We start from the raw sequence: 57671 nt of genomic DNA on the forward strand, positions 1-57671 counted from the left end.
GTTTGATGTGAAAGATGGAAAAGGTGTTCTTGATGCAGATGAGAAACTTGTAATCTGGACTACGACGCCATGGACGATTCCAGCGAACTTAGGAATCTCAGTTCATCCAGAATTAGATTATGTTTCCGTTCAAACTGAAAATGGAAAGTATGTTGTTGCTGAAGCACTATTAGAATCACTAACGAAAGAATTTGAGTGGGACCAAGCCGAAGTAGTGAAACGCTTTAAAGGTGCTGACATTGAGCATGCAGTAGCTAGTCATCCTTTATATGACCGTGATTCATTAGTCATGCTGGGCGACCATGTAACAACGGATGCAGGTACTGGGTGTGTTCATACAGCTCCTGGTCATGGTGAAGATGACTTTTTAGTAGGTAAAAAATACGGTCTAGAAGTATTGTGTCCAGTTGATGACAGAGGTGTTATGACGAAAGAAGCACCTGGATTTGAAGGTATGTTCTATGATGAAGCGAATAAGCCGATTACTGAACAATTACAAGAAAAAGGTGCTCTTCTAAAGCTTTCATTCATCACACACTCTTATCCACATGATTGGAGAACGAAAAAACCGGTAATCTTCCGTGCAACGGCTCAATGGTTTGCTTCGATCAAAGGAATCCGCGAAGATATGCTTTCTGCGATTAAAGAAGTAAATTGGGTTCCGAATTGGGGCGAAACACGTTTACACAACATGATCAAAGATCGTGAAGACTGGTGTATTTCTCGTCAAAGAGCTTGGGGTGTTCCAATTCCAGTCTTTTACGGTGAGGATGGTGAAGCAATCCTTACAGAAGAAACGATTAGTCACGTAGTAGAATTGTTTAGAGAGAATGGATCAAACATTTGGTTTGAAAGAGAAGCAAAAGATCTCCTTCCGGAAGGATTTACTTCACCTCATAGCCCGAATGGCCGTTTCTCAAAAGAGACGGATATCATGGACGTTTGGTTTGATTCAGGTACATCTCACTGGGGTGTTCTTGAAGAGAGAGAAAATTTAGTAAGACCTGCTGATCTTTACCTTGAGGGATCTGACCAATATCGTGGATGGTTTAATTCTTCACTTTCTACATCTGTTGCAATCACTGGTAAATCTCCTTACAAAGCAGTCTTAAGCCATGGTTTCGTTCTCGATGGAGAAGGACGTAAGATGAGTAAGTCAATTGGTAATACACTAGATCCGATCAAGGTGATGAAGCAGCTAGGTGCAGATATCATCCGTTTATGGGTATCTTCTGTCGATTATCAATCAGACGTACGTGTATCAGACGATATTTTAAAACAAGTTGCTGAAGTATACCGTAAAATCAGAAATACACTTCGTTTCTTGTTAGGTAACCTGCATGGTTTTGATCCGAATAAGCACTCTGTGAAGTTTGAAGATATGCCAGATCTAGAAAAATACATGATGGTAAAACTTGATAAAGTAGTAGCTAAAGTGAAAAAAGCTTACGAGGACTATCAATTTATCACGGTATATAATACGATTCATAACTTCTGTACAATTGAGTTAAGTTCATTCTATTTAGATATGGCAAAAGATACTCTATACATCCAAGCAGAGGACGATCATAAACGCCGCAGCATTCAAACTGTGCTTTATCAATCATTAATGGCACTTACTAAGCTATCTGCTCCTGTTCTTTCTCACACGGCTGATGAAGTATGGGAATACATTCCAGGTGTTGATGAAGTAAGTGTTCAATTAACTACAATGCCAGAAGTGCAGAACTACCAAGGTACAGAAAAGCTTGAAAAAGACTGGGATGTATTCATGGATGTTCGTGACGAGGTATTAAAAGCACTTGAAGAAGCAAGAAGCCAAAAAACAATTGGTAAATCACTAACGGCTTCAATCAAACTTTATCCGACCGAAGCTTTAAAACCATGGTTAGAATCAGTAGAAGATTTAAATAAACTCTTTATTGTTTCTAAAGCTGAAGTAGGGGGAGTGAAATCAGAAGCTCCTGAATCTGCAGGAGTATATGAGCATGTTGCTGTTTCAGTTAGCTCTGCAGAAGGTGAAACATGTGAACGCTGCTGGGTTGTTTCTGAAGATGTTGGGAAGAACGAGAGCCATCCAACCCTTTGTGCAAGCTGCGCAGAAATCGTTGAAAAGCACTACGCTTAATTGTTTTCGTATTCATTGTTGTTCTTTGAAAGTGGTTGATTTCCGTTTCAGATGCTCGCTTTCCGCGGGGCAGGCGGTGAGCCACATTCGTACGTTTCACGTATAAGTGTCTCACTTGCCTACCTGTCCCGCAGGAGTCTCGCATGTTCCACTCCAATCAACTTGTCAGAGAAGTGAATAAACTAACTGCATTCCACTGTTTAGAAAGTATGAATTTAAAAAATCCCGCATTTTGCGGGATTTTTGTTTGTTATGGTGTACTTCAATGATGTTAGACACAAATTAAATTGTAGAACGTCCGATGGCTGTGCTACAATTCATAAAGACATTAATTTCTGTATCGGAGGAGTTCTATTGTTTTATTATCTTGTAGCTTTGTTCATCTTGGTAAGCGACCAAGTGACAAAGTGGCTAATCGTAAAGAATATGGAATTAGGGCAATCTATTCCTGTTATTGATCAAGTATTCTACATAACCTCTCACCGAAACAGGGGAGCAGCTTTTGGTATCCTCCAAGATCAGCGATACTTTTTTATCATTATTACCGTTATTGTTGTAGGTGCAGTAGTTTATTACCTACAAAAACACGCACATGATACACTCCTTAAAACGGCGCTTGCTCTCGTATTAGGGGGAGCTATTGGTAATTTTATCGATCGTTTGCTTCGCGGAGAAGTTGTTGATTTTCTGAATGTTTACATCGGCAGCTATGACTTCCCGATTTTTAATGTGGCTGACTCAGCACTCGTAGTAGGTGTTGGTTTGATTTTTATTCAAAGTTTTATGGAAAGCAAAAAGAAGGAGCCAGAAAATGAACAAATTTGAATATACGGTAACTCCTGAACAAGCAGGAAACCGTATTGATAAAGTTTTGTCTGATGTACAGGATGATTGGTCACGTTCACAGATTCAAAACTGGATCAAAGATAAGATCGTATTGTTAGAAGGAAAACCCGTAAAGTCTAATTATAAATGTGCCGCTGGTGATGTGATCGAGATTGAAATCCCAGAACCAGAAGTACTAGATGTTGTTCCAGAAGAGTTGAATCTGGATATCGTGTATGAAGATTCTGATGTGCTTGTTGTAAATAAGCCTCGTGGGATGGTCGTACACCCTGCACCTGGCCATTACAGTGGAACACTAGTCAACGGACTTATGGCACATTGTAAAGACCTATCTGGAATCAATGGTGTACTTCGTCCTGGTATCGTGCACCGGATAGATAAAGATACATCTGGTCTATTGATGGTGGCAAAGAACGATAAGGCTCATGAATCACTTGTTGATCAGCTTAAAGCAAAAACAACAACACGTGTTTATAAAGCGATCGTTCATGGAGTGATGCCACATGACCAAGGTACGATCGATGCACCGATCGGAAGAGATAAAAGTGATCGTCAAAAAATGACAGTAACAGATGAAAACAGCAGAGATGCTGTTACACACTTTAACGTGATTAAACGTTTTACAAAGTACACATTTGTAGAGTGTCAGTTAGAAACAGGACGTACGCACCAGATTCGAGTTCATATGAAATATATTGGATTCCCATTAGCAGGAGATCCAAAGTACGGTCCCTCAAAGACTTTGCAAATTGAAGGTCAAGCGCTTCATGCACAAACTCTAGGATTTGATCACCCAACAACAGGTGAATATATGGAGTTTGAGCGTGAAATACCGGCTGATATGGTTGAACTATTAGATCTATTAGAGAAAAGAAGTTGACAAACGTTTAAGGGTTTGTCATAATCAATATAACTTAAATAGTCCTTTAACTTTAGTCCCGTGAGGCTGAGAAGGAAACGTTATTCATGAGAATTTTTGTACAGAATTTCTCTATCCTCTCGTCATGTGACGGGAGGATTTTTTTTGGAATTAACGGTTAAAGGCAACAAGATTTAAAGGAGGGTTTGTTATGTCAAAGACAGTATTAATGGATGACCAAGCAATCAGAAGAGCACTTACTCGAATCGCGCATGAGATTATCGAGCGTAATAAGGGAGTTAAAGACATCGTATTAGCTGGCATAAAGACCCGTGGTGAATTTCTTGCAAAGCGTCTTGCTGAACGCATCGAACAGATCGAAGGAAATGCTGTTTCAGTAGGTGTCATTGATATCACATTGTACCGAGATGATCTTAAGATCAAAACGGACAATTCTGAACCTGAAGTAAAAGGAACGGATATTCCGGTTGAAGTGACAGACAAAAAGATAATCTTAGTAGATGATGTTCTTTATACTGGTAGAACTGTAAGAGCGGGAATGGATGCCATCATGGATCTAGGACGAGCTTCTAATATACAGCTTGCGGTCCTCATTGACAGAGGACATAGAGAGCTTCCGATTCGAGCAGATTATGTTGGAAAGAATGTTCCAACATCGAGTGAAGAAATTATCTCCGCGTCTTTAATAGAAGTAGATGGATTTGATGAAGTATCTATTTCAACAACTAAATAAGTCCCTTTAAATTCAGTCCAGAGAGGCTGGCAAGGGAGGTATCAATCAAGTGACACGACTCGTGTACACTTGTGCCTCCGCGGCCTCTTTTGCAAAATGCAGAAGAGGTTTTTTTATTGCAAGTGTAACCCATACACCTTTGCAAAAATAAGTGTTACGAAACAGGAGGTCAATAGTTATGGAAAACCAGACAAAAGCGATTTTAGATGTACATGATAAACCATCACCCGTTCAGTGGTTAACGTTAAGCCTGCAGCACTTGTTCGCAATGTTCGGCGCAACAGTGCTAGTACCATTCTTAGTAGGTCTTCATCCAGGTGTAGCCCTCGTATCAAGTGGACTTGCAACGTTAGCTTATCTCTTAGTAACAAGAGGACAAATTCCTGCTTATCTCGGATCAAGTTTTGCTTTTATCACACCGATTTTAACGGTAAAAGCTTTTGGAGGACCAGAAGCAGCCATGCTAGGAAGCTTTTTAGCGGGTTTGGTTTACGGAGTGGTAGCTCTTTTGATCAAAGGGTTCGGTTTTAAGTGGCTGATGAGAGTGTTGCCACCTGTAGTAGTCGGTCCGGTTATCATCGTGATCGGTTTAGGATTAGCAAACGTAGCAGTAGGTATGGCGATGAACGATCCGGCAACAGAAAAATATAGCTTGATGCACTTTACGGTAGCTTTATTTACTCTCGCAGTAACAATCGTTTGCTCGATATTCTTTAGAGGAATTTTAGGAATCATCCCGATTCTGATTGGAATCATTGCTGGCTTTACCTTTGCATACTTCAGAGGAATCGTAGATTTTACGAAAGTAGCAGAAGCAAAATGGATACAGGCACCGGATTTCTTCGTACCTTTTGTAAACTATACACCTGACTTTACTTGGAGCATCGCAATGATCATGATGCCGGTTGCCGCGGTAACGATCGCAGAACATATCGGACATCAGCTCGTGCTTTCAAAAGTAGTCGGACGAAACTTTATTGAAAAGCCAGGCCTTCATCGCTCGATCTTAGGCGATGGTATGGGGGTTATCATCGGATCTTTAATCGGAGGACCTCCCGTAACAACGTATGGTGAAAATATAGGGGTGTTAGCGATCACTCGCGTATACTCGGTCTTCGTGATCGGAGGAGCAGCAGTAACAGCGATTCTGTTCGGATTCTCTGGAAAAGTAACAGCACTGATCAGTACGATCCCAACTGCTGTTATGGGAGGAGTTTCAATCCTATTATTCGGAATCATCGCTTCATCAGGTTTACGAATGTTAGTAGACAACAATATCGATTTTGGAAACAAAAGAAACTTGATCATCTCATCCGTTATTTTAGTAACAGGTATTGGTGGAGCAGCATTAAAGATTAATGCAAACTTTGAAATTGCCGGGATGGCATTAGCAACTCTTATCGGTATCGTTTTAAACCAAGTGCTCCCTGGACGAGAGAATGACAAAGATCTGATTAACAAAATGTTCAAAACAAACGATAACGACACAGCTGCATAAAACGCCTTTTAAATAAGTACGAGAGACTTAAAAGGGTGACGACAAGAGAGGAACCATTTTCTTCTTCTGTTAAGAGCACCCTGAAAACTTTTTCAGGGTGCTATTTTTATGTCAAAAGGAGAGATTAGGATGAACCATTTACTAACAATGAATGAGTTATCGATTGAAGACATTCAATTCATAATGAGAAAAGCAGAAGCGTTTAAAAGCGGAAAGCAAGATGAGATCTTCAAGCAAAAGTTGATCGCGAATTTATTTTTTGAGCCAAGTACAAGAACAAGGTTCAGCTTTGAAGCTGCAGAACACAGACTTGGCATGAAACCTTTAAACGTGGAAGTGAACGGCTCCTCCGTGCAAAAAGGAGAGACGCTTTACGATACGTTACGAACGCTAGAGGAAATAGGCGTGGAAGCATTTGTTATCAGGCATCCTGAAGATCGCTATTTCGACGGCTTAGCTGAAAAAATAAATGTTCCGATCATCAATGCTGGTGATGGCTGTGGCAATCATCCGACTCAATCTTTGTTAGATCTAGTAACGATACAACAAGAATTTATTGTACTGCAGGGATTAACAGTTGTCATCGTAGGTGACATCCTACATAGCCGTGTGGCTCGGTCAAACGCTGAAGTCTTGCGGAAGATGGGAGCTAGAGTATTATTTTCAGGACCTGAAGAATGGTTTGTAGACGAATGGAAAGAAGACTTCATCCCAATTGATGAGGCAGTCGAACTAGCTGATGCACTTATGATGCTCAGAATTCAACACGAAAGACATAGCACTTCCATGAATCTCGCGAAAGAAGATTATCATCAGCAATATGGTTTAACGGTTGAAAGAGAAAAAAGGATGAAAGCACACAGCATTATCATGCACCCAGCTCCTGTAAATCGAGGCGTTGAAATCGCAGATGAACTTGTTGAGTGTGAACGCTCAAGAATATTTAAGCAAGTACAGAATGGTGTTTTTATTCGAATGGCGGTATTAAGATGGGCATTGAATACGAATCAGGAGGCTATTAACGATGAGCTACTTATTAAAAAACGCTAAGATCCTTGACGGAAACAACAATCTTATCCACAGAGATATCTTAATTGTAAATAACGAAATTCAAAAGGTAGAAAAAGATATAGCGATTGAGGATCATGAAGTACTTGATGTAGAAGGAAAATTAATAACACCAGGATTTGTAGATCTACATGTTCACTTAAGAGAGCCTGGTGGAGAACATAAAGAGACCATTGCAACAGGTACGAAAGCTGCAGTGAAAGGTGGATATACAACTCTTGCTGCGATGCCAAACACGCGACCAGTACCAGATAGCAGAGAAACATTAGAGCTTGTACAGAGTAAGATTAAAGACACGGCAAGCTGCAGAGTACTTCCTTACGCATCGATCACAACGAGACAGATCGGGAGTGAACTTACAGACTTTAAAACTCTTCTCGCAGGTGGCGCATTCGCTTTTACGGATGATGGTGTAGGAGTGCAGTCAGCTGGAATGATGCTTAGCGCGATGAAGGAGGCAAAACGCCATGGTGCTGTTATCGTAGCACATTGTGAAGACAATACGCTCCTTCCTAAAGGAGGCGCTTTCCACGAAGGTGAGTTTACGAAAAAAGAAAGTCTGCCTGGAATTCCATCCGTTAGTGAATCTGTGCACATCGCACGTGATGTATTACTCGCTGAAGCGGCAGATGCTAGATATCACGTTTGTCACGTGAGTACGAAAGAATCAGTTCGAGTCATTAGAGATGCGAAACGAGCAGGAATTAAAGTTACTGCAGAAGTCACGCCTCATCATTTGATTTTAAGCGATAAAGACATTAAGGCAAACGATACACACTATAAGATGAACCCACCTTTAAGAAGTGAGGCTGATCGAGAGGCATTAATAGAGGGACTTAAAGATGGCACGCTCGACTTTATCGCAACAGACCATGCTCCACATAGTGAAGAAGAGAAAGCACAGAATGTTGAACTTGCACCTTTTGGAATCGTAGGATTGGAAACAGCTTTTCCTCTTCTTTATACAGAGCTTGTTGTGAAAAAGAAACGATTCACACTGCAAGAACTTGTAGACAAGATGACGAAAAAGCCTTCTGAAAGCTTTAATCTGTCATATGGCAGACTTGAAGAAGGTTCACTTGCAGATCTTACAATCATCGATCTAGAAAAAGAAGAAACAATCAACGCTAACGATTTTGTATCTAAAGGGAAAAACACACCGTTTGACGGTTGGAGCTGTAAAGGGTGGCCGGTTGCAACCATTTTTAGTGGGAAACTTGTTTATCAACGAGAGGAGAGCTTAGTATGAAACGCTACTTAATTTTAGAGGATGGAACGATTTTTACCGGATTGGCTTTTGGTTCACAACGTGAATCAAGTGGTGAGGTAGTATTCACAACAAGTATGACAGGATATCAAGAAGTAATGACTGATCCTTCATACTGTGATCAAATTATCTGCTTTACGTATCCACTAGTGGGGAACTACGGAATCAACCGGTCAGATTATGAATCGATCCGTCCTGCAACGAGCGGGATCATTGTGAATGAACATGCTGAGTTTCCCAATCATCATGAAGGCATGCAGTCTTTAAGCAGCTGGCTGACAGCAAAAGATATTCCAGGTTTATATGGAATTGATACACGCAAACTCACAAGAAAAATTCGACAGCACGGAACCCTAAAAGGTAGAATGACAAACTCTATTGAAAATGCTGAAGAAGTGATAAAGAACTTGAATGCAGAAGAACGAATTACCAATCAAGTGACAAAAGTATCAACAAAAACGCCATATCACTTACCGAACAGCGGTTATCGAGTAGTGGTCGTAGATTTTGGAGTGAAAAGCGGAATGTTAAGGGAACTTTCTAGACGATTATGTGATGTGATCGTTGTTCCACATAACACATCTGCAGCTGATATTATCCGCCTTCAGCCTGATGGTGTACTTTTAAGCAACGGACCTGGAGATCCAAAAGATGTGCACTCAGGAATAACGATGATTCAAGAGCTTTTAAATCATAATATTCCAATCTTAGGAATCTGTTTAGGGCATCAGCTATTAGCTCTGGCAACAGGTGCTGATACCGAAAAGCTGAAGTTCGGACACCGAGGTTCTAACCATCCGGTAAAAGATCTTGAGACTGGTAAAATTGCGCTCACTTCACAAAACCATGGTTATGCAGTAACTGAAGCGTCTCTACAGAACTCAGAGCTCGTTCTAACACATATAGCGGTAAACGATGGAACAGTTGAAGGGTTAAAACATAAACTGAAGCCAGCGTTTTCTATTCAGTATCATCCAGAAGCATCACCAGGACCACAAGATTCGAATCCGATCTTTGATGATTTCATGAACATGATAAAAACAACGAAGAAAGAAGGTTTGATGCAATATGCCTAAACGACATGACATCCGAAAAATTTTAGTGATTGGTTCAGGACCAATCGTGATTGGACAAGCTGCAGAATTTGATTACGCTGGTACACAAGCTTGCCAAGCTTTAAAAGAAGAAGGATATGAAGTTGTTTTAGTAAACTCAAATCCTGCAACAATCATGACTGACCCTAATATGGCGGATAAAGTTTACATCGAACCATTAACTCTTGAATTTGTATCGCGCATCATACGTCAAGAACGTCCTGATGGACTGCTTGCTACGTTAGGTGGCCAGACGGGTTTGAATCTCGCCGTTGAACTTTTCAACTCAGGTGTCCTCGAGGAATACAACGTGGAACTGTTAGGAACAAAACTTCCTTCCATTCAGCAAGCGGAAGACCGAGATTTGTTCAGAGAACTTATGAGAGAGTTGAACGAGCCAGTTCCTGAGAGTGCAATCGTTCATAACATGGAAGAAGCTAGAGCATTCGTTAATGAGAACGGTTTTCCGGTAATCATTCGCCCAGCGTTTACACTTGGTGGAACGGGAGGCGGAATCGTAACAAATGAAGAAGAGTTCTTAGAGATTACGCCATCTGGGTTGCATGCGAGTCCTGTAGGTCAAGTATTGATCGAAAAGAGTATCGCAGGATTCAAAGAAGTCGAATATGAAGTGATGCGTGATAAGAATGACACGGCAATCGTTGTGTGTAACATGGAAAATATCGACCCGGTAGGAATTCATACAGGTGACTCAATCGTAGTAGCACCTAGCCAAACACTTACTGACAGAGACTATCAACTGTTACGAAACGCATCTTTAAGAATTATAAGAGCTCTAAAAATCGAAGGAGGCTGTAATGTACAGCTTGCTCTAGATCCTGACAGCTCTCAATATTATGTGATTGAAGTAAATCCGCGTGTAAGCCGCTCATCTGCTTTAGCTTCTAAAGCGACAGGATATCCGATCGCCAAATTAGCAGCAAAGATTGCAGTAGGATACACGCTAGATGAAATCAAAAATCCAGTGACGGGAACCACTTATGCATGTTTTGAGCCGGCACTTGATTATATCGTTTCGAAGATTCCAAGATGGCCGTTTGATAAGTTTGAAGGAGCGAACCGTAAGCTTGGAACACAGATGAAAGCGACCGGAGAGGTTATGGCGATCGGACGCAACTTTGAAGAGTCTCTTTTAAAAGCGGTACGATCTCTTGAAATTTCAGCTTTCCACCTTGATGTGAAAGAGAAAAACCTAACTGAATCTGAAGTGCAAGAAAAAATCTTGAGAGCAGATGATGAAAGGTTGTTCTACATCGCTGAAGCACTAAGAATGGGAATTACAGTAGAACAGATACATGAATGGACAAAGATTGATTATTTCTTCTTAGAAAAGCTCCATGGAATCATCCTTTTAGAGAAACGAGTAAAAGAGCGTAAGAAAGATGAAGTCATCTTAAAGAAAGCAAAAGAAAAAGGATTTAGCGATCGCTGGATTGCAGAAGCTTGGGAAATGGACGAGTATGAACTATATCAGTTCAGATTGAACGAGAGAATCAAGCCAGTCTTCAAAATGGTTGACACGTGTGCAGCAGAGTTTGAATCCGCTACACCTTATTATTATGGAACTTACGCAGAAGAAGATGAATCAATCATTACAGACAAAAAGAGTGTGGTCGTTCTTGGATCTGGTCCGATCAGAATCGGACAAGGCATTGAGTTTGATTATGCGACCGTGCATACGGTGTGGGCGATTCAAGAAGCAGGGTATGAAGCGATCATCATCAATAACAATCCAGAAACGGTTTCTACCGACTTTAGCATGTCAGATAAACTTTATTTCGAACCGTTAACAGTAGAAGATGTAATGCATGTGATCGATCATGAAAAGCCTGAAGGCGTTATCGTTCAATTCGGTGGACAAACAGCGATCAATCTCTCAGAAGAGCTTGAGAGAAGAGGGATTAAGATCCTCGGGACATCCCTAGATAGCATGGACCTAGCTGAGGATAGAGAGCGCTTTGAACAAGTGATGAAACAGCTTGAAATTCCGCAGCCAGCTGGAAAAACGGCGTTCTCTGTTAAGGATGCCGTGGCAATCGCTAACTCAATCGGATATCCTGTACTCGTTCGTCCTTCATACGTGCTTGGCGGAAGAGCAATGGAGATCGTGTACCAAGAAAGCGAGCTTCTTCAGTATATGGAGAACGCTGCTAGAGTGAATCCTGAACATCCAGTATTAGTCGATCGATATCTTGAAGGAAAAGAGATCGAAGTAGACGCGATCTCAGACGGGAAAGATGTTTTCATCCCAGGAATGATGGAGCATATAGAGCGTGCAGGTGTTCACTCTGGAGATTCTATCGCAGTCTATCCTCCGCAAACTTTGCCTGAAGAGATCAAGCAGAAGATCATTGACAGAACGATTTCAATCGCAAAAGGTTTAAAGATCATCGGACTTTTGAACATCCAGTTCGTTTGGCATAAGAATGAAGTGTATGTACTTGAAGTGAATCCACGCTCAAGCCGTACAGTGCCATTTTTAAGTAAGATAACAGGTGTACCGATGGCTAACGTCGCTACAAAAGTCATACTAGGTGCGAATCTAGTTAGTCAAGGCTATGAAACAGGTTATCAGAAGGAAACAGATGAAGTCTCGGTTAAGGTTCCTGTGTTCTCGTTCGCAAAACTGCGTCGTGTGGATACGTATTTAGGGCCTGAGATGAAATCAACTGGAGAAGTAATGGGAAGAGATAAGAATCTTCAAAAAGCACTATACAAAGGCTTGATCGCATCGGGTATGAAAATTCCAACGCACGGAACTGTACTCTTTACAGTAGCAGATAAAGACAAAGAAGAAGCACTTGAGATGGTAAAGAGATTTTACGAGATCGGTTACACGATCATGGCAACGGAAGGAACAGCGAGCATTATTGAACAAGAAGGAATCCCAGTCAATGTCGTTGGCAAGATCGGATCAGAAGGGAGAAATCTTCTAGATGTTATTCGTAAAGACGAAGCACAGTTTGTCGTTAACACGTTAACAAAAGGGAAGATACCTGCGAGAGATGGATTCCGCATTCGAAGAGAATGCGCAGAGAACGGAGTCGTATGTTTGACAAACTTAGATACTTCAGTCGCTCTATTAGAAGTACTTGAGTCCATCTCGTTCTCAGCACATGCACTTTCAGCATTCACAAAAAAAGACAAGGTGCTCGTATGAAGAAGCACTTGTTGAACATTACATCAAATATAGAGATCGCTAGAAATATATTTGAGATGAAATTGACTGGCCCTGGTGTAGGCAGCATGACTACACCTGGTCAGTTTCTCCATGTCTCTGTAGGAAATCAATCTTCAAAACTATTGCGCCGCCCACTTTCGATCTGCGATGTAGATTTAGAGAGAAAAGAAGTAACACTTTTGTACAGAGCACAAGGTGAAGGTACAAAACAGCTCAGTCACAAACATGAAGGTGAAGTTGTAGATGTATTAGGTCCGCTTGGTAACGGGTTTGAACTTGCTGAAATGGATAAAAACAAACATGCACTGCTCATCGGGGGAGGGATTGGTGTACCACCTCTATACTACCTTGGTAAGCATCTTAAGAAAAAAGGAATAGAAGTAACATTTATTCTAGGTTATCAATCGATTGAAGACAGCTTTTACATCGAAAAGTTCAAAGAAATCGGAGAAACCATCGTGACTACTGTTGATGGATCTCTTGGAATAAAAGGCTTTGTGACAGACGCGATGATGAACGTTGTTGAAAATGAACCTGTCATCTATTCTGTTGGACCGGCGATTATGCTAAAAGCAGTAGAAGAGAGAGCGGTTGGTCTTCGGGGATATCTTTCATTAGAAGAACGAATGGGCTGTGGGATTGGCGCTTGTTTTGCCTGTGTATGTCCAACCGAAACGAGAGAATCAGGATATGTAAAGATCTGCAGTGATGGACCGGTATTTAAGATGGGGGAGGTTGTACTATGAGTAGGCTGCATGTTTCATTGCCAGGATTAAATATGAAAAACCCTATTCTTCCTGCATCAGGCTGTTTTGGATTCGGAAAAGAATATGCTAAGTGGTATGACCTAAGTGTACTAGGTGGTATTACGATTAAAGCTGCTACTCTAGAGGGACGTTTCGGCAATCCTACCCCTCGAGTAGCTGAAACAGAAAGCGGAATGTTAAACGCTATCGGCCTTCAAAACCCAGGTGTATTGAAAATTTTAGAAAATGAAGTTCCGGCTTTGGAGCCTTATAACATACCGATACTAGCTAATATTGCAGGATCTACTGAAGAAGAGTATATCGAAGTGACAAGGCAGATCTCATCCTCGCCTCAAGTGTCTGCTGTAGAGCTAAATATATCGTGTCCGAACGTGAAAGAAGGCGGGATCCAGTTTGGTACTCACTACAAATCTGCGGCAGATCTGACAAGAAAAGTGAAAGCCGTATCAAAAAAACCAGTATATGTGAAGCTCTCGCCCAATGTCTCAAACATCGTAGAGATGGCACAGGCAGTCGAAGAAGCGGGCGCTGATGGTCTTTCGATGATCAATACACTAGTTGGAATGAAATTAGATTGGAGAACGGGTAATCCGATATTGGCAAATAAGACGGGTGGACTTTCAGGACCCGCAATAAAACCTGTCGCTATCCGGATGATCTATGAAGTAAGCCAAAAGATATCACTACCGATTATCGGTATGGGTGGAGTAAGCACAGCTGAAGATGTTCTTGAGATGATGTCTGCTGGTGCATCTGCTGTTGCAGTCGGTACAGCAAACTTTGTGAATCCATACGTTTGTCCTGAGATCATAGAGCAACTTCCAAAGCTGCTAGATGAGATTGGCGTAGAAAATATTAGTGAGATGACAGGAAGGAGTACAAAGCAATGGAAAACCCCGTTATCATCGCGTTAGATTTTAAGAATGCCGATCAAGCCAAATCCTTTTTATCAAGCTTTGAAGGACAATCTCCTTATGTAAAGGTAGGTATGGAGCTTTTTTATGCGGAAGGACCTCCTTTTATTAAATGGTTAAAAGAAAAAAACTTTCGCATCTTCTTGGATTTAAAACTACATGACATACCAACAACTGTTCATAAAGCCATGAAGGTCCTCGGTGGACTGAACATTGACATGGTGAATGTTCATGCAGCAGGTGGAACTCATATGATGAGAGCTGCTAAAGAAGGTCTACTAGCAGCTGGTGCTCATCATACAAAATTAATTGCCGTTACACAGCTTACAAGTACAACAGAAAAAGTATTAAACGAAGAGCTCTTAATCAAGAATGTTGATATGAAAGAGTGTGTAGCTCATTATGCAGAACTTGCTAAAAAGGCAGGATTAGATGGTGTCGTTTGCTCCGTGCAAGAAGCTATGAAGATCAAGGATGTTTGTGGAAAGAACTTTTTGACTGTTACTCCAGGCATTCGTCCGAGCGGCTCTGATACACATGACCAAGCTCGAGTTGCGACACCAAGAGAAGCTTCGTTAAAAGGCTCAGATTATATGGTGATCGGCAGAAGTATCACACAATCAGAAACACCCGTTACAACTTATTCTGAAATATTAAATGAATGGAGAGATAGTCATGAAAACAACAACTTCCCAACATTTGCTTAACATTGAAGCCGTAACTCTGTCACCAGAAAATCCATACACGTGGTCCTCTGGGATGAAGTCTCCCATTTATTGTGATAACCGGTTGATTATTGCATATCCTGAGATTCGTAAACAAGTAGCTGGAGAACTTTCAGCGTTAATAGAGAAGCATTACCCAGAAGCCGATCTTATCGCCGGAACGGCAACAGCAGGTATTCCTCACGCGGCATTTGTAGCTGATCAGATGGAATTACCGATGTGTTACGTAAGATCTAGTGCGAAAGCTCATGGGAAAACGAATCAGATCGAAGGATTAACGAATAAAAGTAAGAAGGCAGTAGTGGTTGAAGATCTTATCTCAACTGGCAAAAGCTCTATTCAATCCGTACTAGCTCTTCGAGAAGCAGGGATCGAAGTGCTCGGTGTTGTAGCCATTTTTAGTTATGGTCTGCAAAAGGCAGATGTAGAACTCGGTGAGTTGGATATTTCTTTTCAAACCGTAACAAACTTTAGTACATTAATAGAGGAAGCACAAGAAAGCGGAAAGATAAATGAACAAGGGCTTTCTTTATTAAAAGAATGGCAACAAGACCCAGAACACTGGGGAGCTGCCTCTTTTTCCAAATAGTTTCTTAAGGAGATTAACATTTTGAGAAAAATGAATGGTGAAGAATTTGATGAGCTTGTTTCCTTTTTTGATAGTATGGCAAGGACTACATGGCTTAAGAAAGTTCATGATCATTTAAAAGAAGTAACAGGGTCATGGAGTGAAAAAGACGTTCTAGATGTGGGATGCGGAACGGGAAGATTACTGTTGCGTGGAGCAGAGGAAGCGAGTAAATTGGTCGGTGTTGATCTGTCTTCAGAGATGGTCAAGGCTAGTATTCAGCAGTTCTTTTATCATGAATTAAGTGGTAAAAGTGAGTTTATTGTTGCTGATGCAGAGAATCTTCCGTTTTCAGATCATTCGTTTGATCTAGCTTTATCCACTTGTGTGATGTTTTTATTGCCAGATCCAGCTAAAGGTATCAGTGAGGTTCATCGCGTTCTAAAAGATGATGGTCAAATCGTCATGTTGAACCCGAGTGGAAAAATGAGTCAAGAAAACGCTGCTTCTTTCGCAAAGGAAAACGATATCTCTGGGTTCGAACGAACAGCACTCTTAAAATGGTCTAACGTAAGTACGAGAAGACATCGCTATTCAACAGATGAAATGACAGAATTACTACACAACCTGCATTTTACAGATGTGCAACATCAAGAAGTATTAGGTGGCCTTGCGATTATCAGCAAAGCAAAAAAAGCGCAGAACAGCTAAATTCAAGCTGCTCTGCGTTTTTTAATTGGTGCTTAAGGAAGCAGCCTTTAGTATCTTTGAAATTGCCCTATACAGGTGCAACAAGAGGGAAAACGTATGATTTAAGAGCCTTAAAGGACCTTTAAAAATAAGAATCTGTCCAATTGAGTGGGGAATCTGTCCAATTGCTTATATAATCTGTCCGATTGGGGCCACAATCTGTCCAATCTTGAATTTAATCTGTCCAATTCAGCAATTAATCTGTCCAATCTTTTATTCTGAAATATGCTAGGTGGCTCAACGCACGCCACTCACAAAGCGAGCATCCTGTAGCGTAGGTCAATACCTTCTAATTCTACAAAGCATTACAAGATTGCTTACTTCTTTAACCGAAAAACCAGATCTTCATCAGGTGTCACGAAAAGCGTCTGCTGATTGTCATAAATAACAAATCCAGGCTTTGCGCCGTTAGGCTTCTTCACATGTTTTACTAACGTAAAGTCAACAGGAACCGAACTCGAATTTTTTGCTTTGCTGAAAAATCCTGCCAAAACAGCTGCTTCTTTAATAGCTGTTTCACTTGGGCTAGACGAGCGTATCAAAACATGAGAACCTGGAATATCCTTCGTATGAAGCCATGTCTCATTTGCTCTCGATAACTTAAAGGTTAGATAGTCGTTCTGTTTATTGTTCTTACCGACTAAAATTTCTGTTCCGTCCGTAGATGTGAATTTTTCAGGCTGAGGCGTCTTGTTTTGTTTTTTCTTGTTCTTACTTTGTCTATGTTTTAAATAACCGCCTTCACCGAGTTCTTCTCTGATTTCTTCAACATCCTTCATGGATGCTGAATCCATCTGGACGATCAGACGCTCAAAATACAGCAATTCATTTTTAGCTTTCTCTATCTGATCTTTAATAATAGAAACCGACTTTTTTAGTTTCCCATATTTTTTAAAGTAGCTTTGGGCGTTATCTGCAGGTGACTTAAGAGGATCGAGTGTAATTTTCACCAGTGGCTGATCCTCAGTGAAGTAATCCTCTACCTCAACTTCTTTATCTCCCTTTTTCGCCAAATACATATAAGCGGTGAGAAGCTCGCCTTTTCGTTGATACTCCTCGGCATTATGCGTTTGTTGAAGTTCTTTTTCGAGTTTTCCTATTTTTTTCTTAATCTTTTCGTATTCGTTCGAAAGATATTTTTCAAGATCGTTTGCTTGTTGTTTAATGCGGTCACGATCGGCTTTTCCGTAAAAATAACGATCGAGCATTTGGCTAACCGTATCAAAGGATCGACTTTCCCCTGAAACATGATGTAGTGGCAGAACTGAAAAATACTCTTTCTTGTCGTTTGTGATCATTTGAGGTTCATATTCTTGATTTGATAACTGCATCATCACACTAAAAAAGGCGTCCGCAACTTCGTTTTTAACCGATAGTCCGGATCTATGCACGATTTCTTTTGCGATCAAGGGAGAGAACCCGCTGAATCTGGTTACAAGTTGTTTATCCAATTTACCTTCGTTCCAAGAAATCTTAGAAACAAATTCATCTGCATTGGTTACTGTAAAAGGATCTGTTTTTTCTTGTGCTGGAGGCATGATGTACTCAAAACCTGGAAGGATAGTACGATGGCGATTCTGAAAGCTAGGAATGTGCTTGATGCTGTCAACGATCTTCTTTGATTTTTCGTCGACTAAAATGATGTTGCTGTGTCTTCCCATGATTTCGATATAAAGTACTTTGGTCGTTTCGTCGCCGATTTCATCTCTATTCTTCACGGTAATCGTTATAATTCTCTCCAAATCAAGCTGTTCTATTTTTTCAATAAAAGCGCCTTCTAAATGCTTTCTGAGAAGCATACAGAACATTGGAGGAGTATCTGGATTCTCATACGTATGTTCAGTTAGATGTACTCTTGCGAAAGAAGGATTTGCAGATAATAACAGTTTATGATTTTTTCCATTTGCACGGATTGTAAAAACAAGATCTGTTTTATGTGGCTGATAAACCTTAGATATTCGTCCTGAAGTAAGTGTGTTTTGTAGTTCAGTTGTTATGGCACGTGTCATTATTCCATCAAAGCTCATGTTATGTTCACCTCTTATTTCTGATTCATAGTATAGCATTTTTGCGGACATGCCTGCATATAAATGCTATTAACTAATCTTATCAGAGGTGGAAGCTATGAATTGGTACCAGCTGCCGCAAGACGAAATTGAATCCATTCTTAACAGCAGGATGGAGAGTGGGCTCTCAAAAAGCGAGCAAGAACGAAGGTTAAAGTTAGATGGACCGAACCAACTTGAAGAAGGAAAGAAGCAGTCTGCCATTTTAATGTTCCTTGCACAATTTAAAGACTTTATGGTCCTTGTCCTCTTAGCGGCTACTTTGTTATCCGGTTTCTTAGGAGAATATCTAGACGCGATCGCAATCATTTTAATCGTAGTGATGAACGGAGTTCTTGGGTTTATCCAAGAGAGAAAAGCAGAGAAATCCTTAGCGTCACTAAAAGAATTATCTGCTCCCAGTGCCCAGGTTTTAAGAGAAGGCAAGTGGGTTTCTATTGCTGCGAAAGATGTCGTAACGGGTGATGTTATAAAAGTTAAAAGTGGCGATCGAGTAGGAGCAGATATTAGACTTTTAAAAACATCAGGATTGCAGATCGAGGAATCAGCACTCACAGGAGAATCTGTTCCTGCCCAAAAACATAACAACCTGATTTCTGCTGAAGACCTAAACCTTGGTGATCAGGAGAACATGGCGTTCATGGGCACAATGGTCACAAGAGGAACCGGACAAGGTATCGTCGTAGGGACAGGCATGAAAACGGAGATGGGCAAGATCGCACATCTCATTCAAACTGCTGAAAACATTGCAACACCTCTTCAGATGAAACTTGAACAGCTTGGGAAAATTTTGATCGCTCTTGCGTTGCTTTTAACTGTCTTAGTAGTTTTAGCAGGTGTTATGCAAGGACATGACCTCTACAGCATGATTTTAGCAGGTGTGTCTTTAGCTGTTGCGGCCATTCCAGAAGGACTTCCAGCGATCGTTACGATTGCACTCGCGCTAGGTGTTCAAAAAATGATTCGAAAACGAGCGATCGTAAGAAAGTTACCGTCTGTTGAAACATTAGGCTGTGCAACGGTCATCTGTTCTGATAAAACGGGAACACTTACTCAAAATAAGATGACGGTTACACGGGTTTGGTCTCAAGGCAGACAGTGGAGTGTTAATGAAGAGGGTTTTGAAATCGTAGGCGGCGGGATTCAAGAAAACAATAAGAGAGAAGATAAGCTCACAGAAGTTTTGGCATATGCGGCACTTTGTAACAATGCCACGATAGAAGAAGGCAAGAAGGGCACTTTGTTAGAAGTTGGTGATCCAACAGAAACGGCGTTATTAGTCAGTGCTTACAAAGCGGGAATCACGAAAGAATCATTAAGGGAACAATTTACGATTCAGCATGAGTTTCCTTTTGACTCTACCCGTAAAATGATGAGTGTTGTTGTACGCGATACTGAAGGAAATCACATGCTAGTAGTAAAAGGAGCACCAGACGTATTACTCGAGAAAAGTGATTATATTGTGTGGGATGATAAAAAACAATTGATCAAACAAGCACATAAAGAAAGAATAAAAGAAGCCATCTATGCACTCGGCAGTCAAGCACTGCGGACCATTGCGGTTGCGATTCGTCCTTTAAAAGAAGGAGAGCACTACTCACAAGCTTCTTTTGCAGAAAGAAGTCTAACGTTTATTGGATTACAGGGAATGATGGATCCACCTCGTCCTGAAGTTGAAGAAAGTATCAGAGATTGTCAGACTGCTGGTATCAAAACCGTAATGATTACGGGAGACCATGTTGTAACTGCAGCAAGTATCGCAAAAAAACTAAACATGTTACCTAACGGTGGAAGAGTGATGGAAGGTGCTGAGCTCGCTCAATTAAGTGACGATGAATTGGACAAAGTTTCAGAAGATGTGTACGTATACGCGCGAGTTTCTCCAGAGCACAAGTTGAAAATCGTAAAGTCTCTTCAGCGAAGAGGCCATGTTGTTGCGATGACAGGTGACGGAGTAAATGACGCGCCAGCCATTAAGTCAGCAAATATTGGTATTGCGATGGGGATAACAGGAACAGACGTTGCGAAGGAAGCTTCCTCTCTTGTGCTTGGTGATGACAACTTTGCTACGATTCGTTCAGCGATTGAAGAAGGAAGAAACATCTATGAAAATATTAGAAAGTTTATTCGTTATCTTCTAGCATCCAATGTAGGTGAGATCTTAGTTATGCTTTTTGCGATGATCATGGGTCTACCCCTTCCATTAGTTCCGATTCAGATTCTTTGGGTGAACTTAGTGACAGATGGTTTGCCTGCAATGGCATTAGGTGTTGACCAGGCAGAAGAAGACGTTATGAGAAGAAAACCAAGGCAAGCGAAAGAAGGAGTGTTCTCCAGAGGGCTAGGATGGAAGATCGTTTCAAGGGGATTCTTGATCGGTGGGGCGACAATACTTGCTTTCTGGGTTACCTTAAAAGAAAATCCAGATCAACTGATCGTCGCGCAATCCGTAGCTTTTGCAACACTTGTTATGGCACAGTTGATCCACGTGTTTGATTGCAGAAGTGAGCGCTCTGTTTTCCATAGAAATCCGTTTCAGAATGGTTACCTAGTCCTGGCTGTTATTTCATCTATTCTGTTATTGCTAGTGGTCATGTACGTAGAACCATTGCAAAATATTTTCCATACGGTGCCGCTCTCCATGAGACAATGGCTGCTCGTTCTTGGCATGGCTTCTATTCCAACATTTGCTCTAGCAGGCTTTCAGTTATTTAAAAAAGAGGCAAGATAAACAAATAAAGCTGGTTCCCGTATGTTTGGGTACCAGCTTCTATTATTTTTAGCAAGACAAGAGGTATATGCGCTCGTCCAGCGACTGTGAAACACGCTTGACGAACGTTCTAGACTTTTATGAGCAATTCTAAACCTCTGCCCAAAATTCAAAGCTGAACATGGTCGAAGATCTCGCTAGCAACTTTTTTACGCTATTTCCTTAAAAATAGGGAAATTAGTTTAGATTTCAGGATTTATGTGCTAAAATATAAGAACATGTGTACAGTTTTTCACAATATCGTACAATTAGCGTATGACCCGTTATTCCATTTGGCTAGAATAGTAGCAGGTTAGGGGCGTTTAGAGATGAAATTAATTAATATTGGGTACGGAAATATTGTTGCTGCTCACCGAATTATTGCGGTAGTCAGTCCTGAATCTGCACCGATAAAACGATTAATCACGGTAGCACGAGAGAAAAACATGCTGATTGATGCTACATATGGCCGCAGAACGCGAGCGGTTGTTGTGACTGACAGTGATCATGTTATCTTGTCAGCTGTTCAGCCTGAAACAGTAGCTCACAGACTGATGTCGGTTGATGAGGGCTCAGAAGAAAGTTAGGTTGTGGAGGTTTTTATGGAAAAAGAAAGAGGCATTCTGTTTGTTCTTTCCGGTCCGTCAGGTGTTGGAAAAGGAACTGTGTGTAAAGCGCTTCGTGAACAAAAGCTGGACATTCAATATTCCGTTTCAGCAACGACAAGAAAGCCGCGTGAAGGCGAACGGCATGGGGTAGAATACTTCTTTAAAACAAAAGAAGAGTTCCTTAATATGATTGAAAATAAACAGCTGCTCGAATGGGCAGAATATGTTGGCAACTATTATGGGACACCGATTGAATATGTGAATAGTACGCTTGACGAAGGAAAAGATGTTATTCTAGAGATCGAAGTACAAGGTGCACTTCAAGTGAAAAACATATTTCCAGAAGGTGTTTTCATCTTTTTAACACCGCCAAGTCTGGACGAATTAAGAAGTCGTATTGTTGGACGCGGTACAGAGACAGAAGATTTGATCAACAACCGCATGTCCGTAGCCAAGGAAGAAATTGAACTCATGAGACATTATGATTATTCTGTAGTGAATGATGAGATCGAAGCTGCTTGCAATCGAATCAAAGCAATCATTACCACGGAGCATTGCCGCGTGGATCGAGTTCGTCCAAAATACGAAAAAATTTTAGGAGATGACCAATAATGCTATATCCATCCATCGATTCTCTTATGGAAAAGATTGATTCAAAATACTCACTAGTTACTCTTAGCTCAAAGCGCGCTAGAGAAATTCAACAATATGATAATCAGCAGATCGCAAAACCTGTATCACACAAGTTTGTCGGTAAAGCACTTGAAGAAATTCAATCCGGTGTACTAATGAAAGTCGGAGAAACACCAGAAGATTAATAGAACAGCGAAAAAATATACAACCTTGACTAAAGGTTGTTATTTTTTTGTTTTGAATAGATTTCAATCGATTTTTTAATACATATAAATGCTGTAAAATAGAGTTAGCATGTATAAGTCAAGAGCGGCGGAAGGGGTTTATTATGGAAAAGAAGAGAATATTGCTTGCTGTTTCAGGCGGAATAGCTGCATATAAGGCGGCAACAGTAGCAAGCAGATTATATCAAAACGGATTCGAAGTAAAAGTGATCCTGACTCATTCTGCACAAAAGTTCATCACACCACTTACCTTTCAAACGCTGACAAGAGAAGAAGTTTATACAGATACGTTTGAAGAAAAAAATCCTGCAGTTGTTAGTCATATTGACCTTGCAGACTGGGCGGATCTTGTTTTGATCGCACCGGCGACTGCAAACTCTATCGGCAAACTTGCTAACGGAATTGCAGATGACATGCTCACAACAACACTGCTCGCTACAAAAGCTGACGTACTGATCGCACCTGCAATGAATGTAAATATGTTCAATCATCCTGCAGTTAAGAAGAACATGGAAACGTTAGCTTCATTCGGTTGGCGTTTCATAGAACCGAACGAAGGACTTTTAGCATGTGGATGGATCGGTAAAGGAAGACTTGCTGAACCTGAAGAATTGATAGAATCTGTTCATGCTTATTTTAATGAGAATCAGGATGGAGATAAGCCGTTAGCTGGGAAGAAAATACTTGTAACAGCTGGTCCAACTAGAGAGGAACTGGATCCTGTTCGTTACTTTACAAACCACTCTTCAGGCAAGATGGGATATGCGATTGCATCAGTTGCAAAGAAACTAGGTGCAGATGTGACTCTTGTTACAGGACCAACCGCATTACCAGAACCTCAAGGCATTACTATTGAAAAAATCGTTTCCACTAAAGATATGTTTGAAGCAACAATGTCTCGTTTTCATGAACAAGATGTTGTTATTAAATGTGCAGCGGTTGCAGATTATACACCCGTCACGGTTCATTCAAAGAAATTTAAGAAGAAAAACGATCTTTGGACGATCGAGATGAAAAAGACGATTGATATCCTGCAGTCTCTTGGTGAGAAAAAAGAACATCAAGTTTTAGTTGGATTTGCGGCAGAGACAGAAAATCTTGAGAACTACGCAAAAGATAAGATGATTCGAAAAAACCTAGATATGGTTGTAGGGAATGATGTATCAAAAGAAGGATCAGGTTTTGGGAGCGACACGAACGAGATCATGATGATAAAAAAAGATGGAACTAAGAAGGTACTGCCGATTCTGTCAAAGGAAGATGCAGCACATGAAATATTAGTAGAAGTTATGGAATTGATGAAAAGATGATCGCGGCAGTCGTAGTTGATGTTCCTTCAGGAAGTGTAAACAAAACTTTTGACTATAAAATTCCAGCAGTTTGGGAAGGTTGGGCTGAACCTGGGATGCGTGTTATCGTTCCGTTTGGGCCGAGAAAGCTTCAAGGTTTTATCTTAGAGATAAAATCAACTTCTACGGTAAAAGGAATGAAAAATATAACGGAGATTCTGGACCCATTGCCTGTGTTAACGTCCGAACTGATCGAGTTAGGAAGGTGGCTGGCTGAGAATACACTTAGTTTTTACATTACGGCTTATCAAGCCATGTTGCCAGCTGCAATGAAAGCTACTTATGAAAAGTCATTTCAAGTGATGAGATCTGATAAACTACCTGATTCGATACGTCCCCTTCTTTCAGTCAACAACGAGATTCAAGTAAGTGATGTGACAAAATCAAATTCTGATCTGTTACCACTCTTGCAGTCTTTGGCCAAAGAAGGAATTCTAGATGTTGTTTATAAAGTGAAAAATAAAGCGAATAAAAAGAAGCAAAAATTCGTTTCTGTTACAGACCGGGCTTTAGCAGAAGAACTGATTCGAAATTTAAATAAGAATGCTGAGAAACAAAAGGCGATTCTTCTAGAACTCTTACATCGGCCAGATGGAGAATACGTGTTGCAGGAAATTTTAAAAGAAACAGGAGCTACTCTCTCAACAGCACAAACACTATCTAAAAAAGGTATTCTACTTATAGAAGAAAAAGAGATCTATCGTGATCCGTTCCAAGGTCGTACGATGAAACGAACACAGCCTCTTGCATTAACAGAAAATCAAGAAAGTGCGATCAAACCGATTCTGCATTCTATCGAGAACAATATACACGAAACGGTACTTCTCCATGGTGTCACAGGAAGCGGGAAAACAGAGATCTATCTGCAGTCCATCCAAAATGTATTGGATAAAGGAAAAGAAGCTATCGTACTCGTACCTGAGATCTCGCTCACCCCGCAGATGGTAAACCGCTTTAAAGGTCGTTTCGGTAGTGCAGTTGCGGTACTTCATAGTGGATTATCGATAGGAGAAAAATATGATGAATGGCGAAAGATTCTTAGAAAAGAAGTTTCGGTCGTTGTAGGAGCGCGTTCCGCGATCTTCGCTCCGTTCCAAAACTTAGGAATCGTCATTATAGATGAGGAGCACGAAACAAGTTATAAACAAGAAGATCACCCGCGCTATCATGCACGAGATGTGGCGATATGGAGAGGAAACTATCATTCGTGTCCAATCGTCCTTGGAAGTGCGACACCGGCACTTGAGACATATGCAAGAGCGCAAAAAGGAAGGTATCAATTAGCAGAGCTAGCTAACCGCGTACATGCTAATCCGATGCCAGAAGTCACCATAGTAGATATGAGAGAGGAACTGAAGAACGGGAACCGCTCTATGTTTTCCCTTGCTCTGATGGACAAGCTGAAGAACGGACTTCAAAAAGGAGAACAGTCGGTATTGTTCTTGAACAGAAGAGGCTATGCTTCTTTTATTCTTTGCAGAGATTGTGGCTATGTAGCACAATGTCCTCACTGTGACATTTCTTTAACCTACCATAAGCGTTTTGGTGAATTAAAATGCCACTATTGCGGTTATAAAGAGAGTACACCTTCTGTTTGTCCGAGTTGTACTTCCGAACATATCCGTTTTTTTGGAACTGGTACACAGAAAGTTGAAGAAGAACTTGCTAAAGTTCTTCCTGAAGCACGTGTGATTCGTATGGACGTTGATACGACTTCAAAAAAAGGCAGTCACGAAAAGCTCTTAACGGCATTTGAAAACGGTGAAGCTGATATCCTGCTCGGTACACAGATGATCGCAAAAGGGCTGGATTTTCCTAAAGTAACATTGGTAGGTGTTTTGGCTGCTGATACGATGCTTCATCTGCCAGACTTTAGAGCTTCAGAAAAAACCTTCCAGCTTCTCACACAAGTGAGTGGCCGTGCAGGCAGACACGAACTTGAGGGAAAGGTTATTGTACAAGGATACGATACTCAGCATTACAGCATTCAATTAGCATCCAAGCACGATTTTCACTCCTTTTACAATCAAGAGATGCAAACGCGAAAACTTCACCAATATCCACCCTTTTATTATTTAGGTTTGTTAACGTTCAGTCATCTCGATCTCATGCAAGTGGTTGAAGCGAGCGAGAAAGCAGCAACCTACCTATCGAAGAGGTTATCACCGGATAGTCTGCTTCTTGGACCTGTAACTTCACCCATTGCACGTGTGAAGGATAGATATCGCTATCAGGTCATGATAAAATACAAAAATGAGCCGGAGCTAAGAACCTGGTTTGAAGAGATTATTGCTCATTTCCAAAACGATAAAGAGAATAAAGATCTTCAGATAACGGGTGATTTAAACGCCCAAACACTTATGTAGCTAGTTAAGGAGATACAAAATGACCATTCTTAAAATTGTAGAACATCCACATCCAGTGTTAGAAACAGAATGTGAACCAGTTAAAACATTCGATAAAAATTTAAAAACGTTAGTTAAAGATATGTTCGAGACGATGTATGAGGCAGAAGGAGTTGGACTCGCTGCACCTCAGGTTGGCATTGCAGAACAGATCGCAGTTGTAGATATCGGTGATGACACAGGTCAGCTAGTTCTGATCAACCCGGTTATAAAAAAAGCTTCTGGGAGCCAAAGTGGGCCAGAAGGCTGTTTAAGTTTCCCGGGATTATTTGGTGAAGTTGAACGTCCTTTTGAAGTTATCGTTACAGCTTACGACGTAAACGGAAAAGAGTTTACATTAAAAGCAAGTGATTTTCTTGCTCGTGCCATCCAACATGAAATCGATCATCTGCATGGTATCTTGTTCACATCAAAAGTAATCGAATATTACGAGACGGAAGAACTGGAGGGATAAACATGAAAGTATTATTTATGGGAACACCTGATTTTTCCGTACCCGTTCTTCGTCAGCTCGTTGAAGATGGCAACGATGTCGTTGGTGTTGTCACACAACCTGACAAGCCAGTTGGCAGAAAAAAAGAGATCAAGCAGACTCCAGTTAAAGAGGAAGCTTTAAAACATGGAATTTCTGTGTATCAGCCTATTAAACTGCGAGAAGACTATGAAGACATCATCGCTCTTCAACCAGACTTAATTGTCACAGCAGCCTATGGACAGATTTTACCAAAAGCGATTCTTGAAACACCTCAGCATGGATGTATCAATGTTCATGCATCATTGCTTCCGAAGTATCGTGGAGGTGCTCCAATCCATAAAAGTATCATGGACGGAAACGCCAAGACCGGGATCACGATCATGTATATGGTTGAAAAATTAGATGCAGGTGATATACTTACCCAAGTTGAAGTTGAAATCGAAGAAAATGATCATGTTGGTTCGATGCACGATAAGTTGAGTGCAGCCGGTGCAAAGTTATTGTCTGAAACCATTCCTCAACTAGTTGAAGGAAAACTAACCCCTGTGCCACAAGTGGCTGAGGAAGTTACATTTGCATGGAACATCACGCGAGATCAAGAGAAGATCGATTGGACATTGTCAGGTGAAGAAATTTATAACCACATTCGTGGGCTACACCCATGGCCGGTTGCTTATACGTATTTGAACGGACAGCCACTTAAAGTATGGTGGGGTGAAAAGAAAGAAACAAGTACTGATGGTGAGCCTGGGACTGTAATCGGTGTTCACGAAAAAGGTCTTCAGGTCGCAACAGGAAACAAAACAAGCATTATCATTACAGATTTGCAGCCCTCTGGAAAAAAGAGAATGTTAGCAAGTGATTATCTTAAAGGAGCAAGCGTTTCAAAAGGCTTGAGATTAGGTGAGTAGAGTTGGATAACAACATTAGAGCGATTGCCCTGGACGTTTTACTTAAAATAGAACAGAACCAGGCTTATAGTAATTTACAACTGAATCAAACATTGCAGAACTCGAATATGAAGAGTGTAGATAAAGCACTCTTGACAAACATCGTGTACGGAACGATACAAAGAAAAAACACGATTGATTTTTATTTGGATCAATTGTTGAACAAACCGATCAAGAAAAAAGACCGTTGGGTTCTTTCTTTACTGAGGCTATCTATTTTTCAGATGTTATATTTAGATAGAGTTCCTGATCATGCGATCATTCATGAGGCTGTAGAGATAACGAAAGAACGAGGAAACCAAGGACTTGCCGGTCTAGTAAATGGTATCTTACGTAAACTTCAGCGAGAAGGAACAGAAGCTATGGATAAAATTGCAGGAGAAGGTGCTGATAAAGAAGCTCTTTCATACAGTATGCCTCAATGGTTGTTTGACCGCTGGAGAGATCAGTTCGGACAAGAAGATGCGGAGAAAATGGCACAATCTAACTTATTAGCTTCTCCTGTGACTGCAAGGGTGAACACGAAGAAAAGCAATAGAAAAGACGTTTTGGAGCTTCTATTAGAAGAAGGAATTGTCGCTGAAGAAGGAGAATTGTCTCCTGAAGGTATCATCGTTAAAGAAGGCTATCTTCCAGCAACTGATGTTTATAAACAAGGTCTCGTAACGATCCAAGATGAAAGTTCAATGTTAGTGGCACGGGCTGTTGATCCTGTTTCTGGAGAAACGATTCTTGATACTTGCGCCGCACCAGGTGGGAAATCAACACATATGGCAGAACTGATGCAAGGAGAAGGAAAGGTAGTTTCATTAGACCTTCATTCTCATAAGATTGACTTAATCAAAAGACAAGCAGAACGTCTTGGACTTGAAAATATTGAAGCATCCGTGTTAGATGCACGAAAAGTGTCTGATCAGTTTGAATCAGGAACATTTGATAGAGTTCTCGTAGATGCGCCTTGCAGCGGTTTCGGAGTTATTCGCAAAAAGCCTGATCTGAAATGGTCTAAAACAGAAGAAGATGTGACAAGATTGACGAACATTCAAAGAGATATTTTGCATGCTGCTTCAGATATGGTCAAAGATGGCGGACTGCTCGTATACAGTACGTGTACAGTTGATAAAGAAGAAAACGATAACGTTGCAGATTGGTTCTTATCAAACCATCCAGAATTTGAGTGGGATTCCCAATTTGCGGAAAAAATGCCGAATAACATAAAATCCTATATAATAGATGGTAGATCAGATATTCAGATCATGCCTCATTATTTTAATAGTGACGGATTCTATATAGCAGCATACAGAAAAAAGACAACAGGTGGTGAGAAACATGCTTAAACCTTTAACAGAGAAACAAACAAAACCAAATATTAAACCTTCTATCTTTTCTTTAGAACTTCATGAGTTAGAAGCGTGGCTTACTGATATAAGAGAACCAAAGTTCAGAGGAAAACAGATCTTTGAATGGCTGTATAAAAAACGTGTGTCTTCTTTTGAGGAAATGACGAACCTTCCTTTAGGTCTTCGTGAAAAGCTCGAGAAAGACTTTTATATCAAACCATTAAAAGAAGTCGTACGTCAGGAGTCTTCGGACGGCACGATTAAGTTTTTATTCGAGCTTCAAGACGGTTATTCGATCGAAACGGTTCTTATGAGACATGAATATGGAAATAGTATTTGTGTAACAACTCAAGTAGGATGCCGCTTAGGTTGTACGTTCTGTGCTTCCACACTAGGCGGACTTAAACGTAATCTTCTAGCTGGTGAGATCGTCGCTCAAGTGCTTCAAGTTCAACGCGCGCTAGATGAAACAGAAGAAAGAGTAAGTTCAGTAGTTGTTATGGGTATCGGTGAGCCTTTTGATAACTATGAAGGGCTCATGTCGTTTTTGAAGATTATCAATCACGATCAAGGCCTTAATATCGGAGCTCGCCATATTACGATCTCCACGAGTGGTGTTGTACCTTACATCTACAAGTTTGCGGATGAGGGCATGCAGATCAATTTTGCAATCTCCCTGCATGCGGCGAACACAGAGACAAGAAGCCGATTGATGCCAGTAAACAGAATGTATCCGTTAAACGAATTGATGGATTCTATTCGTTATTACATTAAAAAGACGGGACGCCGTGTGACGTTTGAATATGGTTTGTTCGGTAAAGTTAACGATTCCGTAGAACACGCAAACGAGCTAGCAGACTTAATCAAAGATATTAAGTGTCACGTAAATCTTATCCCAGTAAACTATGTACCAGAAAGAGACTATGTCCGAACACCGAAAACACAAATTTTCAAGTTCTTAGAGACGTTAACCTCCAGAGGCATTAATGCCACCATCAGAAGAGAACAAGGACATGACATTGATGCTGCATGCGGTCAGCTGCGTGCGAAGGAACGTAAAGAAGAGACGAGGTGACGGGAAGATGCAAATTGCCTTTCAAACAGACGTTGGAATGGTAAGGAAGCATAATGAAGACAGCGGGGAAGTGTTCACAAAGGGTGAACACTTTCTTGCAGTTATCGCAGATGGAATGGGTGGACATAAAGCAGGAGATATCGCTAGCCAAGAAGCCCTTAAAGTGATGAAAGATGCATGGTCTCAATTTGAAGAAAACATGGAAAACGTGAAAGAATGGATCCAGAACGTTTTGAAAGATACGAATAAACATATCTTTGATTTTTCTCAGGAGAATCCTGAAACTAGAGGTATGGGAACTACGGTTGTGGCTGCTTTAGGTACGAATAATGAAATTACAGTCGCGCATATCGGTGACAGCCGATGTTATCTGTATTCGAATGGGGAACTGAAAAGAGTAACGGATGATCATTCACTAGTCCAAGAACTAGTGAAATCTGGTCAGATTACAGAGGATGAGGCAGAGATTCATCCAAGAAGAAACATGATCATGAAAGCTGTCGGTACTGATGAAACCGTAGAAGCTGAGTTTAATACGATCACTTGGCACAATGGTGACTATCTTTTGCTTTGTTCGGACGGTCTATCAGATAAAGTATCTTCTAAACGTCTTCAAGAAGTGTTTGAAGATCAAATGGAATCCGTTACCGAGAAGGTAGAACGATTGATCACTTGGGCAAAAGATGCCGGTGGAGAAGATAACATTACTGCTATCCTTATACAGAACAGTTCTGACACAGAAACAAAAGGGGAAGCAATAACATGATAGGAAAAAGAGTCAGTGGCCGCTACAAGCTTTTAGAAGTTATCGGTGACGGCGGAATGGCCATCGTTTATAGAGCAAAAGATTTAATATTAGATAGAGATGTAGCAGTAAAGGTTCTACGATCTGAGTTTAATAAGGACGAAGATTTCATCAGACGATTTAAAAGAGAAGCTGAATCAGCAACGAGTCTTAACCATCCGAACATTGTGAGTATCTATGATGTTGGAGAAGATGAAGAGATCTATTTTATCGTGATGGAATATGTGCAGGGAAAAACACTAAAGCAATACATAAAAGAACATGGCAAAATCTCGGTAGAAGAATCTCTGCATATTATGAAGCAGATCGTTTCAGGTATGGCGGTCGCTCATGATCATGGAATCATTCATCGCGATATTAAACCGCATAATATATTAATTACTGATAACGGTACAGCAAAGTTAACAGACTTTGGAATTGCGCTCGCTATTACTTCAGCAACGATCACGCATACAAACTCTATTCTTGGATCTGTTCATTATTTTTCACCTGAACAAGCAAGAGGCGGTATCGCGAATGCAAAATCTGATATCTATTCTTTCGGAGCAGTACTCTATGAAATGGTTACAGGGAGAGTTCCGTTCGTTGGAGATTCGCCGGTGTCGGTTGCGTTAAAACATCTCCAAGAAAACGTGATCGAACCACGAAGATTGAATCCTGAAATCCCACAGAGTGTGGAGAATATTGTTTTAAAGTCGTTGGCGAAAAATCCTTTAAAAAGATATGACAGTGCTGATGAACTGTTGAGGGATATGAGTTCAGCGTTAGATCCAGACCGTATGTATGAACAAAAGTGGAACGAAGAAAACGAGGAAGATGAGAAAACAAAGTACATTCCTCCTATAGTCGTGCCACCAATCGAAACACCTGTGAAGAAAGCAGAAGAAGAAAGAGAAAAAGAAAAAGCGAAAAAGCCCGAAAAACCTAAGAAGAAAAGAAACTGGTGGCTTATTTTACTTATATCTCTTCTTTTGTTAGGCGGTGCGGGAATAGCTGCTTTCACGATGATGCCTTCTATCTTTTATGTTGAAGAAGTCAGTGTTCCAGATGTAGCGGGAGAAGAATATGTAGATGCTTTTGATAGCTTGAGAGCCGAAGGGCTTGAAGTGAAACGGCAGGAAGTATTTGATCCAGAGATTGAAGAAGGTCTTGTAGTAAGGCAGGATCCATCTCCAGGAACAAAAGTGAAACAGCAAGCAATCGTTACGTTATTCGTATCAAAAGGACCTGAAAAGGAAAATATGCCTGATGTAGAAGGCTATAATATAGAAGATGCGAAAGAACGTTTGAAAGAAGATGGCTTCTCACAGATCAATATCGACTATGAAGAATCAGACACTGAGCCAGAAGGTACGGTACTCGAACAAAGTCCAGATCGTGATGAAAAAGTAACACCTGCAGAAACTGAAGTTACACTAACAGTTAGTTCTGGAACACCAACCGTTCAAGTTGAAAACTTAATAGGTGCGACAGAACAAGATGTAAATACGTTTGCTGAGAATGCTGGTCTTACCGTTGAATTTTCAAAAGAGTTTTCTGATACGGTCGAAAAAGGAAGAGTGATCTCGCAAAATCCATCTCCTTTTACGCAAGTAGAAAAAGGAGCAACGATCTCTGTCGTTCTTTCTGATGGCCCAGAAGAGTCAGAAGAGCCTCCTGCTGAAGAGGAACCACCCGCCGAAGACCGTACAGTGACAAAGGATATCGAAGTTAAGCTAGATAAGAAGGACAGAAGAGAACCAGTTACAGTAAGGATTGTATATTCCGATAAAAACGCTTCAAATGAAGTTTTTGTTGAAGAACAGATTACAGACAAAAAGAAATATCAGCTGCCTCTGACGATCGCTGAGGGAGGTTCTGCTTCTTACGTTGTATATATCAACGGAAAAGAAGAGGAATCTGAGACGATAAATTATGATGATGCAAAAAGTGCTAACGCAAGAATGAGTAATGATAATAATGATGATGAGGAAGGGGACGATGGTGATTAAGCATGCCTGAAGGAAGAATTGTTAAAGCGCTCGCTGGTTTTTATTACGTTAAGGAAAATGGTAAGGCCGAAGTTTTCCAATGCAGAGGAAGAGGTAATTTTCGCAAAAAGAAAGTAAATCCATTGGTAGGGGACTGGGTAGAATACGAGTCAAGCAACATTACAGATGGATACATTCTTGATGTGAAGGAACGCAAAAACGAGCTAGTTCGTCCTCCTATCGCGAACGTAGACCAAGCCATTCTAGTTTTTTCAGCTACTGAACCGGATTTTAGCACGCTTTTATTAGATCGCTTCCTTGTTCATATTGAAGCGAACGATATCTTACCTGTTATTTGTATCTCAAAAATGGATCTTATTCAGAAACCTGAAGAGATCGAGGAAATCAACCATTATATAGAGGCGTACAAAACATTAGGTTACGAAGTCATTCCAACTTCGACGAAAACAGATGATAGTCTTGAAATGTTCTATCCACTTTTCAAAGATAAAGTTACCGTTTTTGCAGGACAGTCTGGAGTTGGTAAATCTTCCCTTTTGAATGCGATCAATCCAGAGCTTATGCTTGAGACAAATGAGATTTCAAGCCATTTAGGCCGAGGGAAGCACACGACTCGTCATGTGGAACTCATTCTCTTTGGTAATGGCTTAGTTGCAGACACGCCTGGGTTCAGCTCGCTAGATTTCTTAAATATTGAAGCGGAAGACTTATCGATGTACTTCCCAGAAATGGACGAGCTTCGGGGCGATTGCAAATTTAGAGGGTGCTCACATACGTCTGAACCGAAATGTGCAGTTAAAAAAGGGGTAGAGGACGGAGTCGTTCCAAAGTTCCGCTACGACCATTACGTAAGTTTTTTACAAGAAATTAAAGATCAAAAACGGAGGTACTGATGATTAAAATAGCTCCATCTATTCTGTCGGCTGACTTCTCAAGGTTAGGCGATGATATAAAAGCTGTAGAAGAAGCGGGTGCGGATTATATTCATGTTGATGTGATGGATGGCCATTTCGTACCAAACATCACGATCGGACCACTTGTTGTTCAAGCGATCCGACCTGTTACAAAACTTCCGTTAGATGTACATCTCATGATTGAAAATCCAGATCGATACATTGAAGAATTTGCAAAAGCAGGTGCTGATATTATTTCTGTGCATGTTGAAGCATCACCTCATCTACATCGAACGGTTCAACATATTAAACAACAAGGTGTAAAAGCGGGTGTGGTGATTAATCCAGCAACACCAGTCGATTCTATCAAACACATAATACAAGATGTTGACCTTGTGTTGTTAATGACTGTTAATCCTGGGTTTGGTGGACAAGCATTCATAGAGAGCGTAGTGCCCAAGATCAAAGAGGTGTCCGATCTCGTACAAACACAAGGATTGAACGTTGAGATTGAAGTTGATGGCGGCGTAAATCCAGAAACAGCTCGTCTTTGTGTGGAAGCTGGTGCGAATGTATTAGTTGCTGGTTCTGCCATTTATGGGAAGAAAGATTTAAAGGATGCAATAAAAGCCATTCGTGGTGTATAATTGATTAAAGAAAATTAAATAAGCAACCACAGGGGGAGTCCTTTAAAGGGCTGAGAGGGGAGTGTTCTCCCGACCCTTTGAACCTGAAGCTGGATCATACCTGCGTAGGGATGTGGAGTCGTATGACTTTTTGAATGTATATCTAAAAAGCAACCGAGCTCACATGCCGGTTGCTTTTTTTGTTTTTCTGTTAGCATAGAAAATAGGGGGTTATCAAGTATGAAAGCAAACAACATATCATTATTAACAGAAATCGCTATCATGTCAGCTTTATCATTGATTTTAGGCTTAATTAAATTTGCTGGTCCTTGGCCACAAGGTGGTTCTGTTTCGTTAGAGATGGTTCCAATCTTTTTAATGGCTTTTAGAAGAGGGCTAAAGGCAGGGGTGCTTACAGGCTTAGCTGTAGGACTGCTTCAGCTTCTTGTGAACCCTTATGTTATTCATCCAGCACAGATGATTTTAGACTATCCGTTAGCGTTCGCTCTAGCAGGCATTGCGGGGGCATTTGCACCGTCTATCACTCAAGGTGCCAGCAAGAGAACGTTCTTGATGGTTATAGGCATTTTCGTAGGTTGCTTGTTAAGAACAATCTCACATGTATTATCAGGGGTTATATTCTTTAGTGATCTAGCAGAAGAGATGAACATATGGCTCTATTCGTTCTTATACAACGGATCGTTCATGGTCGTTATTTTCGGGATTACTGCTCTAGTCGTTATACTACTAACAAACACAGCTCCTAAACTACTGCACGCTGCTCATAACGGTCGCCATCAAGCAGCATGAAGATAAGCATAGTTGCAGGAGGTCCGGAGCATTTGATTCCTGATTTGAAGCCATATGATCTATCATCGGATCATATTTGGATCGGTGTCGATAGAGGAACCCTCTTCTTATTGAGAAATGATATCTTTCCACAGTATGCATTTGGTGATTTTGATTCTGTTTCAGATGATGAGAGAAGAAGTATAATGAACTCTTCGATAAAAGTGAATCAATACCGATCAGAAAAAGATTCCACTGACATGGAGATTGCACTAGAGTGGGCGTTGAAACAGAATCCAGAACAAATACTCATATTCGGTGCGACTGGTGGAAGGTTAGATCACGAACTGATGAACATCCAACTTTTATTTAAAAGTCGGAGTAATCATGCAGATGTAAGGATAAAGGATACAAGGAATGAGATCTCACTTCATCTACCTGGATGTTATGAAATTGAGCAAGATCACAGATACTCATATATCTCATTTCTGGCTCAAAGTGAAGAAGTGACAGGCATCACCTTAGAGGGATTTAAATACCCGTTAGACCAAGCTAAACTTCAGGCTGGTTCATCGTTATGTGTTTCCAATGAGCTTGTAAATAAAAGTGGTACTTATTCTTTTGACTCCGGCATAATATTGATGGTAAAGAGCCGTGATTAAAAAATCACGGAATACAGGCCCCAAAGCACCTTTTTATAAAAAGGGGAATAAAGTATTTATTGTTTAGCTCTTATCATTTTTTATGGGCCTGGAGGAGGGGTAAGATGAAATTTTATACCATTAAACTTCCTAAATTTTTGGGAGGCTTCGTACGTGCCGTCTTAGGTTCTTTCAAAAAAGGATAACAAACAAAAAAAGCGCTTGTGCGCTTTTTTTGTTTGTTTTTTGAATATTTGGTTTCGTGTATAGTCGGTTTCTGTGAAAGTAGTTGATTTCCGCTCCAGGTTGCACGCTTTCCATGGGGCGAACGGTGAGCCTCCTGCCGCTTTGCGCCATTAGGAGTCTCCACCTGACCGCTTCAAGTTTGTCTCTCTGCTCCTGCGTCTACAAGTTTATGCTAACGAAGTGAACTTCCTCGTCGCATGCCTTGCGAGAAGCACCTCATGTTGCAGGCAGGCAACCTTACGCTCCAATCAACTTGCCTAAGATGAGAAAAAGAAAATACCCAAAAAGCAACAATCATTTAGAAAGAGTCTTTTAAAAGAAAATAATTTTAAGATTGGATGATTTACTGTCCAGTTTAAAGAAAATACTGTCCATTTCAATCTATTTTGATCACCAAAAGAGCTTTTTGGACAAAGAAAAAAACAGCAGCGGTTGCTGCTGTTTTTATTTATACACGTTCAACTTTGCCAGATTTAAGGGCACGAGCAGATACGTATACGCGTTTAGGCTTTCCGTCCACAAGAATACGAACCTTTTGGACGTTAGCTCCCCAGCTTTTCTTTGATTTGTTCATTGCGTGAGAACGCTTGTTACCAGTTTTAGGTCCTTTTCCAGTAATAAAACATTTACGAGCCATGTAGGTGAACCTCCTTTACAGCAAAAAAGCTTTGCATCAATTCAATCGTATGTTAAATACTAAATAATATTAGCATGACTTCAGTAGCAATGCAACATATTCGTAAAAGGTTTTCAAGTAAATTTCCTTGACAATACTATTTACATAGTGTGAAATGTAGTAGTCCTTTCAAAATAGGCTGATGTATAGTAAAATATTTGTTAGCCATTTAACAAATTAAAGGGGGATATAAGCATGTCCATTGAAATGAAAACAACCTATGGTCAAATTGATATTTCTAATGAAGTAATTGCCACTATAGCCGGTGGAGCAGCAATTGATTGTTACGGAATTGTTGGCATGGCATCAAGGAAGCAATTAAAGGATGGAATAACTGAACTTTTAGGACGTGAAAATTTCTCCCGAGGGATCGTTGTTCGACAAGAAGAGGATGAAGTACATATTGACATGTACATCATCGTTAGTTATGGAACAAAGATTTCTGAAGTGGCTCATAACGTTCAGAACAAAGTGAAATATACCCTGGATCAAATGCTTGGTTTGGCGGTTGACTCAGTCAATATCTACGTTCAGGGTGTCAGGGTGACAACCCCTTAGTTAGGAGGAAGTTTTGTGTCTTTAAAAGTATTAGATGGAAAAAAGTTTTCAAAAATGGTACTCGAGGGTGCTTCAAACTTAACACGGAATGCAGCAATGGTCGACGCACTTAATGTTTTCCCTGTACCAGATGGTGATACAGGAACGAACATGAACTTAACGATTACTTCTGGTGCAAAAGAAGTAGAAAAAAACACGTCTAGTCAAATTGGCGCTGTTGCCAGTGCTTTTGCTAAAGGCTTATTAATGGGAGCGCGCGGAAACTCTGGTGTTATTCTTTCACAGTTGTTTAGAGGATTCTCTAAATCAATCGAAGGAAAAGAGACGATTAACGCTGCTGAATTTGCCAATGCATTTGATAAAGGTGTAGAAACTGCTTATAAAGCAGTTATGAAACCAGTAGAAGGTACGATTTTAACTGTAGCTAAAGACGCTGCAAAAAAAGCAGTAAAAGAAGCTAAAAAATCAGACGATATTCTATACATTATGAAAGAGCTTGTTAAAGAATCGAAAGCTTCCTTAAACCGTACTCCTGATCTACTTCCGGTTCTAAAAGAAGTTGGCGTTGTTGATTCTGGTGGACAAGGGTTAGTCACTGTTTATGAAGGGTTTTTAGCTGTACTTGAAGGCAAAGAGCTGCCGAAAGTATCTGTTAACGCTCCTTCGATGGGTGAACTTGTTAACGCCGAGCATCATAAAGCACAGATGCACATGAAGACGGAAGATATCCATTTCGGATATTGTACAGAATTTATGGTAAGGTTCGAAGAAAAAAAGATCAAAAACAATCCATTCGATGAGATCAACTTCCGTAATGAGTTAAGTCAACATGGTGATTCTTTGCTTGTTGTAGCTGATGAGGACGTTGTAAAAGTTCACATCCATACAGAGCAACCTGGTAATATGCTAACACTTGCGCATCGTTACGGAAGCTTGATCAACATCAAGATCGAAAACATGCGTGAGCAGCACTCAGCGATTCTAGAGAGCGAGAATGAAGTGATTCCTTCATACTCACAATCTACTCCTACTCCTGAGAAGAAAAAGGAATATGGTATCGTTACAGTTGCTATGGGTGAAGGCATCGAAGAGATGTTTTCATCAATGGGTGCATCAGTTATCCAAGGTGGACAAACGATGAACCCAAGTACTGAGGATATCGTAAAAGCAATTTCTGAGGTTAACGCAGAGAAAGTGTTCATCCTTCCGAATAACAGCAATATCATCATGGCATCTGAACAAGCTGCAAGTGTTGTTGATGAAGAAGTTGTGATCATCCGCACAAAAACAGTGCCACAAGGTATCGCTTCTATATTAGCTTTCAATCCTTCTGCTGATATGGCAGAGAACGAAAAGAAGATGAACGAAGCCATTACTTCTGTTAAGTCAGGCCAAGTTACTTATGCAGTTCGTGATACATCTATCGATGGTGTTGAAATTGCTAAAGGTGACTTTATGGGAATCTCAGAAGGAAAAATTCTAACTTCTAAGACAGACAAACAAGAAGTAACGAAAGAACTACTCTCAAATATGCTCGATGAAGATTCAGAGATCGTTACGATCATTTATGGTGAAGATAGCTCTGAGGAAGAGGCACAGGAACTTGCTGAATTTATTGAAGAAAAGTATCCCGATGCGGAAGCTGAAATTCATAACGGTAAGCAGCCGATCTATTCATTCATCTTATCAGTAGAGTAAAAAATGAAAAGTATTCTCTCTTAAACTTAAAGTGTGATAAAGTTAAGGGGGAATACTTATTTTATTGGGAAAAAACGCAACTTGAAGGAGAACGTCATGAAATATAAAAGTGTATTTGATATTATCGGTCCCATTATGATAGGACCTTCTAGTTCACATACAGCCGGCGCTGCACGAATCGGACGAGTAGCGAGAAGTCTTTTTGGCAGGAAACCCAAATACGCAACCATCTCATTCTATGGCTCTTTTGCTAAAACCTATCGAGGTCACGGAACGGATGTAGCGATTGTTGGTGGAATCCTGGATTATGACACGTTTGATACTCGAATTGTGGATGCGCTTACAATAGCGGAACAAGAAGGTATCGAGGTCACGATGACTGCTGAGGATGCTATAACGGACCATCCAAACACAGCTCGTGTTATTATTGGGGATGACGACGATAAAATTGAAGTAGTTGGAATTTCGATCGGTGGCGGGAAAATTGAGATTACAGAACTGAACGGTTTTGCGCTACGATTATCTGGAAATCATCCGGCTTTATTAATCGTTCATAATGATAAATATGGAGCGATAGCAGGAGTGGCGAACATATTAGCAAAACATGAGATCAATATTGGTCATATGGAAGTTTCAAGAAAAGAAAAAGGGAAAGAAGCATTGATGGTTATTGAGATCGATCAAAATGCAGATGAGATCATCATAAACGAACTAAATTCTCTCCCGATTGTTCAACAAGTAGTAAAGATACACGATTAAGAGGTGAGAAGTATGTTTCGTAATGTAGCTGAATTAATAGAATTAGCGGAATCAAAAAAATGTAAGATCTCAGAGATCATGATTCAGCAAGAAATGGATGTTACTGGACGCTCGAGAGATGAAGTTCTAGGATTCATGGATCGAAATTTAAGAGTGATGGAAGAAGCTGTCCTGCGCGGAATTACTGAAGATGTGAAATCTCATTCTGGTCTAACAGGCGGAGATGGAAAACTTCTTCAAAACTATATTAAATCTGGAAAGTCTCTATCTGGCGAACTGATGCTTGATGCTGTAAGCAAAGCGATGGCAACGAATGAAGTGAACGCGGCGATGGGTACGATCTGTGCTACACCTACCGCAGGATCTGCAGGAGTCGTTCCTGGCACTCTGTTTGCGTTAAAAGAAAAACTAAATCCTACCCGAGAACAAATGATCGAGTACCTGTTTGCTGCAGGTGCGTTTGGTTTTGTTGTAGCAAACAACGCCTCTATTTCTGGAGCCGCTGGTGGATGCCAAGCTGAGGTAGGCTCTGCTACAGGAATGGCGGCAGCGGCGATCGTCGAACTTGCTGGTGGGTCTCCTTCGCAATCAGCCGAAGCGATGGCGATTGCACTAAAGAACATGCTAGGACTCGTTTGTGATCCTGTTGCGGGATTGGTCGAAGTTCCTTGTGTAAAACGAAACGCAATGGGTGCAAGCAATGCTATCGTAGCAGCGGATATGGCACTTGCCGGGATCGTTAGCCGTATTCCGTGTGATGAAGTGATCGATGCGATGTACAAGATTGGTCTTTCAATGCCGTCTGCACTGCGTGAAACTGCACTTGGAGGCTTAGCGGCTACACCAACAGGAAGAGAGCTTGAAGCAAAAATCTTTGGCATCCCGCTAAACGAGAAGTAAAGATGTTGAATCAATCCATAACTACAGTAAATGGTATTGGAGAGAAGAAAGCTGAAGAGCTCGCTAGCATGGGTATTCATTCTGTGGAAGATCTTTTAGAATATCTGCCTTATAGGTATGAAGATTACCAAAAGAAAGATCTCGCGGAAATTGCACATGATGAAAAAGCAACGATCGAAGGGAAGGTTCATTCTGAACCTTCTCTGCGTTATTTTCCGAAGAAAAAATCACGTTTAACTTTTAGGATGCTGATCGGTAAATACTTAATTACAGCTACGATCTTTAATCGCCCATTCCTTAAGAATCAGATCGCTTTAGGTCAGACGCTTACGGTGACGGGTAAATGGGATCGAAATAAAATGACGTTAACCGTTAGTGATGTTCATTTTGGAACATTCAGTGACGATCATAAAATTGAACCGGTCTATTCAGTAAAGGGCTCACTGTATGGCAAAACGATGCGTAAGATTATAGATTCCGCATTTCGTCAGTTTTCTGGTGGAATCGTGGATCCTCTTCCAGAAGAGATTCGAGAATCATATCGACTTCCAGATCGAGAATCAGCGCTTAAGATGATGCATTTTCCTGAAAATTTCAAAGCATTAAAAGCAGGAAGAAGAAGGCTGGCATATGAAGAGTTGTTGTATTTTCAACTAAAGATGCAGATCTTTAGAAAATGGAACAGACAGCAATCTGAAGGAGCAGCTTTGCAGTTTGATCGAAACCAAATAGACACGTTTATTCATTCTTTACCGTTTCAGTTAACGGAAGCGCAGCAGAGGGTAGTAGATGAAATATTAAGAGATCTATCAGGTTCAAGCCGAATGAACAGGTTGCTTCAAGGTGATGTAGGCTCTGGTAAAACAGTAGTTGCAGCTGTAGCTTTATATGCCGCGGTTACGGCTAACATGCAAGGGGCGTTGATGGTACCTACAGAGATCCTTGCAGAACAGCATTTTCAATCGTTAAAAGAGCTTTTTGCTCCGTTCGGAATAACGGTAGCTCTTTTAACTTCTTCTGTTAAAGGGAAAATGCGTAGGGAAACATTAGCGCTTTTACAGCAAGGCGAGATTCAGATTATGGTTGGTACACACGCCCTCATCCAAGAAGAAGTGAACTTTCATAGTCTCGGTCTAGTGATCACAGACGAGCAGCACCGGTTTGGTGTTAACCAAAGAAGAGTGCTAAGGGAAAAAGGTGAGAGTCCGGATGTTCTCTTTATGACGGCGACTCCTATTCCTCGAACACTTGCAATATCGGCGTTTGGTGACATGGATGTTTCTACGATCGATGTAATGCCTGCAGGAAGAAAACCTATCATCACACATTGGGCAAAACACGGTATGCTAAATCGTGTTCTTGATTTTATAAAAAAAGAAATTGAGTCCGGCAGACAAGCTTATGTTATCTGTCCATTAATCGAAGAATCAGAAAAGATAGATGTGCAGAATGCTATAGATGTTCATGCTCAGCTAAGTGCTTACTTTCATAATTATCAAGTAGGTCTGATGCACGGAAGACTGCATTCGACTGAAAAAGATGAAGTGATGAGAAAGTTTGCAGCGAATGTTTGCCAAATCCTTGTGTCTACGACGGTTGTAGAGGTCGGTGTAAATGTTCCGAACGCTACCATCATGGTTATATATGACGCTGAAAGATTCGGACTTTCTCAACTCCATCAGTTAAGAGGACGAGTAGGTCGTGGCAGCGAACAATCCTATTGTGTACTTATCGCAGATCCGAAATCTGAAGAAGGTCAAGAACGGATGAGGATTATGACAGAGACGACTAATGGGTTCGAGCTTTCAGAAAAAGACCTCGAGCTTCGTGGGCCAGGTGATTTTTTCGGAAATAAGCAAAGTGGTGTTCCGAACTTTAAAGTAGCGGACCTCGTGCATGATTATCGAATTTTAGAAACAGCTAGAAATGATGCGGCTAGACTTGTTCAATCAGAAGAGTTTTGGAAAGATGAAACATATCGATCGATCCGAGAAGTTTTAACAAGACAAGGTGTGCTCGATAAAGAAAGACTAGATTAATCTTGAAAGAAGAGAATTGATACTATATACTACTATTAGTACCAGCTCTTAATAGCAGAAAGATAAATTGGCAGGTACGCTGTAATAGCGTTACCTGCTTTTCTACGCACTGCATCTTCACTCACTATCTTTCTCATATATGAGACCTTTGTATGGAAGAAGGAAGAAACTATGAAAAAATCAAAAAAAGAGAGACAAGAGCTGTTAAGGGAAACGATTAAGTTAACCCCTTTTATTACAGATGAAGAATTGGCAGAAAAGTTCAGTGTCAGCGTTCAGACGATCAGACTTGACCGTTTGGAACTTTCTATTCCAGAGCTTAGGGAAAGAATAAAGTCTGTGGCTGAAACAAAACTGGATGATGTAAAAGCACTGCCGCTTGAAGAGGTCATCGGAGAAATCATTGACCTTCAGTTAGATGAATCAGCTATTTCAATATTAGACATAAAAGAAGAACATGTTTTTTCTCGTAATAAGATCGCAAGAGGTCATCATGTTTTTGCTCAGGCGAACTCTCTGGCGGTGGCGATTATAAATGATGAACTGGCTTTAACTGCAAAAGCTAATATTCGGTTTTCTCGTCCTGTTCGAGTAGGTGAGAGAGTGGTTGCAAAAGCCAAAGTAATAGAGACGAGTCAAGAGAGAACCATTGTAGATGTTAACAGTTATGTAGAGAATGAGCCTGTCTTCAAAGGTGAATTTACAATGTATAGATCTGCACAAGATCCAAAGGAAGGAAGTTAAATCAGCATGAATATCGCAATAGATGCAATGGGTGGCGACAATGCACCAGAAGAAATCGTTAAAGGTGCAATGCTAGCTAAAGAGCAATATCCAGAGCTTTCAATTACATTAGTTGGAGATCAGAATCAGATCTTGAAACATTTGCCTGAAAAGCACGCGTTTACGATCATTCATACCGATGAAGTGATTGAAACATCAGAAGAGCCAGTTCGAGCTGTTCGCCGTAAAAAGAATGCCTCGATGGTAATCGCGGCGAATGAAGTGAAATCAGGAAAAGCGGATGCCTATATTTCAGCGGGTAACACGGGTGCATTGATGGCTAGTGGCTTGTTTTATGTTGGCCGTATTAAAGGTATTGATCGTCCAGCACTTGCTCCGACACTTCCAACTTTGAACGGTGACGGATTTTTGTTTTTAGATGTAGGTGCCAATATGGATGCGAAGCCAGAACACCTTTTACAATATGCATTGATGGGCTCTGTGTACTGGAGAGAAGTTCGAGGTGTTGAAAAGCCCCGTGTAGGATTGTTAAACGTTGGAACAGAAAGTGAAAAAGGAAACGCTCTTACTAAGGCTGCATTTCCACTCTTACAGGAAGCTGATATTAATTTTGTAGGTAATGTTGAAGCGAGAGATCTCTTAATGGGTGCCGCAGACGTAGTAGTATGTGATGGTTTTGCAGGAAACCTCGTTCTTAAATCTATTGAAGGTACAGCTATGAGCATGTTTTCAATGATTAAAGAACAGCTAACATCAAGTTTAACTTCTAAACTTGCAGCTGGGGTATTAAAACCTAAATTGAGAGGGATTAAAGATAAACTTGACTATACAGAGTATGGTGGGGCTGGTTTGTTCGGACTAGCAGCACCTGTGATCAAAGCACATGGTTCATCAAATGCCAATGCGATGTTGAATGCAATCAGACAAACAAAAAGCATGATAGAGAAAAACGTAGTACCTACGATTCAAAATCATGTACAATCCCAAGATAACAAGGAGGAGTAAGAAATGGGGAAAATCGCTTTTCTTTTTCCAGGACAAGGCTCTCAAGTAGTAGGAATGGGTAAAGAGCTAGTATCTCAGGAGGTATCAGCAAAAGCTATTTTTGACAAAGCTGATGAAAAACTTTCTATAAAGCTTTCAGATATAATTTTTGAAGGACCAGAAGATGTCCTCAAAAGAACAGAAAATACACAGCCGGCGTTATTAACGGTTTCAACAGCTGTTCTTGAACTGTTAAAAGAGCGTGGAATTCAAGCGGATTATGTGGCTGGGCATAGTCTTGGTGAGTACTCTGCACTTGTTGCAGCGGGCAGCCTTTCTTTTGAAGATGCTGTTTACGCCGTTAGAAATAGAGGGTTGCTCATGGAAGAAGCTGTTCCTGCAGGTGTAGGGACGATGGCTGCTGTGATTGGATTTGATCAAGAACGATTAGAAGCGATAACTACAGAAGTTTCTAACGGTGAAGAGAGCGTGCAAGTTGCAAATCTTAATTGTCCCGGGCAGATCGTTATTTCTGGAACCGTAGGAGGAGTTGAAAAAGCTAGTGCTCTTGCTAAAGAAGAAGGAGCAAAAGTGATTCCACTTCAGGTGAGTGGACCGTTTCATTCCTCCCTCATGAAACCTGCTGCGGAGAAGTACAACGAAATTTTAAGTCAAATTGTGATAAATGAAGCAAAAACACCTGTAATCGCTAACGTAACGGCGAAAGCTATTACCGATAGTGATGAAATTAAAGGAAAGTTGATCGAACAGCTGTATTCACCAGTTCGTTGGGAAGAAACGGTTCGTGAGTTAATGGATTTAGGTGTTGATACGTTTGTAGAGATCGGACCTGGAAAAGTACTCTCAGGATTAGTTAAAAAGGTAAATCGAAGAGCTAACGTAATCGCTGTAAGTGATCTGGAAACGATTAACATGGCCGTTGAGAAACTAAAAGGAGAGTCTGTCGATGCTTAATGAAAAATCAGTTTTAGTTACAGGTGCATCTCGTGGAATTGGACGAGCGATCGCTTTATATTTTGCAAGAAACGGCGCTAAAGTAGCGGTGAATTATTCGGGTAGTGAAGCTAAGGCTAATGAAGTCGTGAATGAGATAAAAGAAAACGGAGGGACTGCTTTTGCCATTAAAGCGGATATTTCCTCGTCAGAAGATGTGACGAATATGGTAAAAACAGTTGTTGAAGAGTTTGGAAGTCTTGACGTTCTCGTAAATAATGCTGGAATCACTAGAGATAACCTATTGATGAGAATGAAAGAAGAAGACTGGGATGCGGTTATTAATACAAATCTTAAAGGTGTATTCCTGACTACAAAAGCTGTTACAAGACAGATGATGAAACAAAGAAAAGGACGCATCATAAATATTGCTTCTATCGTTGGTGTATCTGGTAATGCTGGCCAAGCTAACTATGTAGCTGCAAAAGCAGGTGTGATCGGGCTAACAAAAACAGCTGCAAAAGAACTATCTTCAAGAGGAATCACGGTTAACGCGATTGCACCAGGTTTTATCGAGACGGATATGACAGGTAAACTAGAAGAAGGAATCAAGTCTGAAATGCTTCGAAACATTCCACTTGCGCGTTTTGGACAGCCTGATGATATCGCATCGGCAGCAGCTTTCTTAGCGAGTGATGCAAGTTCATATATCACTGGCCAAACACTCCATGTCGACGGCGGAATGGTGATGTAGTAAACATAAAACTTTAAATGAGGCTGTTTTTAGAAGTACATCAATCAAAAGTTGAAATCATAAGAAAAGAACCTTTAATGACTATAAATCCCTCTAGTTTTTTAATGGGAAAAAGAATATACTATTGAAAGGAGGTGACACACAAAATGGCAGATGTTTTAGATAGAGTTTCAAAGATTGTTGTGGACCGTTTAGGTGTTGATGCATCTGAGGTTAAGCCTGAAGCTTCCTTTAAAGAAGATCTAGGTGCTGACTCTCTTGATGTAGTTGAACTAGTAATGGAACTTGAAGATGAGTTCGAACTAGAAATTTCTGACGAAGATGCTGAGAAGATTGCAACTGTTGGTGACGTTGTAAATTACATAAACAGCAAACAATAAGTGTAAGACGGATAAAGTCCCGTGCAAAATAGCGGGGCTTTCTTCCCTTTTTAACAGGAAAAAAATCAATAGCAAAATAGCCCTTTTACGAGATTTTTGGAGGAAGTTTATGAAAGGTTCAAAACAACATTCAACTCAAAAGAAAACAGTGAAAAATCGGTTTAAATCTGCTTCCAAAAAGGGCATGGATGATAAGGTGCGCATTCAAAAAGTAGCCCCGATACAAGAGCGTTTAAACATTAAGTTTCAGAATGAAAAATTGTTAGCTCAGGCATTTACGCATTCATCATATGTGAATGAGCATCGAGGAAGAACGTTTGAGGATAATGAAAGACTTGAATTTCTAGGTGATGCCGTTCTTGAATTGACCATATCTCAATATTTATACAGCAAATTTGCAAATATGAGTGAAGGTGAGCTTACGAAACTTAGAGCAGCTATCGTATGTGAGCCATCATTAGTTCTTTTTGCAAACGACTTACACTTTGGTGAGTTTGTTTTATTGGGAAAAGGTGAAGAAAATACTGGAGGAAGATCAAGACCAGCCCTTTTAGCAGATGTTTTTGAAGCATTTATTGGAGCGCTATATCTAGATCAAGGACTCGAAAAGGTAAAAGAGTTTTTAAATCAGTATGTGGTACCACGAATAAACGAAGGTGCTTTTTCTCATGTGATGGATTTTAAAAGTCAGTTACAAGAATACGTTCAGCGTGAAGGGTTAGGTCATATCGACTATCGTATCATTCAAGAAAAAGGACCAGCACATAATCGAGAGTTTGTGTCTGAGGTAAGATTGAATGAAGCGAGTTTCGGAATCGGGTATGGAAGATCCAAAAAAGAAGCTGAACAGCATGCTGCACAAGAAGCGATAGAGAGAGTTTCTAAAAAGAGCTAAACAAAAAACCCCCTTAACATTAGGCGATAAGCCGTGTGAGGGGGTTTCTGTTACTTTGTTTTAAGGGAAGCGAGTTCTTCAACGATGCCTTCCATGTCCCGAATGCTGAAAGATGGCATCTTCATGACCATATCATAAAGTTCTTTAATGTCTTCGTACTTTGAGAGTTCATAGTCTTCTGGTTGGATGAGGCCGCTGTTAACGAGTTGCAGCTTCTTTTTTAATCCTTCGATCATAAATGATAAGTTCTCATGATTTTGAGTCGTCAAGTCCATGGTGGGCTCCTTTTTTATCCACATATCTTCATGTGAGATTTTACTAACATGCATATATTAAGTCCAAACACATTTCATTTTAGCACACTGTAATCTTTGTGACTATGGATGAGTGAATCTATGATAAAATATAAAGGTTAAAGAATACATACACCATTTAAAAATAGAGCGCCCGAAATTATAGATACGGGAAAGCATAATGTGAGAAGTAAAGGGGGATTTAATGATGTTCCTCAAACGAATTGATGTAGCAGGATTTAAATCATTTGCAGAGCGGATACAAGTTGAATTTGTACAAGGGGTTACAGCGGTTGTTGGCCCTAACGGTAGTGGTAAAAGCAATATCTCAGATGCTGTACGGTGGGTGCTGGGTGAACAGTCAGCGAAGTCTTTGCGCGGCTCTAAGATGGAAGATATCATCTTCGCAGGTAGTGATAACCGTAAACCATTAAATGTGGCTGAAGTTACACTTACGTTAGATAACGAGGATCAGCATCTGCCGCTTGATTACAATGAAATATCGATCACGCGAAGAGTGTATCGTTCAGGAGACAGTGAATACTTAATCAACAAACAACAGTGTCGTTTAAAAGATATTGTAGAGCTGTTTATGGATTCTGGACTTGGACGAGAAGCATTCTCTATAATCGGACAAGGTCGGGTAGAAGAAATATTAAGCAGCAAATCTGATGAGCGCAGAAAGATCTTTGAAGAAGCTGCAGGTGTTTTAAAGTACAAGACCCGAAAGCAAAAAGCGGAGGCGAAACTCACTGAAACCCAAGAAAACCTGAATCGTGTAGAAGATATACTACACGAATTAGAAGGTCAAGTAGAGCCTCTCAAAATCCAAGCTTCCATTGCAAGAGATTATCTTGAGAAGAAAGAAGAGCTTGAGGTCGTTGAAACAGCTGTACTTGTTCAAGAGATCGAAGAATTGCACGTTCGATGGGAAAAGCAGAAAGAACTTGTTGCAGAACTACAACAGCAAGAAACAATTCTTTCAGCAAAAGTGAAACAAGGCGAAACTAAGATCGAAAGAGCAAGACTTGATATGCAAGCTATGGATGAATCGATCGACGAACTGCAAAATGCCCTTCTTTTAGCGAGTGAGACGTTGGAAAAGCTAGAAGGAAAGAAAGAAGTTTTAAAAGAACGTAAAAAGAATTACGATCAAAATAAAACGGCGCTTTTAGAACAAATTCAGCTTTACAAGGCGAAAAAGGAAGAATTAGGAAAACGACTTAGTGTTGAAAAAGACTCATTACGAGATAAAGAAAAACAACTAAAAAGCATAAAAAAGCAAGTGAAAGACGAGGAAGGACGATTGTCTGTTCTCGAGATGGACGTTGAAGCAGAACTAGAAAAATTAAAAAGTGATTATTTCGAGCGCTTGAACGAACAAACAACGATTAAGAACGAGATGCGTTATTTAGAGGATCAGGCTAGGCAGCAGAGCTCAAAGAGCTCTCGTTTAGATGAAGAGAATACTAAATACCTGGACCAAAGAGAAAGATTAAAAGAAACAAGAAGAAACGCTGAAGCTGCTTATCAAACAGCTGAAACGCAATTGAAAACAAAGCAAGAAGAATATCAAACATTAAAATCAGAAATATCGATCGAGGATCAGGAAACAAGAACACTTCAAGATAAATTGTATCAAGCGTATCAGTTTATTCAGCAGTTCAAATCTAAAAAAGAGATGCTTGAATCGATGCAGGACGAATACGCAGGTTTCATGCAAGGAGTTAAAGAGGTTTTAAAAGCGAAAGATACAAAGCTTACTGGTATTGAAGGCGCAGTAGCTGAGCTTTTATCGGTACCTTCAGAAGTTGAAACGGCGATTGAAACGGCTCTAGGCGCTTCTATGCAGCATATTGTTGTAGATCATGAACAAAATGCCATGAAAGCCATTCAATATTTGAAGCAAACGAGAGCAGGAAGAGCCACTTTCTTACCTTTAAATATAATTAAACCGCGACAGATCTCAAGTGCAGATGCTCACCAAGCAAGCTCTATCGAATCATTTGTAGGGATTGCTGCGAACCTTGTTACGTTTGATGCTAAATATCAAAATATAGTAGGCAATCTATTAGGAAATATTATCATTGCCAAAGATCTAGCTGGTGCGAACAAGATTGCAAAGCAAGTGAGCTATCGTTATCGAATCGTTACTCTTGAAGGAGATGTCGTGTCTCCTGGAGGTTCCATGTCTGGAGGAAGTCTGAAACAAAAAAGCAACTCTCTACTGAGCAGACAAAGAGAGATTGATTCTCTTACGGATAAAGTGGGGACAATGGAGAAGCAAACTCTTCAACTAGAGGAAAAAGTAAATGAATTACGATCTAAAGTAATCAAGAAGAAAGAAATACTTGAATCTCTTCAAACGGAAGGAGAGCTCTTAAGAGAACAAGAACAAGAGCTGAAAGCCTCTTTACGGGAAGTTGAAATGGAAGAGAAGAGTTTAAACGATAGACTTCAGCTGTATGATCGCGAAAAGAATTCCTATGAATCTGAAAGATCGGCTGCAGATAGTCGTCTTACTGATCTTCAAAAGAAACTCGATCTTGCTTTGAAGTCTGGGAAAGAACTTGAAAAGACGATTGCTGATCTGACAGAGAAAAAGAAGAATAATCAGAGCTCAAAAGAAGAACTCAGGGAAGCACTAACACTATTGAAGATTAAAGCAGCCGAACTCGAACAACAGGTTGCCAATCAGCGTGAAAAGTGCTTAAGAATTCAAGAAGATTTTCACGAAGTGGAAGTTAAGAGCAAAGAAACAGAAGAAGATTATTGGCTTCTTGAGGAAGAGATGAACTCAAGCTCTTCTGGTGAAGATTCTCTTGATGAGCAGATTCAACAGAGAAGACATGAAAAGAACAATGCATTGAAATTAATTGCAGAACGAAGAAAAGAAAGAACGGATTCTTTCCGATCGATAGAAAGTATGGAGATCGGACTAAAAGAGGCAAAAAGGCAATATAAGCAACTTCATGATGGACTTAGAACAGAAGAAGTTAGTATTAATCGTCTCGATGTTGAACTAGAATCAAGACTTACTCATCTTAGAGAAGAATATGGACTTTCATATGAAGGTGCGAAGCTGAAGCATCGATTGGAGATACCGCTACAAGACGCAAAACGAAAAGTAAAGCTGATTAAAATGGCGATCGAAGAGCTCGGGGCAGTAAATATTGGTGCGATCGAAGAATACGACAGAGTTAGCCAGCGCTTTGATTTTCTTACAGAACAAAGAAACGACCTAACAGAGGCAAAGGATACACTTTATGGCGTGATCTCCGAAATGGACGAAGAGATGAAGAACCGTTTTGAAGAGACATTTACTTCTATTCGTTCCCATTTTGGTGTAATTTTTAAAGAGTTGTTTGGTGGTGGTCGAGCTGACCTCGTTTTAACTCAGCCAGATGATATGCTATTAACGGGTGTAGACATCATGGCGCAGCCACCTGGCAAGAAGTTGCAGCAACTAGGCCTATTATCTGGTGGAGAACGAGCCTTAACTGCTATTGCCTTACTATTTGCAATTCTGAAAGTCAGACCTGTTCCGTTCTGTATTTTAGACGAAGTTGAAGCAGCACTTGATGATGCGAACGTAAATCGTTTCGCTAAATTTTTACGAGCATTTAGTAAAGAGACACAATTTATCGTTGTTACGCATCGTAAAGGTACAATGGAAGAAGCGGATGTACTTTATGGAGTCACCATGCAAGAGTCTGGTGTCTCGAAGCTTGTTTCAGTAAGACTAGAAGAAACAAAAGAACTTGTTACATCATAGGGAGGAAATTGATAGTGAGTTTTTTGAAACGATTAAAAGAAAAATTCTCAACTCAGCAATCTGAGGAATCATCGGAAAAGTTTAAGAGTGGACTAGAGAAAACGAGGAACTCTTTTTCATTTAAAGTTAACGATCTACTCAAGAGATTTAGAAAAGTAGATGAAGAATTCTTTGAAGAGTTAGAGGAGATCTTGATCGGAGCAGATGTTGGGGTTCATACCGTACTTGACATTATTGATCAACTTAAAGATGTTGCACGAACTAAAAACATTCAAAATCCAATGGAGCTTCGATCAGCGATTACTGAGAAATTAGCTGAAATGCTTCAAAAAGAAGAAACCGATAATAAACTGAACTTACAGACTGATGGAATGACAGTAATTCTGTTCGTAGGAGTAAACGGTGTTGGTAAAACAACAACGATCGGGAAACTTGCTCATCAGTTGAAGACAGATGGCAAGAAAGTGATTCTAGCGGCCGGAGATACTTTCCGGGCAGGTGCGATCGATCAGCTTGAAGTATGGGGAGAACGCGCTGGAGTTGATGTGATCAAACATCATGAAGGAGCAGACCCTGCAGCCGTTATTTACGACAGCATCCAGGCTGCTAAGTCTCGGAAAGCGGATGTACTGCTTTGTGATACAGCTGGTAGACTGCAAAATAAAGTAAATCTGATGAACGAGCTCTCAAAAGTGAAACGTGTCATCGAACGAGAGATTCCTGGTGCTCCTCATGAAGTTTTGCTTGTTGTTGATGCTACAACAGGTCAGAATGCAATGAATCAGGCAAAAACATTCGGTCAATCAACAGATGTAACGGGCTTAGTTTTAACTAAACTTGATGGAACAGCAAAAGGCGGTATCGTTTTAGCGATTCGTCACGAACTAGATATTCCAGTCAAGTTTGTGGGACTTGGTGAGAAGCTTGATGATCTGCAGGAGTTTGATGCTGATCAGTTTGTATATGGTTTATTTGCAGGAACAGAAGAAGAAGAATAAAATTTAAAGCCTTTTAGCTCTATATAGAGCTAAAAGGCTTTTTTATAGATATTAAAAAATTGCACAAGCTGGAATTAGTCAATATAAAGCCAAATCTAGTCAATATAGATTCAAAACTCTTTTAGTACTAAATCAATTCTTCTCTGTTAAGAAAAAAACTTGACATCTAAAACCATGGGTTGTATAGTAATCACGTAAAGGCATTTCACTTAACAAGGGTTGTGGAAAAATGCTAGATAAAACAATGAGAATTAATTATCTATTTGATTTTTACCAAGCATTATTAACCCCTAAACAGAAGAATTATATGGGTTTGTACTATTTGGACGATTATTCTCTCGGTGAAATTGCTGAACAATATAATGTCAGCCGCCAGGCCGTTTATGATAATATTAAACGGACAGAGGCGATGCTGGAAGAATATGAAGAAAAGTTAGGGCTTTTTGCAAAGTTTCAGGAACGTGATCAGTTGCTGTCATCTTTAAGAGAGCTTCTGAATTCTGAGCCTGATAACGTAATTGCAATTATCGATCGCCTTGAAAATATGGAATAGGAGGCGTTCAGTGAGATGGCATTTGAAGGTTTAGCCGACCGTCTTCAGAACACTTTACAAAAAATTCGTGGAAAAGGGAAAGTAAATGAAGCGGATGTAAAGGAAATGATGAGGGAAGTACGCCTTGCTCTTCTTGAGGCGGACGTTAACTTTAAAGTAGTAAAAGATTTTGTGAAAAAAGTATCTGAACGTGCTGTTGGTCAAGAAGTATTAAAAAGTCTGACACCAGGACAGCAAGTAGTAAAAGTTGTTAACGATGAACTGACAACCCTCATGGGTGGGGAACAAAGCAAGATTGCCGTTTCCAACCGACCACCAACTGTTATTATGATGGTTGGTCTGCAAGGTGCTGGTAAAACAACAACAACAGGAAAGCTTGCAAATCATTTACGCAAAAAGCAAAATCGCAAACCGCTACTGGCCGCAGCTGACATCTACCGTCCTGCTGCGATCAAGCAATTAGAAACAGTAGGAAAGCAATTGGATCTTCCTGTGTTTCAGATGGGAGATCAAGTAAGTCCTGTCAAAATTGCTGAATCAGCTATCGCAAAAGCAAAAGAAGAACATCACGATTATGTCATTATTGATACAGCGGGGCGTTTACACATTGATGAAACGCTGATGGATGAGTTGAAGCAGGTAAAAGAAATTTCAAAACCTGATGAGATCTTCTTAGTTGTAGATGCAATGACTGGTCAAGATGCAGTGAATGTAGCAGAGAGCTTTAACGAAGCGTTAGGAATCACTGGTGTTGTCTTAACCAAACTTGATGGAGATACACGTGGTGGTGCGGCACTTTCAATTAAAGCTGTTACAGGTCTTCCTATTAAATTTGTAGGTCTTGGTGAAAAGATGGATGCTTTAGAGCCTTTCCATCCAGATCGTATGGCTTCAAGAATTTTAGGAATGGGTGACATGCTTACTCTTATCGAAAAGGCACAAACCTCAGTAGATGAAGAGAAAGCGCGCGACCTTCAGAAGAAGATGCGTGATATGTCGTTCACGTTCGATGATTTTCTTGATCAAATGGGACAAGTGAGAAATCTTGGACCGCTTGATGAAGTACTTGGCATGCTACCAGGTGCGAACAAGATGAAAGGCCTCAAGAACGTTCAGATCGATGAAAAACAGATCGGTCACGTTGAAGCCATTATCCGTTCGATGACTCTTTCTGAAAGAGAACAGCCTGACATCATAAATGCCAGCCGTAAGCGCCGCATCGCTAAAGGAAGCGGTAGAACGGTGCAAGAAGTAAATCGCCTCATCAAACAATTCGAGGACATGAAGAAAATGATGAAACAAATGTCCGGAATGATGAATGGCAAAAAGAAAAAAGGTGGATTTAAATTCCCTTTTATGTAAACTGAATTTTCAGGTTTACAAACCTGTCAATTTATACTATCATATTATTTTGTGTGAACTATTTTCGGAGGTGCAAGTTATAATGGCAGTAAAAATTCGTTTAAAGCGTATGGGTGCTAAGAAAGCTCCTTTTTATCGTGTAGTAGTAGCAGATTCTCGTTCTCCTCGTGATGGACGTTTCATCGAAGAGATTGGAACTTATAACCCAGTTGCTAACCCAGCTGAAGTTAAAATCAACGAAGAAAAAGCTCTTGAGTGGATGACAAACGGTGCGAAACCATCTGATACAGTTCGTAACCTATTCTCAAAAGCTGGTCTTATGGAGAAATTCCATAACGCGAAAAACCAAAAATAATTTTGACGAAGGGGAACAGATATGACAGAGTTGATCGAATCAATTGTGAAAGCTCTAGTTGATCACCCAGATGAAGTTAGCGTCAAAGAGGTTCAAGAAGGACACCGACTTGTTTATCAATTAACTGTTAACCAGACAGATATGGGGAAAGTTATTGGGAAGCAAGGAAGAGTGGCTAAAGCGATTCGAACGGTTGTAAATGCAGCTGGAACGAATCAAAATAAAAGGATTTCAATCGAAATCGTCTAAAAAGGATGAGGGAAACCTCTTCCTTTTTTATTTATTAAAATACTTAAATAACTTTAGATATTCAAGAAATTATGTTCAACAAAGTTTCGTAACGATTTATTAAAAGGCTATTTTCTAAAGGACTGTTGCTTTTAATTCTTTTTTATTGTCTTCTTTGAATAGGTGATTGGAGTGGAAGGTGCGAGACTCCTGCGGGACAGGCGGGCAGGTGAGACACTTAAGAGTGAAACGAACAAATGTGGCTCACCGCCTGCCCCGCGGAAAGCGAGCACCTGGAACGGAAATCAACTACTTTCAAGGGCAACAAAGTGCGAAAATGGCCTATAAAAAGTATACATATCGAGTTTTATGCTAAAATTTAGATTATAAGTAACTGATTAATTTGTACGGAGGTAGTGTATCAATATGGAAAATGAATGGCTGAACGTAGGTAAGATAGTAAATACACATGGAATTAGAGGAGAAGTCAGAGTGATCTCTAGAACTGACTTTCCTGAGGAACGCTATAAGATCGGAAACACATTATATGTAGATATGGGATCAGATCATATACCTGTAAAGATTGAAACGCATAGAAAACATAAGCAATTTGATCTTTTGACGTTTGAAAACCTGCATAACATAAATGATGTAGAACGTTTTAAAGGCAATCTTCTTAAAGTGCCTAAAGAACAGTCTGTTTCGTTAGATGAAGGAGAGTTTTTCTATCATGATATCATCGGTTGCTCAGTTTTCACTGTTGAAGGTGAAGAACTAGGAAAAGTAAAAGAAATATTGTCTCCTGGAGCAAACGATGTATGGGTAGTGAAGAGAAAAGGATTTGGATCAGATATTCTTATCCCTTACATTCCTTCTGTTGTTAAATCTGTGGATGTGAAAGAGTCAAAGATTGTTATTGAGCCATTAGAAGGATTATTCTAATGAAAATAGATGTCTTAAGCCTTTTTCCAGAAATGTTTTCAGGCGTTTTTGGTCAATCGATCTTAAAAAAGGCGCAGGAAAAGAATGCACTAGAACTTCGAGTGATTGATTTCCGTGAGTTCTCAACGAACAAACATCGTAATGTAGATGACTACCCATACGGAGGAGGAGCAGGCATGGTCCTTACTCCACAGCCTTTGTTTCATGCGGTTGATCATCTAACGAAAGAGGCAACTGTAAAACCTAGAATCATCCTTCTATGTCCTCAAGGTGAAACGTTTACTCAAGGAAAAGCAGAAGAGTTGGCTGAAGAAGAACATCTTATTTTCTTGTGCGGTCATTATGAAGGTTATGATGAACGTGTTAGGAAACACCTTGTAACGGATGAGATTTCAATCGGTGACTATGTGTTAACCGGTGGAGAGCTTGGTGCAATGGTCGTTATAGATGCTGTTGGGAGATTGCTTCCTAATGTTCTAGGAAAAGAAGCCTCACACCAAGAGGACTCATTCAGCACAGGTTTGTTAGAACATCCTCAGTATACGAGACCTGCAGATTTTCGAGGTATGAGAGTTCCTGATGTTCTGATGTCAGGAAACCATAAGAACATTGAAACATGGCGCAAAAAAGAGTCTTTAAGAAGGACGTATGAACGTAGACCTGACTTGCTTGAAAAAATCAAGTTAACAAAAGAAGAAGAAATTTGGCTTAATGAGATAAAAGATAATAAAACAACTTGAACACTGTTTGAGTTATATGGTATTATATTATTTGTGGCTTATGCCCGTTTAATCCGGTGTTCCGCTGCTTTATCATTTAGCAAGAACATCCATGGGAAGGGAGGCAATAAACTATGCAACAGCTTATTGCAGATCTAGCGAAAGATCAATTAAAAGATTTACCAAAATTCCGTTCAGGTGACACTGTTCGTGTACACGTGAAAGTAATCGAGGGTACTCGTGAGCGTATCCAGCTTTTTGAAGGTGTAGTTATCAAGAAGCGTGGATCAGGAATTTCTGAAACGTTTACTGTTCGTAAAATTTCTTACGGTGTAGGAGTGGAGCGTGCGTTCCCATTACATTCACCGAAGATCGCGAACCTTGAAGTAGTTCGTCGTGGTAAAGTTCGTCGTGCGAAGCTATACTACCTACGTGCACTTCGCGGTAAAGCAGCTCGTATTAAAGAAATTCGCTAATAATTCTCGAAAGGAGCTTGACTTATTCAAGCTCCTTTTTCCATATTATAAGTAAGGAATTTCTAGAGATGGTGAGGATTAAGAATGGCACGTACAAAAAACGAAACGTGGGAATGGATTAAAGCATTAGCGGCAGCCTTATTATTAGCAGGAATCATTAGATTTTTCCTCTTCGCACCCGTCGTGGTGGATGGACAATCAATGATGCCAACTCTGCACAACGGAGATCGGCTGATCGTTAACAAGTTTTCCTATGTGATTGGCGATCCAAAAAGATTCGATATTGTAGTCTTCCATGCAACCGAAGAAAAGGATTACATAAAA

The 57671-nt window shown here is 40.4% G+C and carries 56 protein-coding genes and 1 riboswitch (2 of these 57 only partly in view); of the genes, 53 read left to right on the plus strand and 3 right to left on the minus strand.

Annotated elements, in window-relative coordinates:
* The 14 genes from ileS to IHV10_RS05530 form a co-directional block, all read left to right on the plus strand.
* Positions 1 to 2128, plus strand: the 3' portion of a protein-coding gene (gene ileS / locus IHV10_RS05465; protein ID WP_197128215.1) for an isoleucine--tRNA ligase. It extends 635 nt beyond the left edge of the window; 2128 of the gene's 2763 nt are visible here — the last part of the coding sequence; its start codon lies off the left edge, out of view; its stop codon occupies positions 2126 to 2128.
* 354 nt (positions 2129 to 2482) lie between these two features.
* Positions 2483 to 2953: a signal peptidase II gene (gene lspA / locus IHV10_RS05470; RefSeq protein ID WP_197127663.1), complete on the plus strand. Its 471-nt coding sequence runs from the start codon at positions 2483 to 2485 to the stop codon at positions 2951 to 2953.
* Complete coding sequence (locus IHV10_RS05475; protein WP_197127664.1) at positions 2940 to 3854, plus strand: RluA family pseudouridine synthase; 915 nt, start codon at positions 2940 to 2942, stop codon at positions 3852 to 3854. The genes lspA and IHV10_RS05475 overlap by 14 nt, the downstream gene beginning before the upstream one ends.
* 190 nt (positions 3855 to 4044) lie before the next feature.
* Positions 4045 to 4587, plus strand: coding sequence for a bifunctional pyr operon transcriptional regulator/uracil phosphoribosyltransferase PyrR (gene pyrR / locus IHV10_RS05480; protein ID WP_197127665.1), 543 nt, complete (start codon positions 4045 to 4047; stop codon positions 4585 to 4587).
* Between the two features lie 178 nt (positions 4588 to 4765).
* Entirely contained in the window at positions 4766 to 6085 is a 1320-nt protein-coding gene (locus IHV10_RS05485; protein ID WP_197127666.1) for a solute carrier family 23 protein, read from the plus strand.
* Positions 6086 to 6214: 129 nt separating this feature from the next.
* On the plus strand, positions 6215 to 7135 hold the full coding sequence (locus IHV10_RS05490; protein WP_197127667.1) for an aspartate carbamoyltransferase catalytic subunit: 921 nt from the start codon (positions 6215 to 6217) through the stop codon (positions 7133 to 7135).
* Positions 7110 to 8402, plus strand: a complete 1293-nt coding sequence (locus IHV10_RS05495) for a dihydroorotase (protein ID WP_197127668.1) — start codon at positions 7110 to 7112, stop codon at positions 8400 to 8402. The genes IHV10_RS05490 and IHV10_RS05495 overlap by 26 nt, the downstream gene beginning before the upstream one ends.
* Positions 8399 to 9496 (plus strand): carbamoyl phosphate synthase small subunit, encoded by a 1098-nt coding sequence (locus tag IHV10_RS05500; protein ID WP_197127669.1) that lies wholly within the window; start codon positions 8399 to 8401, stop codon positions 9494 to 9496. Before IHV10_RS05495 ends, IHV10_RS05500 begins: the two co-directional genes overlap by 4 nt.
* Complete coding sequence (carB, locus tag IHV10_RS05505) at positions 9489 to 12695, plus strand: carbamoyl-phosphate synthase large subunit (protein ID WP_197127670.1); 3207 nt, start codon at positions 9489 to 9491, stop codon at positions 12693 to 12695. Before IHV10_RS05500 ends, carB begins: the two co-directional genes overlap by 8 nt.
* Positions 12692 to 13462, plus strand: coding sequence for a dihydroorotate dehydrogenase electron transfer subunit (locus IHV10_RS05510; protein WP_197127671.1), 771 nt, complete (start codon positions 12692 to 12694; stop codon positions 13460 to 13462). The genes carB and IHV10_RS05510 overlap by 4 nt, the downstream gene beginning before the upstream one ends.
* Positions 13459 to 14397 carry a dihydroorotate dehydrogenase gene (locus IHV10_RS05515; protein WP_197127672.1) on the plus strand — a complete coding sequence of 313 codons (939 nt, stop codon included), beginning with the start codon at positions 13459 to 13461 and terminating at the stop codon, positions 14395 to 14397. Before IHV10_RS05510 ends, IHV10_RS05515 begins: the two co-directional genes overlap by 4 nt.
* A complete protein-coding gene (gene pyrF / locus IHV10_RS05520) occupies positions 14370 to 15104 on the plus strand; it encodes an orotidine-5'-phosphate decarboxylase (RefSeq protein WP_197127673.1) in 735 nt (244 codons plus the stop codon). The genes IHV10_RS05515 and pyrF overlap by 28 nt, the downstream gene beginning before the upstream one ends.
* Complete coding sequence (gene pyrE, locus IHV10_RS05525; protein WP_197127674.1) at positions 15073 to 15711, plus strand: orotate phosphoribosyltransferase; 639 nt, start codon at positions 15073 to 15075, stop codon at positions 15709 to 15711. Before pyrF ends, pyrE begins: the two co-directional genes overlap by 32 nt.
* Before the next feature lie 30 nt (positions 15712 to 15741).
* On the plus strand, positions 15742 to 16401 hold the full coding sequence (locus tag IHV10_RS05530; RefSeq protein WP_231619469.1) for a class I SAM-dependent methyltransferase: 660 nt from the start codon (positions 15742 to 15744) through the stop codon (positions 16399 to 16401).
* 356 nt (positions 16402 to 16757) lie between these two features.
* Here the strand turns inward: IHV10_RS05530 and IHV10_RS05535 are convergent, their stop codons facing one another.
* Positions 16758 to 18467 (minus strand): Rqc2 family fibronectin-binding protein, encoded by a 1710-nt coding sequence (locus tag IHV10_RS05535; RefSeq protein ID WP_197127676.1) that lies wholly within the window; start codon positions 18465 to 18467, stop codon positions 16758 to 16760.
* Between the two features lie 97 nt (positions 18468 to 18564).
* Between IHV10_RS05535 and IHV10_RS05540 the strand changes: the two genes are divergently transcribed.
* From IHV10_RS05540 to spoVM, 17 genes are all read left to right on the plus strand, one after another.
* A complete protein-coding gene (locus tag IHV10_RS05540) occupies positions 18565 to 21237 on the plus strand; it encodes a calcium-translocating P-type ATPase, SERCA-type (RefSeq protein WP_197127677.1) in 2673 nt (890 codons plus the stop codon).
* Between the two features lie 347 nt (positions 21238 to 21584).
* Positions 21585 to 21842 carry an extracellular matrix/biofilm regulator RemA gene (gene remA, locus IHV10_RS05545; protein ID WP_066240628.1) on the plus strand — a complete coding sequence of 86 codons (258 nt, stop codon included), beginning with the start codon at positions 21585 to 21587 and terminating at the stop codon, positions 21840 to 21842.
* Positions 21843 to 21857: 15 nt separating this feature from the next.
* Positions 21858 to 22475, plus strand: a complete 618-nt coding sequence (gene gmk / locus IHV10_RS05550) for a guanylate kinase (protein ID WP_197127678.1) — start codon at positions 21858 to 21860, stop codon at positions 22473 to 22475.
* Positions 22475 to 22681, plus strand: a complete 207-nt coding sequence (rpoZ, locus tag IHV10_RS05555; protein WP_197127679.1) for a DNA-directed RNA polymerase subunit omega — start codon at positions 22475 to 22477, stop codon at positions 22679 to 22681. Before gmk ends, rpoZ begins: the two co-directional genes overlap by 1 nt.
* A 140-nt stretch (positions 22682 to 22821) precedes the next feature.
* Positions 22822 to 24030, plus strand: a complete 1209-nt coding sequence (gene coaBC / locus IHV10_RS05560; protein WP_197128216.1) for a bifunctional phosphopantothenoylcysteine decarboxylase/phosphopantothenate--cysteine ligase CoaBC — start codon at positions 22822 to 22824, stop codon at positions 24028 to 24030.
* Positions 24027 to 26435: a primosomal protein N' gene (gene priA, locus IHV10_RS05565; RefSeq protein ID WP_197127680.1), complete on the plus strand. Its 2409-nt coding sequence runs from the start codon at positions 24027 to 24029 to the stop codon at positions 26433 to 26435. Before coaBC ends, priA begins: the two co-directional genes overlap by 4 nt.
* Before the next feature lie 19 nt (positions 26436 to 26454).
* The gene (gene def, locus IHV10_RS05570; protein ID WP_197127681.1) at positions 26455 to 26928 is read left to right on the plus strand and encodes a peptide deformylase; all 474 of its coding nucleotides are present in this window, start codon (positions 26455 to 26457) and stop codon (positions 26926 to 26928) included.
* Between the two features lie 2 nt (positions 26929 to 26930).
* Positions 26931 to 27860 (plus strand): methionyl-tRNA formyltransferase, encoded by a 930-nt coding sequence (fmt, locus tag IHV10_RS05575; RefSeq protein ID WP_197127682.1) that lies wholly within the window; start codon positions 26931 to 26933, stop codon positions 27858 to 27860.
* 2 nt (positions 27861 to 27862) lie between these two features.
* Positions 27863 to 29236 (plus strand): 16S rRNA (cytosine(967)-C(5))-methyltransferase RsmB, encoded by a 1374-nt coding sequence (gene rsmB / locus IHV10_RS05580; protein ID WP_197127683.1) that lies wholly within the window; start codon positions 27863 to 27865, stop codon positions 29234 to 29236.
* A complete protein-coding gene (gene rlmN, locus IHV10_RS05585) occupies positions 29229 to 30314 on the plus strand; it encodes a 23S rRNA (adenine(2503)-C(2))-methyltransferase RlmN (RefSeq protein ID WP_197127684.1) in 1086 nt (361 codons plus the stop codon). Before rsmB ends, rlmN begins: the two co-directional genes overlap by 8 nt.
* Before the next feature lie 7 nt (positions 30315 to 30321).
* A complete protein-coding gene (locus tag IHV10_RS05590) occupies positions 30322 to 31080 on the plus strand; it encodes a Stp1/IreP family PP2C-type Ser/Thr phosphatase (RefSeq protein WP_231619422.1) in 759 nt (252 codons plus the stop codon).
* The gene (gene pknB / locus IHV10_RS05595) at positions 31077 to 33110 is read left to right on the plus strand and encodes a Stk1 family PASTA domain-containing Ser/Thr kinase (protein WP_197127686.1); all 2034 of its coding nucleotides are present in this window, start codon (positions 31077 to 31079) and stop codon (positions 33108 to 33110) included. Before IHV10_RS05590 ends, pknB begins: the two co-directional genes overlap by 4 nt.
* A 2-nt stretch (positions 33111 to 33112) precedes the next feature.
* Complete coding sequence (rsgA, locus tag IHV10_RS05600; protein ID WP_197127687.1) at positions 33113 to 34003, plus strand: ribosome small subunit-dependent GTPase A; 891 nt, start codon at positions 33113 to 33115, stop codon at positions 34001 to 34003.
* Positions 34003 to 34650 carry a ribulose-phosphate 3-epimerase gene (rpe, locus tag IHV10_RS05605; protein WP_197127688.1) on the plus strand — a complete coding sequence of 216 codons (648 nt, stop codon included), beginning with the start codon at positions 34003 to 34005 and terminating at the stop codon, positions 34648 to 34650. The genes rsgA and rpe overlap by 1 nt, the downstream gene beginning before the upstream one ends.
* A gap of 21 nt (positions 34651 to 34671) precedes the next feature.
* Positions 34672 to 34778: riboswitch (TPP riboswitch) on the plus strand.
* 91 nt (positions 34779 to 34869) lie between these two features.
* Positions 34870 to 35439, plus strand: a complete 570-nt coding sequence (thiT, locus tag IHV10_RS05610; protein ID WP_197127689.1) for an energy-coupled thiamine transporter ThiT — start codon at positions 34870 to 34872, stop codon at positions 35437 to 35439.
* A complete protein-coding gene (locus IHV10_RS05615; protein WP_197127690.1) occupies positions 35436 to 36080 on the plus strand; it encodes a thiamine diphosphokinase in 645 nt (214 codons plus the stop codon). Before thiT ends, IHV10_RS05615 begins: the two co-directional genes overlap by 4 nt.
* A gap of 104 nt (positions 36081 to 36184) precedes the next feature.
* Complete coding sequence (gene spoVM / locus IHV10_RS05620) at positions 36185 to 36265, plus strand: stage V sporulation protein SpoVM (protein ID WP_007202502.1); 81 nt, start codon at positions 36185 to 36187, stop codon at positions 36263 to 36265.
* A 488-nt stretch (positions 36266 to 36753) separates the two neighbouring features.
* On the opposite strand, the gene rpmB is transcribed toward spoVM, so the two are convergent.
* Positions 36754 to 36942 carry a 50S ribosomal protein L28 gene (gene rpmB, locus IHV10_RS05625; protein ID WP_066240673.1) on the minus strand — a complete coding sequence of 63 codons (189 nt, stop codon included), beginning with the start codon at positions 36940 to 36942 and terminating at the stop codon, positions 36754 to 36756.
* Between the two features lie 234 nt (positions 36943 to 37176).
* Here rpmB and IHV10_RS05630 point away from each other — a divergent pair, with 234 nt between their 5' ends.
* The 11 genes from IHV10_RS05630 (at position 37177) to rnc (ending at position 47646) form a co-directional block, all read left to right on the plus strand.
* Complete coding sequence (locus tag IHV10_RS05630; protein ID WP_066240675.1) at positions 37177 to 37539, plus strand: Asp23/Gls24 family envelope stress response protein; 363 nt, start codon at positions 37177 to 37179, stop codon at positions 37537 to 37539.
* 15 nt (positions 37540 to 37554) lie between these two features.
* Complete coding sequence (locus tag IHV10_RS05635; protein WP_197127691.1) at positions 37555 to 39237, plus strand: DAK2 domain-containing protein; 1683 nt, start codon at positions 37555 to 37557, stop codon at positions 39235 to 39237.
* A gap of 96 nt (positions 39238 to 39333) precedes the next feature.
* A complete protein-coding gene (gene sdaAB, locus IHV10_RS05640; RefSeq protein ID WP_197127692.1) occupies positions 39334 to 39996 on the plus strand; it encodes an L-serine ammonia-lyase, iron-sulfur-dependent subunit beta in 663 nt (220 codons plus the stop codon).
* Between the two features lie 12 nt (positions 39997 to 40008).
* Positions 40009 to 40896, plus strand: a complete 888-nt coding sequence (gene sdaAA, locus IHV10_RS05645; protein ID WP_197127693.1) for an L-serine ammonia-lyase, iron-sulfur-dependent, subunit alpha — start codon at positions 40009 to 40011, stop codon at positions 40894 to 40896.
* A gap of 2 nt (positions 40897 to 40898) precedes the next feature.
* Positions 40899 to 42935, plus strand: coding sequence for an ATP-dependent DNA helicase RecG (gene recG, locus IHV10_RS05650; RefSeq protein ID WP_197127694.1), 2037 nt, complete (start codon positions 40899 to 40901; stop codon positions 42933 to 42935).
* Between the two features lie 171 nt (positions 42936 to 43106).
* The gene (gene fapR, locus IHV10_RS05655; protein WP_197127695.1) at positions 43107 to 43679 is read left to right on the plus strand and encodes a transcription factor FapR; all 573 of its coding nucleotides are present in this window, start codon (positions 43107 to 43109) and stop codon (positions 43677 to 43679) included.
* A 6-nt stretch (positions 43680 to 43685) separates the two neighbouring features.
* The gene (gene plsX / locus IHV10_RS05660; RefSeq protein WP_197127696.1) at positions 43686 to 44684 is read left to right on the plus strand and encodes a phosphate acyltransferase PlsX; all 999 of its coding nucleotides are present in this window, start codon (positions 43686 to 43688) and stop codon (positions 44682 to 44684) included.
* A gap of 3 nt (positions 44685 to 44687) precedes the next feature.
* Positions 44688 to 45638 (plus strand): ACP S-malonyltransferase, encoded by a 951-nt coding sequence (gene fabD / locus IHV10_RS05665; RefSeq protein WP_197127697.1) that lies wholly within the window; start codon positions 44688 to 44690, stop codon positions 45636 to 45638.
* Positions 45631 to 46371 (plus strand): 3-oxoacyl-[acyl-carrier-protein] reductase, encoded by a 741-nt coding sequence (fabG, locus tag IHV10_RS05670; protein WP_197127698.1) that lies wholly within the window; start codon positions 45631 to 45633, stop codon positions 46369 to 46371. The genes fabD and fabG overlap by 8 nt, the downstream gene beginning before the upstream one ends.
* A gap of 146 nt (positions 46372 to 46517) precedes the next feature.
* Positions 46518 to 46751, plus strand: coding sequence for an acyl carrier protein (acpP, locus tag IHV10_RS05675; protein ID WP_066240701.1), 234 nt, complete (start codon positions 46518 to 46520; stop codon positions 46749 to 46751).
* A 184-nt stretch (positions 46752 to 46935) separates the two neighbouring features.
* Complete coding sequence (gene rnc, locus IHV10_RS05680) at positions 46936 to 47646, plus strand: ribonuclease III (RefSeq protein WP_231607268.1); 711 nt, start codon at positions 46936 to 46938, stop codon at positions 47644 to 47646.
* Between the two features lie 50 nt (positions 47647 to 47696).
* Here the strand turns inward: rnc and IHV10_RS05685 are convergent, their stop codons facing one another.
* On the minus strand, positions 47697 to 47921 hold the full coding sequence (locus IHV10_RS05685) for a DUF1128 domain-containing protein (protein WP_144700821.1): 225 nt from the start codon (positions 47919 to 47921) through the stop codon (positions 47697 to 47699).
* 226 nt (positions 47922 to 48147) lie between these two features.
* Between IHV10_RS05685 and smc the strand changes: the two genes are divergently transcribed.
* From smc to lepB, 11 genes are all read left to right on the plus strand, one after another.
* A complete protein-coding gene (smc, locus tag IHV10_RS05690) occupies positions 48148 to 51714 on the plus strand; it encodes a chromosome segregation protein SMC (RefSeq protein WP_197128217.1) in 3567 nt (1188 codons plus the stop codon).
* Positions 51715 to 51728: 14 nt separating this feature from the next.
* On the plus strand, positions 51729 to 52712 hold the full coding sequence (ftsY, locus tag IHV10_RS05695) for a signal recognition particle-docking protein FtsY (protein WP_197127699.1): 984 nt from the start codon (positions 51729 to 51731) through the stop codon (positions 52710 to 52712).
* A 229-nt stretch (positions 52713 to 52941) separates the two neighbouring features.
* Positions 52942 to 53265: a putative DNA-binding protein gene (locus IHV10_RS05700; protein ID WP_066393591.1), complete on the plus strand. Its 324-nt coding sequence runs from the start codon at positions 52942 to 52944 to the stop codon at positions 53263 to 53265.
* A gap of 15 nt (positions 53266 to 53280) precedes the next feature.
* Complete coding sequence (gene ffh, locus IHV10_RS05705) at positions 53281 to 54627, plus strand: signal recognition particle protein (protein ID WP_197127700.1); 1347 nt, start codon at positions 53281 to 53283, stop codon at positions 54625 to 54627.
* Between the two features lie 82 nt (positions 54628 to 54709).
* A complete protein-coding gene (rpsP, locus tag IHV10_RS05710; RefSeq protein ID WP_066393596.1) occupies positions 54710 to 54982 on the plus strand; it encodes a 30S ribosomal protein S16 in 273 nt (90 codons plus the stop codon).
* A gap of 21 nt (positions 54983 to 55003) precedes the next feature.
* A complete protein-coding gene (locus tag IHV10_RS05715; protein ID WP_066393598.1) occupies positions 55004 to 55231 on the plus strand; it encodes a KH domain-containing protein in 228 nt (75 codons plus the stop codon).
* 223 nt (positions 55232 to 55454) lie between these two features.
* Positions 55455 to 55586, plus strand: coding sequence for a hypothetical protein (locus IHV10_RS22935; RefSeq protein ID WP_255520069.1), 132 nt, complete (start codon positions 55455 to 55457; stop codon positions 55584 to 55586).
* A gap of 50 nt (positions 55587 to 55636) precedes the next feature.
* On the plus strand, positions 55637 to 56152 hold the full coding sequence (gene rimM, locus IHV10_RS05720) for a ribosome maturation factor RimM (RefSeq protein WP_197127701.1): 516 nt from the start codon (positions 55637 to 55639) through the stop codon (positions 56150 to 56152).
* Complete coding sequence (gene trmD / locus IHV10_RS05725) at positions 56152 to 56892, plus strand: tRNA (guanosine(37)-N1)-methyltransferase TrmD (RefSeq protein WP_197127702.1); 741 nt, start codon at positions 56152 to 56154, stop codon at positions 56890 to 56892. The genes rimM and trmD overlap by 1 nt, the downstream gene beginning before the upstream one ends.
* 113 nt (positions 56893 to 57005) lie before the next feature.
* Positions 57006 to 57347, plus strand: a complete 342-nt coding sequence (gene rplS / locus IHV10_RS05730) for a 50S ribosomal protein L19 (protein ID WP_066393605.1) — start codon at positions 57006 to 57008, stop codon at positions 57345 to 57347.
* A gap of 84 nt (positions 57348 to 57431) precedes the next feature.
* Positions 57432 to 57671, plus strand: partial view of a signal peptidase I gene (gene lepB, locus IHV10_RS05735; RefSeq protein WP_144700811.1) — the start only. It continues 312 nt past the right edge of the window; 240 of the gene's 552 nt are visible here — the first part of the coding sequence; it begins with the start codon at positions 57432 to 57434; the stop codon falls past the right edge of the window.

Origin of the sequence: Fictibacillus sp. 5RED26 (genome assembly GCF_015903895.1) — a bacterium.
In the GTDB taxonomy this organism is placed as follows: domain Bacteria; phylum Bacillota; class Bacilli; order Bacillales; family Fictibacillaceae; genus Fictibacillus; species Fictibacillus phosphorivorans.

Excerpts from the sequence above, each read along its gene's own strand:
- recG (WP_197127694.1), top strand. The coding sequence starts at position 40,899 with ATGTTGAATCAATCCATAACTACAGTAAATGGTATTGGAGAGAAGAAA.
- sdaAA (WP_197127693.1), top strand. The coding sequence starts at position 40,009 with ATGTTTCGTAATGTAGCTGAATTAATAGAATTAGCGGAATCAAAAAAA.
- IHV10_RS05590 (WP_231619422.1), top strand. The coding sequence starts at position 30,322 with ATGCAAATTGCCTTTCAAACAGACGTTGGAATGGTAAGGAAGCATAAT.
- IHV10_RS05495 (WP_197127668.1), top strand. The coding sequence starts at position 7,110 with ATGAGCTACTTATTAAAAAACGCTAAGATCCTTGACGGAAACAACAAT.
- carB (WP_197127670.1), top strand. The coding sequence starts at position 9,489 with ATGCCTAAACGACATGACATCCGAAAAATTTTAGTGATTGGTTCAGGA.
- gmk (WP_197127678.1), top strand. The coding sequence starts at position 21,858 with ATGGAAAAAGAAAGAGGCATTCTGTTTGTTCTTTCCGGTCCGTCAGGT.
- IHV10_RS05685 (WP_144700821.1), bottom strand. The coding sequence starts at position 47,921 with ATGGACTTGACGACTCAAAATCATGAGAACTTATCATTTATGATCGAA.
- fabD (WP_197127697.1), top strand. The coding sequence starts at position 44,688 with ATGGGGAAAATCGCTTTTCTTTTTCCAGGACAAGGCTCTCAAGTAGTA.
- IHV10_RS05630 (WP_066240675.1), top strand. The coding sequence starts at position 37,177 with ATGTCCATTGAAATGAAAACAACCTATGGTCAAATTGATATTTCTAAT.
- pyrF (WP_197127673.1), top strand. The coding sequence starts at position 14,370 with ATGGAAAACCCCGTTATCATCGCGTTAGATTTTAAGAATGCCGATCAA.
- IHV10_RS05515 (WP_197127672.1), top strand. The coding sequence starts at position 13,459 with ATGAGTAGGCTGCATGTTTCATTGCCAGGATTAAATATGAAAAACCCT.
- IHV10_RS05500 (WP_197127669.1), top strand. The coding sequence starts at position 8,399 with ATGAAACGCTACTTAATTTTAGAGGATGGAACGATTTTTACCGGATTG.
- fmt (WP_197127682.1), top strand. The coding sequence starts at position 26,931 with ATGAAAGTATTATTTATGGGAACACCTGATTTTTCCGTACCCGTTCTT.
- fapR (WP_197127695.1), top strand. The coding sequence starts at position 43,107 with ATGAAAAAATCAAAAAAAGAGAGACAAGAGCTGTTAAGGGAAACGATT.
- smc (WP_197128217.1), top strand. The coding sequence starts at position 48,148 with ATGTTCCTCAAACGAATTGATGTAGCAGGATTTAAATCATTTGCAGAG.
- rsgA (WP_197127687.1), top strand. The coding sequence starts at position 33,113 with ATGCCTGAAGGAAGAATTGTTAAAGCGCTCGCTGGTTTTTATTACGTT.
- IHV10_RS05490 (WP_197127667.1), top strand. The coding sequence starts at position 6,215 with ATGAACCATTTACTAACAATGAATGAGTTATCGATTGAAGACATTCAA.
- rimM (WP_197127701.1), top strand. The coding sequence starts at position 55,637 with ATGGAAAATGAATGGCTGAACGTAGGTAAGATAGTAAATACACATGGA.
- rpsP (WP_066393596.1), top strand. The coding sequence starts at position 54,710 with ATGGCAGTAAAAATTCGTTTAAAGCGTATGGGTGCTAAGAAAGCTCCT.
- trmD (WP_197127702.1), top strand. The coding sequence starts at position 56,152 with ATGAAAATAGATGTCTTAAGCCTTTTTCCAGAAATGTTTTCAGGCGTT.
- IHV10_RS05615 (WP_197127690.1), top strand. The coding sequence starts at position 35,436 with ATGAAGATAAGCATAGTTGCAGGAGGTCCGGAGCATTTGATTCCTGAT.
- IHV10_RS05535 (WP_197127676.1), bottom strand. The coding sequence starts at position 18,467 with ATGAGCTTTGATGGAATAATGACACGTGCCATAACAACTGAACTACAA.
- IHV10_RS05530 (WP_231619469.1), top strand. The coding sequence starts at position 15,742 with ATGAATGGTGAAGAATTTGATGAGCTTGTTTCCTTTTTTGATAGTATG.
- sdaAB (WP_197127692.1), top strand. The coding sequence starts at position 39,334 with ATGAAATATAAAAGTGTATTTGATATTATCGGTCCCATTATGATAGGA.
- IHV10_RS05475 (WP_197127664.1), top strand. The coding sequence starts at position 2,940 with ATGAACAAATTTGAATATACGGTAACTCCTGAACAAGCAGGAAACCGT.
- fabG (WP_197127698.1), top strand. The coding sequence starts at position 45,631 with ATGCTTAATGAAAAATCAGTTTTAGTTACAGGTGCATCTCGTGGAATT.
- pyrR (WP_197127665.1), top strand. The coding sequence starts at position 4,045 with ATGTCAAAGACAGTATTAATGGATGACCAAGCAATCAGAAGAGCACTT.
- priA (WP_197127680.1), top strand. The coding sequence starts at position 24,027 with ATGATCGCGGCAGTCGTAGTTGATGTTCCTTCAGGAAGTGTAAACAAA.
- ffh (WP_197127700.1), top strand. The coding sequence starts at position 53,281 with ATGGCATTTGAAGGTTTAGCCGACCGTCTTCAGAACACTTTACAAAAA.
- IHV10_RS05700 (WP_066393591.1), top strand. The coding sequence starts at position 52,942 with ATGCTAGATAAAACAATGAGAATTAATTATCTATTTGATTTTTACCAA.
- pknB (WP_197127686.1), top strand. The coding sequence starts at position 31,077 with ATGATAGGAAAAAGAGTCAGTGGCCGCTACAAGCTTTTAGAAGTTATC.
- rpe (WP_197127688.1), top strand. The coding sequence starts at position 34,003 with ATGATTAAAATAGCTCCATCTATTCTGTCGGCTGACTTCTCAAGGTTA.
- IHV10_RS05715 (WP_066393598.1), top strand. The coding sequence starts at position 55,004 with ATGACAGAGTTGATCGAATCAATTGTGAAAGCTCTAGTTGATCACCCA.
- rlmN (WP_197127684.1), top strand. The coding sequence starts at position 29,229 with ATGCTTAAACCTTTAACAGAGAAACAAACAAAACCAAATATTAAACCT.
- rplS (WP_066393605.1), top strand. The coding sequence starts at position 57,006 with ATGCAACAGCTTATTGCAGATCTAGCGAAAGATCAATTAAAAGATTTA.
- remA (WP_066240628.1), top strand. The coding sequence starts at position 21,585 with ATGAAATTAATTAATATTGGGTACGGAAATATTGTTGCTGCTCACCGA.
- IHV10_RS05510 (WP_197127671.1), top strand. The coding sequence starts at position 12,692 with ATGAAGAAGCACTTGTTGAACATTACATCAAATATAGAGATCGCTAGA.
- rpoZ (WP_197127679.1), top strand. The coding sequence starts at position 22,475 with ATGCTATATCCATCCATCGATTCTCTTATGGAAAAGATTGATTCAAAA.
- pyrE (WP_197127674.1), top strand. The coding sequence starts at position 15,073 with ATGAAAACAACAACTTCCCAACATTTGCTTAACATTGAAGCCGTAACT.
- def (WP_197127681.1), top strand. The coding sequence starts at position 26,455 with ATGACCATTCTTAAAATTGTAGAACATCCACATCCAGTGTTAGAAACA.
- rpmB (WP_066240673.1), bottom strand. The coding sequence starts at position 36,942 with ATGGCTCGTAAATGTTTTATTACTGGAAAAGGACCTAAAACTGGTAAC.
- spoVM (WP_007202502.1), top strand. The coding sequence starts at position 36,185 with ATGAAATTTTATACCATTAAACTTCCTAAATTTTTGGGAGGCTTCGTA.
- IHV10_RS05485 (WP_197127666.1), top strand. The coding sequence starts at position 4,766 with ATGGAAAACCAGACAAAAGCGATTTTAGATGTACATGATAAACCATCA.
- acpP (WP_066240701.1), top strand. The coding sequence starts at position 46,518 with ATGGCAGATGTTTTAGATAGAGTTTCAAAGATTGTTGTGGACCGTTTA.
- rnc (WP_231607268.1), top strand. The coding sequence starts at position 46,936 with ATGGATGATAAGGTGCGCATTCAAAAAGTAGCCCCGATACAAGAGCGT.
- thiT (WP_197127689.1), top strand. The coding sequence starts at position 34,870 with ATGAAAGCAAACAACATATCATTATTAACAGAAATCGCTATCATGTCA.
- IHV10_RS05540 (WP_197127677.1), top strand. The coding sequence starts at position 18,565 with ATGAATTGGTACCAGCTGCCGCAAGACGAAATTGAATCCATTCTTAAC.
- plsX (WP_197127696.1), top strand. The coding sequence starts at position 43,686 with ATGAATATCGCAATAGATGCAATGGGTGGCGACAATGCACCAGAAGAA.